Genomic DNA, 57,671 nt, shown 5'->3' with positions numbered 1-57,671 from the left:
TCCAGCCTGTAATCGCATAAAACATGCGATATTTGGGCACTTTCTATCATTATGCTCAGTTCTTTTTCGCGAAGTAACGGCATAGTTGCCACCACGATACCACCGGCTTTTAAAATGCCGAACCAGCACGCTACGTACATGGGGTTGTTGGCCGACCGTATCAACACCCTGTTGCCGGGAACAAAGTCTAAATTTTCGACTAAAGTGTGGGCAATTTGGTTGGCTTTTTCGTAGAGGTCATTAAACGTCCAGGTTTCGGTAAAAGTGCGGATGGCAATGCTGTCGCCACGGCCTTCTTTAATGTGGTCGTCCAGCAGTTTATCTACACAATTAAGCGCGCCATCAAACTCAAAATCAGGATGCCCTGTAAAACATTCTGCCTGCAAAGACGGATGCGGTAAATTATCATGTGCAAAATTATCTTCGTAATGTTTCATTGCCCTACTATTACTTTTTATGCGTTACCGGTTTTAATGCTTTTTTCATGCCTTCCATAGCCTTGCGCTGCCCGCCTATGTACGGGTATAAGTGCGATACGGCCGATGTGTATGGTTTCGGGATGCCCAATGAGTCAAGGTTTTGCGCATTGAATTGCTCATAGGCCTGTGCATTCCTTACAAAAGCAGGGTCTAACAATAATGTTTTGCCCAATGCTACTAAATCGGCACGGCCGTTGAGTAAAATGGTATTGATCTGGTCGATATCCTGGATGTAACCTGCCGTAATGGTAGGTATGTGCACGGTATTGCGCACCATGTCGCTAAAAGGTGTTTGCCACATCCTGCCTACATGGGGCTTTTGGTTTTCAACAGTTAAGCCTGTAGAAACGTTTATAATATCGGCACCTGCCTGTTTAAAGACTTTTGCAATGCTAATTACATCTTCATCGGTTATGCCATTTGCTGCCCAGTCGGATGCTGAAATACGCACGCTCATGGGTTTATCCTGCGGGAAAGCAGCACGCATGGCGGTAAATACCCTTATAGGGAATTTCAGCCTGTTTTCAATACTTCCGCCGAAATCATCGGTACGGATGTTGGTAAGTGGCGATAAAAACGATGCTAATAAAAAGCCATGATGTGCCTGTAGCTCTATCATATCAAACCCGGCTTCGTGTGCATTTTTAGCAGCAGTTTCAAACTGCTTGGTTATCACATCCATATTGTCTAAATTCATCTCTTTTGGAGTTGCCATTTTAGAATTGAATGGGATAGGTGATGCAGAAAGTAACGGCCAGGAATTATCTATGTGTTCACTGCTGTTTTGCCACGGCAGCTGCACTGCGCCCTTACGGCCCGAATGGCCTATTTGCACCCCTATTTTAGCGGTGCTATTATTGTGTATAAAATGGGTTACGCGTTTCCATGCCGCAACCTGTTGGTTAGTATATATGCCGGGGCAGCCTAAAGTTACCCTGCCTGTTGGCGATATGGCCGTGGCTTCGGTTAAAATCAACCCGATGCCGTTTGTTGCACGCGATCCATAGTGCATAAGGTGCCAGTCGGTAACCACGCCATCCTGTGCCGAATATTGTTCCATTGGGCTCATAACAATACGGTTATCTACCGTTATTCCCCGTAAGGTAAATGGGGTAAAGGCAGGAGAGGTGGCAGAACCATCTGCGTTAAAAGCGGACACTACTTTTTTTGTGAAAGAAGGGTCGCGCAGGGCAAGATTTTCCAAAGTAACTTTCTTAGAACGCGTCATAACGCTAAAGGCAAACGCCATAAAATCGTGCTGAATGTGCCTGTCCATGTGTTCAAACCATTCGCGCGACACATTGGCGGCATGCTGTATCATTTCTACGCGGTTGCGCCGCAGCTTTTCATAATTTTCAAATACAGCTTTGGTATCGGTCTGGTATTTAATGACCGAATCGGCCAGCGCTATGGCACATTCCATAGCCAGTTTAGTACCGGAGCCTATTGAGTAGTGGGCTGTAGCCTTGGCATCGCCCAGCAGCACAATATTATCTTTACTCAAGGTTTTATTAGTAATGGTTGGGAACTGCCTCCAGTGCGAACGATTGGATATCAGGCCGTGCCCATCAAGTTCTTCTTTAAATATCTCAGATAATTTGGCTATGGTATCCTGTTCATCGGTAGCGTTAAAACCGGCTTTTTGCCAGGTTTCATCGGTAGTTTCAAAAATCCAGGTACTCATGCCTTCTTCGTACTGATAGCTGTGTGCTACAAAAGTTCCGTGCGGAGTAGTCCTGAAAAAATACGTAAAAGAATCGAGCGGGCGGGTAGAGCCCAGCCACACAAAACGGTTGCTTTGCAGTTGTATGTTAGTGCCAAAATCAGCGGCAAATTTGTCGCGTATGGCGCTGTTTATGCCATCTGCCGCTACTATAATATCCGAATCCTTAAACTGGCTAAGATCGTCTACATTGGCTTCAAAATTCAGTTCAACGCCCTCTTCGCGGCAGCGTTGTTGCAGTAATTGCAGTAATGTTTTACGCGAGCAGCCACAAAAACCGTTTCCGGAAACGCGAACCACTTCGCCATCGCGGGCTACATCAAGCTCATCCCAATAGGCAAATTTTGTCCTGATTAAGTCATACGACTCCGGGTCGCGGCTCAGGAATTCAGACAAAGTTTCATCCGAGAATACTACCCCAAAGCCAAAAGAATCATCGGCTTTGTTACGTTCGTAAACCGCTACATTACACGCCGGCAATGCCTTTTTTAAAAGGATGGAGAAGTATAAACCTCCGGGGCCGCCGCCTATTACTATTACTTTCATTTATGTTATATAAAAGGTCTTTTAATTGAAAAAATTTCGCCCAGTTTGGCGTAATTGTTACCAGCAAGGCGTGCAATTGGCCTGTAGGTTTCCAGGTTTATTTTGCTGTCGTTAAGCAGTATGCTGTCATCTATATGAAACATTACGATCCTGCCAATAATTATGGTAGCGCCACCATCTTTATGATCCTGAAGGCTGTAGTGGTGCACCATTTCGCATTCAAAATGCACAGGGCTTTCCTTCACCCTAAAGGGCTTAACCAGTATCGATGGTACTGCTGTTAATCCTGCGTAATCAAACTCATTGCCGTTGGGCGGCAGGTTTATAGATGTTGCGTTCATGGCATCTACTAACTCCTCGGTGGCAAGGTTAACTATAAACTGCCCTGTAGCGAGTACATTATTTAGTGTGTCTTTATTAGTATTACCACTGCGCACAGTAGAGAACATTACATGCGGTGGGTCTTCGCCCACGGCATTAAAAAACGAGAAGGGTGCCAGGTTAGGCACGCCGTCTTTGCTCATGCTGGATATCCACCCAATAGGCCTTGGTATAACCGTACCGGTTAAAATTTTATAAATATCCTTTTGGCTGGCTGTCTTTGGGTCAATTTGCATAGAGGCAATAAATGTTGATGCAAATAAATGAAAAATACCTGTAGTATTATCGGTATTTGCATCATAAAAAAATTAAAGCATGATTATTTTACGGTTATAATTATCAATGATTAACTAATTTTATTAAACATTAACTAATATAATAAATAATAATAGTGTAGTTTTTGCAGAGTATTATTATTTAATGTGTAAAAAATTGATATGTTATCTGTTGAATTTTTATCAACAAAATATAACCTGTAAAATTTGGAGAGCCTGCTGCGATGCTATACTTTCGTGTAGGAAAATTACAACTGCATCTAATTAAGAACATTCTTGTATGACATACCAGCCTTCTCCAGCCAGATACAATGATATGCAATACCGCCGCTGTGGAAATTCCGGGCTTAAGCTCCCGGCACTTTCGCTTGGCCTGTGGCATAACTTTGGCAACGTAAATAATTTTGAAAACAGCCGTAACCTTATAAGGACTGCCTTTGATAATGGCATTACCCATTTTGACCTTGCCAATAATTACGGTCCGCCACCGGGCAGTGCCGAGGAAAACTTTGGGCGTATACTTAAACAGGATTTTGATGGGTACAGGGATGAGATGATCATTTCCTCTAAAGCGGGTTATACCATGTGGGATGGCCCTTATGGCGACTGGGGTTCTAAAAAGTACCTGGTTTCCAGCCTGGACCAGAGCCTTAAAAGGATGAAGCTTGACTACGTGGATATTTTTTACCACCACAGGCCAGATCCCGATACCCCGCTTGAAGAAACCATGATGGCACTGGATCTTATTGTGCGCCAGGGTAAGGCATTATATGCCGGTATATCTAACTATAATGCAGAGCAGGCTGCAAAGGCCATAGCCATACTTAAAGAGCTGGGCACGCCCTGCCTTATACACCAGCCCAAATATTCTATGTTTGTACGCAACCCGGAAAATGGCCTGCTAGATGTTTTAAAAGACGAAGGCGTGGGCTGCATACCGTTTTCGCCATTGGCACAGGGGCTGCTTACCGATAAGTATTTAAATGGTATTCCGGAAGATTCGCGTGTGGCTACCAGCGGCGTTTTTTTAAATGAAAACCATATTACACCCCAAAGGATACAGCAGATAAGCAAACTAAACGACATGGCTAAACAACGTGGGCAAAAGCTGGCTCACATGGCGCTGGCCTGGCTGCTGCGCGATAGCAGGGTAACATCGGTACTGATAGGATCGAGCAAGCCGGAGCAAATTATTGATTCGATTGAAGCATTGAAGAATACAACATTTACCGATGAAGAGTTGCAGATTATTAACGCGATACTTTAATTTATACCTCTTATTCATATTTGGTGTTGCATATTTTATCAACATGATATTTATCAGGTTTTTACTGGCGGGGATATTTAATATTTGCGGATAAATTATTCGTAAATGACACATAATAAACAGCCGCACAGCTTTCATATTCCTGTTATGGGGCTTGCCTATACCATAGACAGCCCCATACGCGTGGCGCAATACGGCATAGACTCTGTAATTTCTATCGTAGATGATGAGCTTATCGAAAAAATGCATGCCTTTTACTGCCAAAAATTTGAGCTGCCTTATAAGGAAATTACCCAAAAAATGCACGACTACCGTGCCGATCGCATTACCGGCTACCTTAACCTTGTAGATAAGATAGTTAAGAAAAAGTACGCCGCTTTTTGTGCCGAACTTGCCACAAGTAAGCAGGCACTTAACAATTTTATAGGCATACTTCCTCAGATGAGCGACATTAAACGCGGGTTGCAATTTTATGCTTCAAGCGATTTTGATAAGTCTAACGAGATAAGGAGTTTCGTAGCAAAGCACCTGCAACCCGGCGCCATAGATGTAAATATTATGACCAAGGTTGATAAAGCCAACTACATTAAAAATGAGGTATTACCCACGCAATTTAATGATGCCCATGCTGCCTTGCGTGGTTTTGCAAACAGTATATTGGGTTCATCGGTAGTGCTATCGGCTGGTATGAATCCGTCGCTGTATGGCTATATTGCCGAGTTTCCCGACTTCTTTCCTGATACAAATGGCAACCTCAAAAAGAAAGTCATTTTAAAAGTGAGCGACTTCAGGTCGGCATTAATACAAGGCAGTTTTTTAGCTAAAAAAGGCATTTGGGTAAGTGAGTACCGGGTAGAATCCGGACTCAATTGCGGCGGCCATGCCTTTGCAACTGATGGATTATTGCTTGGTCCGATCATGGCGGAGTTTAAACAACGTAAACACGAACTTATAGATACCGCACATGGCCTTATGGTTAGAGTGCTTTCACAGAAAGAAATGCCTGTGCCGAAGCAACCTTTAGACTTAAAAATAACGGTTCAGGGTGGGGTGGGCACAGCTGAAGAACATGATTTTTTACTGGAAGAATATAAGGTTGATTCTGTAGGCTGGGGATCACCATTTTTATTAGTGCCAGAAGCTACCGCTATCGATGCTGCTACGCGTAATTTACTTATGGCGGCAGGCGTAGAAGATTTTTACAGGAGCGATATTTCACCCTTAGGTGTACCCTTTAATACAGTTAAAGGCACAACGAATGAAGCGCTAAAAAGCAGGCGTATTATAGATGGAAAAGCAGGCAGTTCATGCCCTAAAAAGCTTTTGGCACTAAGCAGGGAATACGATAAGCAAGGTATTTGTACGGCATCGCGCAAGTACCAGCAGCTTAGATTACATGAACTGGGAAGCCTGAAAGACATACTTTCCGAATCAGATTATGAAGATAGAGAAGCCGCAATAACTGTAAAATCGTGCCTTTGTGTGGGCTTGGCAAATCCGGCTTATCTGGAAAATCATATCCCTATAAAAGGCGAGGCGCAGGGTGTTGTAATTTGCCCTGGACCTAATTTGGCTTATTTTGATAAAGAAGTTTCATTAGCTAACATGGTTGGGCATATTTACGGGTACAACTCGGTGCTATCGGACGAATACCGCCCTAATTTCCTCATTAAAGAACTGCAGCTATATGTAGACTATTTTAAGGAAGAACTTATGTCAGGTAAAGAACTTACAGCCGCCCAGATAAAAAAATGGACAACCTTTAAAAACAACCTGCTTTCAGGTATAGCATATTACGAAGCGTTATTTGCTGATGGCAAATATTTTACATCGGAAATAAAAGATTTCCTTGAAAAATTACAGTACTACAAACAGGAATTGCAGGCTAATGAAATTCCAAACCTCGAAATAGTGGTTTAATTTACAGCCCTAAGTAGTTTGGCCTTATCGGTAATTGTTATGTTCTTACCAGCTATAACAATTACGCCAAGCTTGTTAAACTCAGATAATAGCCTTATACAGCTTTCGGTTGCCGTGCCCACCATGCCGGCAAGCTCCTCGCGGGATAGTTTCACTTTAAGGCTGTTATCGGGGTTAACCCCAAAAGTATCCTGCAAATACACCAGCGTTTCGGCAAGGCGCTGCCTTACAGATTTTTGCGCCATAGTGACCAAGTGGTCATCGGCCTCTTTTAGGTCGACGCAAATGGCCTTCATTACATTCATAGAGAAGTTGTTATTTTGGTTAAACAACCCCATTATCTCTGTTTTAGGTATAAAGCATACCTCCATATCCTCTAATGCCACTGCGCTAAGATTCACGGGTTCATCGCTAATCATAGAGCGTTGCCCCAGCAGTTCGCCTTTGGTAATAAGCTTTACTATCTGGTCGTTGCCATTGGCACTAAGTTTGGTAAGCTTGCAAACCCCGTCTTTAATACAAAAAATGCCGTTTACATTTTCACCTTCGGTAAAAATGGGCTCGCCTTTTTTAATGGTGTACGATGATTTGCAATCGGCAATTTTAAGCAGCTCGTCTTTATTCAGCGCTTTTAGAGAGCTAAATTCCCTTACTATACATTGATCGCACTTGCTCATGATAATTACCGTATTGGTTGTGCAAATTTACTGAAGTTGTATGACAAATATCATATTTTATTGCGCGTTGTTGCAACAACTTTGCATCAGGTAAAATGAGCATAGTATGAACACGCACAATTGTTTTCACTGCGGGTTGGTAATCGAAAAAAAGGAAGAAATAGTTTTTGACCAAAGGTCTTTTTGCTGCAACGGCTGTAAAACCGTGTACGAGATCTTTAGCCTAAACGGCCTTACCGATTATTACAACTTTGAGAAAGCGCCAGGCGCCACTCCGCAAGACAGTAAGGGCAAGTATGATTTTTTAGACAACGAGGCTATTGTAAACCGCCTGTTGGATTTTAAAGAAGACAATACCCACATTACATCCCTTTACATTCCGCACATCCATTGCAGTTCCTGCATCTGGATATTAGAAAACCTGCACCGCCTTTGCTCTGGAATAAGCAGTTCTCAGGTAAACTTTCATGAAAAGAAAGTCCGTATTATCTTTAATCCTGATACGGTTTCGCTTAAGCAGATCGTATTGCTTCTAAATTCTATTGGTTACGAACCTTATATAAGCCTGGATAATTATGACACTAAAAAGAAACAGGTAGACCGTTCCTTAATTTATAAACTTGGGGTTGCCTTTTTTTGCTTTGGCAACATCATGCTGCTTTCATTCCCCGAATATTTTGAAGTAGATGATGTGTGGCTTAACAAGTACCGAGGCTTTTTCCGCTGGCTGGTATTTGCATTGGCAATGCCGTCGTTCTTATACTCAGCAAGTGGGTATTATGTATCGGCGTTTAAAAGTATCAGGGCAGGCATGTTGAATATAGATATCCCCATAGCGCTGGGAATCGTAGTAATGTTCATCCGCAGTACTATAGACATTGTTTTTGACTATGGGTCGGGCTTTTTCGACAGCCTTACCGGTTTAGTTTTTTTTATGTTACTTGGCAGATTGTTTCAACAAAAAACTTATAATTTTTTATCTTTTGAACGCGATTTTAAATCCTACTTTCCTATTGCAGTAACTAAAATATTTGGTAATGAAGAGGTTGCCATTCCGGTCTACGATGTTGTGGCGGGTGACAGGCTGCTTATACGCAACAGCGAACTTATCCCTGTAGACGGTATATTAATGAGCGCTGCCACCAGTATAGACTACAGTTTTGTGACCGGTGAGGCCGAACCCATTATCAAAAAAAGCGGCGACAAAATTTATGCAGGCGGCAGGCAAATGGGGCCCGTTATAGAAATGCAGGTGTTAAGTTCGGTATCGCAAAGTTACCTTACCCAGCTGTGGAGTAATGAGGTGTTTGCCAAAAAAGACAACCGTACTTACAAAACGCTGACGGATACCATTAGCCGTTATTTTACACCGGTGTTACTGCTAATAGCAGTAGTGTCTTTTAATATCTGGATATTTATAGATGCCACTACGGCCTTTAATGTATTTACAGCGGTGCTTATTGTGGCCTGCCCATGTGCTTTGGCACTAAGTGCTCCTTTTACTTTGGGTAATGTGCTGCGCATAATGGGTAAACGCAAGTTGTACCTTAAAAACGCTACAGTTATAGAGCAAATGGCAAAGGTAGATACTATAGTTTTTGATAAGACAGGCACCATTACAACTAACAAAAAATCAGAGATTATTTATGATGGAGAGTATATAGATAATAAAGAACGCGCTTTCATAAAATCATTACTTCGAGGCTCTAACCACCCATTAAGCAGGCGTTTGTATGAGTTTTTACCTGCTGCTCAATTACTTCCGGTAGATGATTTTAAAGAAATTACAGGAAAGGGTATACAAGGCACCATCGATGGCTTTTACATAAAAATTGGGTCGGCGGCATTTGTAGGCGAAGATCCAGATACTGTACAGCAAACCAACGTGCATATCTCAATAAACCGAAACTATCAGGGCAAATATGTGTTTGATAACCAGTATCGCGATGGCCTGAGCGAACTTTTTGCCCAATTGGGTAAGGGCTACGAACTTAAAATACTATCGGGTGATAACGAGGGCGAGCGCGAAGTGTTGCAAAGCCTGTTACCAAAGGGTACCGAGCTGATCTTTAACCAAAAACCGGAGCAAAAACTGGCGTATATAGAACATTTGCAACAGCAGGGTAAAAATGTAATGATGGTGGGCGACGGCCTTAACGATGCCGGTGCACTGGCACAGAGCAATGTAGGTATTTCTATATCCGAAAATGTAAACGTGTTCTCTCCCGCCTGCGATGGGATTTTAGATGCCTCGCAGTTTAAAAAACTGGGGTGGTTCCTTAAGTTTTCTAAAAACACCATCAAAACCATTAAAATGAGTTTTACGCTCTCGCTGCTCTATAATATAGTGGGATTATCGTTCGCAGTTACAGGTAACTTAGAGCCCTTAACCGCCGCTATTATTATGCCGCTTAGCACCATAACCATTGTGAGCTTTGTAACGCTTATGAGTAATTATTTTGCGAGGCTCCGGTAGAGACGCAATGCTTTGCGTCTGTCAACCTTGCAGAAATTCCCTAAAAATCGCCCTAACCATGACAAATATCATGTTTTATCCCAATCTCCAAAACTAACTTTGTTAACATAAATTTAAGAAGTATGAGCGTGATCTATTTACTAATAACCATAAGCATTATAGTAGCATTGCTGTTTTTGTATGCCTTTATAAAAGCCGTAAGGCAGGGTCAGTTTGACGACTACTACACACCATCGGTACGGATGCTTTTTGATGACGAAACCAAACAAAACGACAACAAAACAAACAAGGACTGATTATGGAAATGCAGCAGTTTTATTATGATAATAAGATAGTTAAGAAGTTTCTCTATGCCACTATCATCTTTGGCGTAGTAGGGATGGTAGTGGGCTTATTAATAGCCTCTATGTACTTGTTTCCCGGCCTTACCGATGGCATTTCCTGGCTTAGTTACGGTAGGCTTAGGCCGCTGCATACCAATGCAGTAATATTTGCCTTTGTGGGCAATGCCACCTTTGCAGGGGTGTATTATTCGCTGCAAAGACTGCTTAAAGCACGTATGTTCAGCGATATACTTAGCAACATCAACTTTTGGGGCTGGCAGCTCATTATCGTAGCAGCGGCCATATCATTACCGCTGGGCTATACATCATCTAAAGAATACGCCGAGCTGGAATGGCCTATAGACATTGCTATTGCGGTAATATGGGTAACCTTTGGTATCAATATGATAGGCACCATCTTAAAGCGCCGTGAACGCCACCTGTATGTGGCCATCTGGTTCTATCTGGCAACTTTTATAACAGTAGCTATACTGCACATATTTAACAGCTTAGCCTTACCTGTAAGTGCCATGAAAAGCTACTCCGCATACGCCGGTGTGCAGGATGCTTTGGTGCAATGGTGGTATGGGCACAACGCGGTTGCTTTCTTTTTAACAACACCCTTTTTAGGGCTTATGTACTACTTTGTACCCAAGGCAGCAAACCGCCCGGTATACTCGTACAGGCTGTCAATAATTCACTTTTGGAGTTTGATATTCATATACATTTGGGCGGGGCCGCACCACTTGTTGTACACTGCCTTGCCCGATTGGGCACAAAACCTTGGCGTGGTGTTTTCCATCATGCTAATTGCACCATCATGGGGTGGTATGATAAACGGTTTGCTAACCCTTCGCGGCGCGTGGGATAAAGTACGAACCGAACCGGTACTTAAATTCTTTGTTGTAGCTATAACCGGTTATGGTATGGCAACGTTTGAGGGGCCCATGCTATCGCTTAAAAATGTAAATGCCATTGCCCACTTTACCGACTGGATCGTGGCGCACGTACACGTAGGTGCCCTGGCATGGAACGGTTTCTTAACCTTTGGGCTTATTTACTGGTTAATCCCCCGAATGACAAAGACTACGCTGTACTCTACCAGGCTGGCTAACTTTCATTTTTGGGTAGGTACGCTGGGCATCATCATGTATACGCTACCATTGTATGTTGCGGGTTTTACACAGGCAAGTATGTGGAAACAGTTTAACCCAGACGGTACCCTTAAATACGGCAACTTTTTAGAAACCGTAAAAGAGATCATCCCAATGTACTGGATGCGTGCTATTGGCGGAACGTTATATTTAATAGGTGTGATTGTACTGGTATATAACATTATACAAACCATCAGGCAGGGGCAAACGATACAAGATGAGGCAGCACAGGCACCGGCACTTCAAAAAATAAGTACTAAAAGGCTTACCGGCGAGAAATTTCACCCGTGGCTGGAACGCAGGCCCATACAACTTACTATATTGGCAACCATTGCGGTATTAATAGGTGGTATCATACAAATTGTGCCTACCATCATGGTAAAATCTAACATACCAACTATATCAACCGTAAAACCTTATTCGCCTTTGGAGTTGGAAGGCCGCGACCTGTACATCCGCGAGGGGTGTGTAGGCTGCCATACCCAAATGATACGCCCTTTTCGTAGTGAGGTAGAGCGTTATGGCGAGTACTCCAAATCAGGAGAATATGTGTACGACCACCCGTTTTTATGGGGGTCTAAACGTACCGGGCCCGATTTAATGAGGGTAGGTGGCAAGTATAGCGATAACTGGCACTTTAACCATATGTGGGATCCTCAGAGTGTATCGCCGGGCTCTATTATGCCGGCTTACAAATGGATGTTCGACAATAAAAATGCCGACTATACTGACACTCAGAAAAAGATGGAGGTAATGGCAACATTAGGCGTACCGTACACTTCAAAAGATATTGCCAATGCACCACAGCAGGTTAAGGAGCAGGCTCTTAAAATAGAGAAAAGCCTGTATGCCGACCCGGATTTTGTAAAAAGTTACGAGCAAAGCAAAAAAGAGGCTTTAGCAAGAGGAGAACTTTTTGTGCCCATGCACGACAGGGAAATTGTTGCCCTTATTGCTTACCTGCAACGCATGGGTACCGATATTAAAATTAAAAGCGTAACAACCAACACTCAAAAATAAACATCATGCTTAAATATTTTAAACAAAACCTTGATACCATAGGCGGTGTAGAGATATACCCTATACTGTCGCTGCTGATTTTCTTCCTGTTTTTTGTGGGGCTGTATACATGGACATATACTTACAAAAAAGAAAAGATAGCCGAGATGAGCAAACTGCCTTTTGATGGCTCAGAGGGTGATGAAAACAATCTATTCATTTAAAAAAATAAGGCAATGAAAAAATTCATTCCCGTATATGTAAGGGTGCCGGTACTTTTTGCACTGGTATTTATGGCGCTGGAGTATTTTATAGATTCTGGCGATAAACCTGCCTTTTTAAAATACCCGTTGGTATCGTTATTTCTGGGTGTGTTCCTGTTCCTGCAAATAGCTATAGAAATTGTGGTATTGGCAATAGACAGGGTAACCTACAGCATTTTAACCGACGAACAAAAACAAAAACTTGCCGAAGCCGATGCTCTTGATTTTAGGGACAGTAACTGGTATAAAAAGATACAGGGCTTTTTTAATAAGAGTGCCCCTATTGAAGAGGAGGGCACCATACTTATGGACCATGATTATGATGGCATAAAAGAACTTGATAACGTGTTGCCGCCGTGGTGGGTAAACCTGTTTTACGCCTGCATTGTGTTTGCGCTTATCTACCTGATACGGTTTCATATTTTTGAAGGGAAAGACCAAAAAGCCGAGTTTGAAACCGAAATGGCAGAAGCTAAATTAGCAGTTGAAGAATACAAAAAAACGGCTAAAGACCTTATTGATGCCAACACGGTTACATTATTAACCGACGCTGCTGATTTGGCCCAGGGTAAAGAAATTTTTCAGTCTAACTGTGTGGCGTGCCATAGGCCCGATGCAGGTGGTGCTATAGGCCCCAACCTTACCGATGAGTACTGGCTGTTGGGCGGCGGTATTAAAAACGTGTTTCATACCGTTACAGAGGGCGGCCGCGATGGCAAGGGTATGGTGGCATGGAAGGGTACACTAAAACCGTCAGAAATACAACTGGTAGCCAGTTATGTACTGTCGCTTAAAGGCTCTAACCCTAAAGACCCTAAGGAGCCGCAGGGCGACATTTGGGCAGATGAGGCTGCAAAAGCTCCCCAAACCGCAAAATAATAAACAATGGCTGTTACGCATGATGATGATGAGTTTCGCGACCGCTTAGGAACCATTAATGAAGAGGGTAAACGTGCCTGGGTATATCCTAAAAAACCTTCAGGTAAATGGTACAGGTACCGTAAGGTGGTGAGTTGGTTTTTACTGCTGTTTTTAGTAGCAGCTCCGTTTGTAAAAGTAAACGGCAACCAGTTCTTACTGTTTGATGTAATGGAAAGGAAGTTTAACATTTTTGGGGTTCCGTTCTGGCCGCAGGATTTTCACCTGTTTGTTGTCTCCATGATAATAGGGGTAGTATTCGTGGCGCTTTTTACAGTGGTATTTGGGCGCATATTTTGCGGATGGATATGTCCGCAAACCATATTTATGGAAATGGTTTTCCGCCGGATAGAATACTGGATAGACGGCGACCGCAGTGCCCAGATTAAATTGGATAAACAGCAGTGGGATGCCGAAAAGATTCGGAAGCGTGTATCAAAGTGGTTCATCTTTTTTATCATATCGTTTGCAATCGCCAATGTGTTCCTGGCCTACGTTATTGGCAGCGACAGTCTCATAGCAATGGTAGAGGAGGGGCCGGGTAACCACATTTCTACCCTTATAGCGTTATTGATATTTACCGGCGTATTTTATTTTATATATGCCTGGTTCAGGGAGCAGGTATGTATTATTGCCTGCCCATACGGCAGGTTGCAGGGCGCTTTATTAGACGATAAGTCAATCATTGTGGCATATGACCATAAACGTGGCGAAAAGGAAGCAGGGCGTGGTAGGATTGTTAAAAATGAAAACCGTCTGCTGAGCGGCAAGGGCGATTGCATCGATTGTAAATTGTGTGTACACGTTTGCCCAACGGGTATCGATATACGTAATGGTACCCAGTTGGAATGCATTAATTGCACCGCCTGTATAGACGAGTGTAACAGTGTAATGGATAAGGTTGGCCTCCCACAGGGGCTTATCCGCTACGCCAGCGAAGACGAGATCACTAAAAAAGAGCGGTTTGTATTTACCGCCCGTATGAAAGGTTACACCGCCGTATTGTTTATACTGACCGGTATATTTATTGGCATGCTGTTTTTACGTAACGATGTAGAGGCTACCGTGCTGAGGTTACCGGGGCAACTGTTTGAACATAAGGGTACTGTTATAAGTAATGTGTATACCTATAAAATAATCAATAAAAGTGCTAAGAGCTTTAGTAACGTATATTTTAAGTTGCACAACCTTAGAGGTAATGTAAAACTTGTAGGCAAGCCTTATTTTAATGTAGATAAAGAGGGCATGGCGCAAGGAACGCTGTTTGTAGAAATTGCCCCCCAACTGCTTAAAGGCGACAAAACAAAAATTGTGCTGGAAGTGTATGATGGTACCCGGCTTATAGAAACCGAAACCACCAACTTTTTGGGCCCTAGGCATTTTAATTAAAAAACTAAACAATTATGAAAATTAACTGGGGTACAGGCATAGCAATAGCAATTGTGCTGTTTATGGGGTTTATACTGTTTTTTGTTTTTAGTGTACAGGTAAACCACAAATATGATAACGAACTGGTTGTAGAAGAATATTATAAGCAGGAACGCGTGCTACAAAAAAAGATAGATAAAGAAGAAAATGCCGCTGCCTTAACCACTAATGTGCGGGTAATAAATACGAATGATGGCATTATAATTACTTTTCCTAAAGAATTTGATGCCCAATACATAACAGGAAAAGTGTCCTTGTACAGGCCGTCCAGCCGGGGGATGGATTTTGATATACCCATTTCATTATCTGCTCCATACATGCTCATACCTAACAGTAACCTGGCAGGCGGCCGCTGGGACATTACAATCGACTGGAAATATGAGGGTACGGGATATTTAAATACACAAGTGCTAACTGTTGAATAGATTTTAAGATAATAGACTGGAGATTAAGGATAGCATATTTGTTACGTTTTTCATCTCCAGTCTATTATCTATTATCTCACATCTATTATCTAAAAAAATGCTTTACTCCGCAATCATACTCGGCCTTATATCAAGCCTGCACTGCATGGGCATGTGCGGGCCTATTGCCATGATGCTGCCGGTAAGCCATAACAACCCTACCAAAAAAGCAGCGCAAATACTTCTGTATCATTTGGGTAGAATGACTGCTTACGGTAGTTTAGGACTGCTGTTCGGGCTTTTGGGCAGGGGGTTTTATCTGGCCGGTCTTCAGCAGCAAGTGTCTATCATTACAGGTGTATTGATGATTACCATCGTAATGCTGCCCGAAAAGATATTATCAAAGTATAACTTCTCTAAACCCGTGTATAAAATAATATCTAAAATAAAGGCTGGATTAGGCAGCCAGTTTAAAAAACGCACTAATAAAGCGCTTTTTATAACAGGGCTGCTCAACGGTTTTTTACCGTGCGGACTGGTGTATGCTGCCCTGTTTGGAGCCATCGCCATGCAAAGCGTACCGTTGGGCGTGCTGTACATGCTGTTGTATGGAGCCGGAACCATACCACTAATGAGCTTGGTAGTTTATGCTTCAGCATTCCTAAAAAGACCTTTACGTACTTCAATAACCAAAATAGTGCCTTATGTAGCTGTTTTTATTGGAATGCTTTTTATAATCCGCGGATTGGGATTGAGCATCCCGTACTTGTCTCCCGGAGCAATGAACCTTTTGGTGCAACAGGCACCACATTGTAAATAACCTACCCAAATACAAAAGACGCAGCGGGTGCTGCGTCTTTAAAATCAAATAATACACACGCTGCAATGCAGCGTTTTTTGTTTACACTACCATAGAGAACAACTGTGTTTGCGGTGCTTTACGTTTCAGCCTCAGGTCAAAAGCCATACATATGTTGCGTACAAAGGGCTTACCTTTTTCGGTAACTTTAATAGAGTGCTTACCAAATTCCAGCAAGCCGTCGTATTCCATTTCCTCAAGGCTTATCAATACGTTGTGCAGTTCGGGGAAACGTCCGTTAACATCATCCCATTCCGTTTCAAAACGGCACATCAAATTGAGGATGTGCTGCCTGATTATCAGGTCTTCATCAGATAATAAATGCCCTCTAAAAACAGGCAGCTCATTATTTTCTATTCTCCTGTAATAATCCTCCAGTTTTTTCTCATTTTGGGCAAAACTGTACCAACTATCACTAATGGACGATACACCCAATCCTATCATCAACTGCGTTTTAGAGGCACTGTATCCCATAAAATTGCGGTGCAGTTTACCATTGGTGTAAGCCTCATAAAGGCTGTCGGTATCCAAAGCAAAATGGTCCATCCCAATTTCGTGAAAGCCTTTTTGACCGAGTATCTTTTTTCCTACTTCATAAAGTTGCCTTTTCTCATCGTCTTTAGGCAGGTTGTTTTCATCATACCCGCGCTGGCCGTTGCCTTTAATCCACGGGGTGTGGGCATAGCTGTAAAACGCCAGCTTGTCAGGGTTAAGTGCTTTGGTTTTCTCAATGGTATCAACCATGCTTTCCAGCGTTTGAAAAGGCAGCCCAAAAACCAGGTCGTGGCTTATGGAAGTATAGCCAATTTCGCGCGCCCAAAAGGTAACCTTGGCCACATTATGAAATGGCTGTATGCGGTTAATAGCCTTCTGTACTGTGTCGTTATAATCCTGAACGCCAAAACTTACCCGCCTAAAACCAAGGTCATATAGCTTTTGTAAATGTGCACGGGTGGTATTGTTAGGATGCCCCTCAAAACTAAACTCGTAACCGGGGGCTTTTACCGCCCTGTCGAAAATACCGTTTATAAGTGCCTCTAAGCTCTGCACGCTAAAAAATGTGGGCGTACCACCACCCAGGTGCAGTTCTTTAATCAGGGGCTTTACAGGCAGCATATCGCAATATAAAGCCCATTCGTTAAGCACGGCAGTTATGTAGGTAACCTCAACCTCATGGCGGCGTGTTACACGTTTGTTACAGCCGCAAAAAGTACACATGCTCTCGCAAAACGGCAGGTGGATGTACAGGCTAATACCCTCGGTAGCATTGCTTACGTTAAAAGCCTTTAGCAGGGTTTGTGTCCAGTGGGCAGTAGTAAAGCTATCTTCTTCCCAATAGGGCACGGTAGGGTAGCTGGTGTAGCGTGGCCCCGGTACGTTGTATTTTTGTATGATCGAATTTTCCATAAAATCTTAATTTCTCAATGTAAAATTAAGATGGTGCACTGGCTTTAAAAATGATAAATATCATGTACCAAATGATATATTCAGGGCTTTGCGCTATTGGCTTTTATATCTTTATACGCGTTAGGGACATTAAAGTTAAAGTGCAGCCAGTTAAACAGTTCGTAGCCTTTATCAAACTCTTTCATAGCAACCGATGCTTTTGCCTGCTCCAGGGTTTCTCCTTTTTTAACGGAAGTTTCTATCTTGCTTTTAAGAGTGTTTACATAATCTATAGTATACTTAATGCCTGCTTTATTTGTAATACGCCCGTGGCCAGGCACTACAATATCGGTATCGCCTATCATGTTATAAATTTGGTTAAGGTTGTTTACAGGCTCTAAAAAATAGCCGTCAAACAACCACGGAATGGTAGGGCTTTCCGCAATAAAAGGGTTACCTGCCCAAAGTACATTTTTTGCCGGGGTTTTTACATATACAAACAAGTCAGCCGGCGATTGTGCCGTACCCACATTAATAAGCTCTACCATGTTGCCTTTACCCATATCAAGTTTAAGGGTTTGGTGTATGGGTATGGTAAGGTCGGCAGGTCGGTATATACTCTCTTCAATACCCCTGCCTTTTCCAAAAAGCATTATCATAAATTGCTTAATGTTATCATAGTTTTTAGAGAGATTTTCTTTACAGAATTCATTTTGGATGATGATGGTTTCTTTAGGTAAAAGGTAATTGCCAAAACAATGGTCCCCATGATCGCTGGTGTTTACAGCGTAAACTATAGGCTTATCTGTTACCGAACGTACAAGGTTATACAGCTGGTCGTACAGCCGTTTATCCAGCATGGTCTCTATCATCAGCACACCCTTATCGCCAACAATAAAACCCGCAGATGTTGCCTGAGCAATGCCTTTTGTAGTTTCATCTTCTGCCGTGGATGGCGAAACAGCATATACATTATCGGTAAGTTTGTGCAGTTTAAGGGTTACTTTATTGGCATCCCAAATAGGTACATGGCCCGGCATGGGGAACTGGGCATAGCCGGCGGATGTTGCCAGTATGATGGCGCAAAAGCATAGCTTTTGCACTATGTTATATAGTTTCATACGATTTTTAGTTTTGTGAGATATTATGGTTTAAAGGCTATGTTATAATAAGGCCTGCCATTGGCAGGCCCTTAAAAATAACTAAGTAGTATTGGGGATAATAAAATCATTAAGCGTAATTAATAGATACAGAGACCTTTTTATTGTTCTCAATACCCGTAAGCAGCATATCGGCTTTATAAGTTGCATATTGTACCGCATCCGATCCTAAAAGCAAACGCAGGGGAGGGGCATTAAGCAAGGCCGTTTTTATAATTACAGAAGCCACCTTTACCGGGTCGCCTGCCTGGGTGCCGGGCAGGTCTTCCTTATGCTTGCGCCTAATTTCTGCAATATCGGTATACTCGGCTACTATGTTTGCCGGGGTTATTACCGATCCCGAATCTAAAAAAGCGGTGCGTATGTAACCCGGCTCTATTATAATTACTTTTATACCAAAGGGTTTTATTTCCTGCTCCAGCGCTTCAGATATAGCCTCTACCGCAAACTTGGTAGCACAATAAATACCCCAGCCTGCACCGGCTATAAGCCCAAATACCGATGATATATTTATTATAGTGCCGCTGCCTGCTTCACGCATTATCGGCAATACTGCCCTTGTCATGTTTAAAAGCCCGAACACATTAATATCAAAATTAGCCTGTACCTCGCTTGCAGAACATTCTTCTATGCCGCCTAAAAGGCCATAACCTGCATTGTTTATAAGGTAATCTATAGTACCAAATCGTATATTGCCTACCATCACTGCATTTGCAATACTGCTCTCGTTAGTAATATCGGTATCTATGGCTAAAAGCTGCGGCGAGAAATCACTTAGCGCATCGGTTAGCTTTTTGCTGTTTCGTGTAGTAGCTATTACATTATCTCCGTTTGCCAGTAGTTGCTTTACAAGCTCTAAACCTATACCCTGCGATGCACCGGTAACCAACCATGTTTTTACATTCTTCATTTTTTCTTCAGTTTATAAAATTAGATAGTGGTTATTTAGCAAGGAAAAAGGCCAGCAGGTCTTTTTGCACCTGGGCAGTATTTTCCTGTACTATCCAGTGGCCGGCGCCTTTTATATTGCTTTCGCTAACATTATCAGCCACCAGTTTAGAGTGGTCTTTTAAAAAGGCTGCGGCAAAATATTCGCCACCCATAGCCAATACCGGCATTTTTAGTTTTTTCTTCATCAGTTCTAAATTGTCTTTGCCATCCTGAGGGAATGCCCCAAACCATTTAAAACTACTTGTTGCGGCATTTTTTACCGAATATGCCCTTATAAATTCTGCCGTTTCTTCTGGCGTAAAAGGTTCTTTTACATGCCCCACCATTGGCCAGAAACCGGTTAGGAATTCTTTCTCTTTACCCGATACGATATTACCCGACTCCGGCCATGCAAAAAACCCGAACCACCAGGCCGATGCCGAAACTTTAGACCATACGGGCTCTACACCCGGCAACAATGCATCCATAAGTGCCAGCTTAGTAACTTCGCTTTCATACTGTGCTGCATAGGCATAGGCAACCATAAGCCCAATGTCATGGCCTGCCAGGTTAATTTTCTTGTAGCCTAACTGGCCAACAAGCTCATGAATGTCAGATGCCATTGTTTTTTTATCATAGCCGGTTTCCGGCTTGTCCGATTCGCCAAGGCCTCTTAAATCGGGGGCTATAACCGTAAAATGCTTAGACAGTTCAGGCAGCAGCCTGTTCCACATGTACCAGTTTTGCCCAAAGCCATGCAGTAATACCAGGGGCTCTCCGGTACCGCCTATTACGTAATGAATGTTAATACCGTTTACCGATGCCGTTTGATGCTTAAAATTTTCGGGTGGGTTGGCGGGTGCAGTTAATCCTGTTTCGGTTTGTTGGGCTGGGGCAGCCTCAGCGGGTTGTACCGGTTCTTTTTTACTGCATGACAGCAGGTTAAAGGCAATAAAGCATCCTAATAAGATTTTTTTTGTTTTCATGATTTGTGTTATTTAGAAATTTATGGAATAAGGTTTATAAAATATATTAATGGGGTAAGGCTTCAAGCCAGTTATGTATGTACAGTGCAATTTCCTGCCAGCCCGGCTGGCCTAATACAAAATGATTGCGGCCCGAGAATTCGGCATAATCAGTAACCGATCCTCTATCGGTATACCTTTTATAATTAGAATGGTTAAGCGAGTGCGGAATGGTATGGTCGGCCTCTCCGGCTATTAACAGGAGCGGGGAGTGTGGTTTAGTAAAGTCTACTTTTGCGACAGATGTTATGGTGTCGCGCACAATGTTTTTAGATTCGGGTATTGCAAACTGGCAATAGGCCTTTTCTTGCCAGGCTACAGGCATGCCGTTAGTAAAGGCATACTGCCATTGGCTAAAGCTCATTAAAAATGTTTTTTTTGCCGAAGTAAAAAAGCCAAGCGGCCCCCAACCGGCTTTAAGGAATGAGAATTTAAACGTTAGCACACCCTGCGGCGGTACAGAGTGTATGGCTACAGCCGATTGTGCCAGTTTGCGTTGGGTAAGTATCTGCGCAATTAACCCGCCTATAGAGTGGCCTATTATAATAGGCTTATAGGGCAGGTTTTTAGCAATATCTTCATAATGCTGTATAAGCTGCTCCAGCCTTAAAGAGGCAACCTGGGCATCGGGGTGGCGTTTGCGCAAAACATCTACAGGTGCATCTTTATAGGGCCAGGGTGGGGCTAAGGTATGATAGCCGCGCTTTTCAAAGAATTCCCGCCACTCGTCCCAGCAAATGTTGCTTACAAATGCGCCGGTAATAAAAAGTATTGTTTTGTAATTTTCTGTTGACATAGCATTGATGTATTTTAATATCTTACTTGCTAATTGTATACCTTTATTTTTAATTAATTAATAGTCAATAAGTTGAATTTTTTATACCAATTTTTTTCAACCATATATAGTTTGATTTATTAGTATTCCGACGATATATCGTCGGTAATTTCATTCTGATTTTTTTAACATTTGCGCTTACTTTACAGTTAATTATAAGTAAATTGCTATAGGCTATTACATACTAAATAATGAAAGATTTAAGGCACATTTTGGTAAGCAATATGATGGTTTTTCTGTTTGCAGGTTCAGCATTACCTGCAAAAGCAGGTGCAAAAAACTGCCCTGCGCCATTGCTCTTTGTTACTGAAAATATAGTAGTAGAAGATGAAGATTTTTCACAGCTTTTAAAACTCAGTGAACTATACCTGACCAAAAGTGAAAGGACTGCTAATGACCTTATTCAAGCCGAAAAATTTGCTAAAAAAGCATTACAACGGGCCATAGATGATCTGTACGAGAAGGGAATAGCTCAGGGCTATTTTCAGTTATCAAAAATTACCCAGGAGCAGACAAAGTACAAGGACACAAAATATTATGCCCTAAAGGCAGTTGATGCCTTTAAAAAATTAAAAGAGCCTGAACTACTTGGCGAAGCTCAGGTAATGGTGTGGTCGGCCAATGTTTTATTGCAGGAACCCGTAGAAAATAGAATAGCATTGTTAGAGGCCGCAGCTTCCTCGTTTAGGAAAGCCGGGAATAAAAAAAGGGAAGCCGACTGTTATAATGAAATGGGTACGGCATATAATATTCTTGGTAATGCAACCGAAACAATACTTACCCTAAAGCGGGCGCTTAGTTTATATAATGCTGCCGGTTATAAACATTTAAACGGCCTTTATTGTACTATGGGAGAGGCTTATGTATACTTGGGAGATTACAAACAGGGCATAGCCTATGAACTGCTTGCTGCCAAAAATATGGACGGGGACTCTTACAACGATATGCATTTTTTAGGGATGATTTATAACAGGATAGGAATGGCTTATGAAGAAATGTCGGATTATGAGCCTGCTTTAAAATACTTTAAGCTGTCCCTGGAGCTTGAAAAAAAGTGCGATGACAAAGAAGGTGTTTTTGAGCTTAGTTATAATATTGGCAATATTTTGGTTACATTAAAAAAGTACGACGAAGCAATTGCGTTGCTTACTACTCTTTTAAATAAGTACCCGGTTCTTCGCCAATCGCAGTCGCCTGTGTTTGAGTGTGTTTTAATTCGTGCTTATACCATGAAAAATCAACACAATAAGGCGGCCAGTTATGTAAAGATTGCAAAAAACAAGATAAAAAACAACAACGATTTTAATCATTTATGCGTAACGTATAGCACTTTAATTCCTTACTATATCCGCTTAAAAAATTATGATGAAGCAGAAAAATATGCCTTTTTATATGAGAGCCTTACTGCTACACAGGATAAAAAATTATACAGATCATTTGAAAATCTCTTTAAATACGAAATAGATTCTGCACGGGGCAATAGCGTTAAGGCATTAGAGTATTACCGTAATTATGTAAAGTATTCTCAGGATATGTATGATGAGAGTAAAGCTAAAGAAATAAGCCAGCTTAATATATTGTACGAAACTGAAAAGAAAGACAGGAATATTACAGAACTTAGAGACAGATATGTAATGCAGCAAAGCAGCCTTAAAAATGCACAATTGCTGCGTAATATTATGCTGGGGTGCCTGCTTTTGTTTTGCGTTATTATCTTTTTGCTGTACAGGAGCTACAGGGTAAAACAAAAGAATAACAAAGCGCTTAGTATACAGCAGGACGAGATTAACCGTAAAAACAGCTCGCTGGAACTGGTGGTTAAAGAAAAAGAATGGCTTATTAAAGAAATTCATCACAGGGTTAAAAATAACCTGCAAATGGTGGTAGGCCTTTTAGCCAGCCAGACTGAATTTTTAAAAGGGAAGGAAGCTGTGGGGGCTATCTTAGAAAGCCAGAGAAGGGTAGAGGCCATGGCCATTATCCATCAAAAGCTGTATCAGAGTGATAATCTTTCTATCATCGATATGAAGTCGTACATTTTGGAACTGACATCTTATCTTAATGATTCTTTTGACAGGAAAAGGCACATCAGGTACGAAATTGCGATAGATGATATTCAGCTCCCGTTATCGCATTCAATCCCACTTGGGTTAATATTAAACGAGGCCATTACAAATTCTATTAAATATGCTTTTCCCAATGATAAAGAGGGTATTATAACCATCCAATTAAAAAAAGCAGATGACCTGTACCACCTGATTATTTGGGATAATGGGATAGGGCTACCACCTGATTTTGACATGGAACGTAACGCCTCTCTTGGTTTAAGGCTTATACAGGGCCTTGCTGATGATATACAAGGATTGTTTAAGATTTATAATGATAACGGTAGTAAAATTGAAATAACGTTTGGCATAAGCCATCTTGATCATGAATAATTAAATCTGCTATTATGGACACTGCTACAAAAATATTAATAGTTGAAGATCATTTTTTAGAGGCAAACCATTTGCGCCTTATGCTTAACAATGCAGGGTATACCGTTAGCGGCATAGCCCGCACTGTAGAAGAAGCCAAGAAAAGCATTGCCAATGATAAACCGGGACTGGTATTGTTAGATATTTTCCTGTTGGGAAAAGGCACCGGGATAGACCTTGCCGGTTATCTCAGGGAGCAGCATATAGGTTTTATTTACCTCTCGGCAAATTCTAACGAAGATATACTTAATGCCGCAAAGGCTACGCATCCCTACGGCTTTTTGGTAAAGCCCTATCGCGAAAAAGACTTATTAATAGCTATGCAGATAGCAGGTTACCATCAGCAATATGGGCTGGAATCTTCCATACGTAAAGAGCAGTTGTTTCAGGCGCAATTGCAGGACCTCATCACTACCAAAGGCAGTTGGGAAGAAAGGCTCTTTAAAGTAAGCCGGGCTTTGCAGCCACTCATACCTTTCGACCTGATAATAACGGTATACCATATTGCCGAATTTAATGAAGACCGCATTTATGGCTTTTTGCGAACAGGATTTGATGAATATAAAATCATAAATAACGAGGAATTTCAGAGTATTACCAACCTTAAAGCCCATGAACTTAAAAAGCTTCAGGAAGATACGGTTGTAGATAGCGGAATTGTGCTTTATGCTGAGGAGGCTTTTCAAAAACTAACGCAAAAACCTTCTATGAAAAGGGTAATTGCAGAGCACCTGGGTATGCGCTGTAACCTTACATTGCCCGTACCTTTGGCAATTAGCCGGCAAGGGAACTTCTTTTTTTCTTTTTTTAGCAGAAAGCCCGATGGCCTAACCCAGGTACATGCCGATGTTTGCAGGAGGCTGCAACAGCCCCTCATTTATATGGTAGAGAACATTGTATTAAAAGATACCACAACACATACCACCGTAAACCCTAAGCCCGAATTTAAAAAGGTTGAAACCAAAACTGAATTTGACGGAATAATAGGCAAAAGTCCTTTGCTTATGGGCGTTTTTGATTATGTAAACCAAGTAGCTTTGGCAGAAACCACAGTACTTATTACAGGGGAGAGCGGTACGGGCAAGGAGCGTATTGCCGGTAGTATACATAACCTGTCTACCAGGAAAATGCATCCTTATATTAAGGTAAATTGTGCCGCCCTGCCACAAAACCTTATAGAAACTGAGTTGTTTGGGCATGAAAAAGGTGCATTTACCGGAGCTACTACAAGTAGGGTTGGCCGCTTTGAACAGGCTAATAAAGGCACCATATTTTTAGATGAAGTAGGAGAAATGCCAATGGAAATGCAGGTAAAATTATTGCGTGTATTGCAGGAAAAAGAAATTGAAAGGATAGGGGGCAATACCCCAATTAAAGTGGATGTGAGGATTATTGCAGCAACCAACCGTAACCTTGAAAAAGAAGTTGCCGAAGGGCGTTTTAGGCTCGACCTTTATTACAGGCTTAATGTTTTCCCTATACGCATGCCCTCTTTAAGGGAACGCAGGGAAGACATTCCGTTACTGGCACAGCACTTTATTACGCGTGTTAGCAGGAAAATAGGAAAAAATGTAGACCGACTGTCTGATACGGCATTAAAAAGCCTGTTATCATATACATGGCCTGGTAACATACGCGAGCTTGAAAACCTTATGGAGCGTTGCGTTTTGCTTGCAAATGGCCCGGTGATTGAAGAACTTCCGCTGCCTGCCGTCAGTAGCTTTAACGATAAAGCCGAATTAGCATGGCAGGAAAGGACCATTGAAGAAAACGAAAGGATGCATATTATAAGTACCCTTAACAGGTGCGGTGGTAAGATACGCGGCTCTAACGGCGCAGCGGTACTGCTTGGGGTTCCACCCACTACACTGGCATCTAAAATGTTAAAGTTGGGCATAGAACGAAAAAGATAGCCATACTATCCCTATTAGGTTATTGAACTTGTTTGGCAAGTTTAAACTTTAAGTTTTTTGATTTTATAACTTTACCCTTATCGGTAATAAGTATGCAGCTGTAATCAGGATGTTTGTTAATGAGTTTTAGCCCGGCTTTTTTACCTAATACCATTAGTGATGTACTAAAGCCATTTGCCATCTCGGCACTTGGGCCAAAAACCGTAACACTGGTAAGCCCCGTAGCAGGATAACCCGTTACCGGATTGATGATGTGCGAATAATGCTTGCCGTTTAACACTACAAACTTTTCGTAATTGCCCGATGTAGTTACAGCATCCCTGCCCAGCGGTACAATGGCAATATATTTATTGGTATCAAAAGGGTTGGTAATGCCAATGTTCCAATTGGTGCCGTTGGGTTGTTTGCCCCAGGTAGCCATATCGCCCGATGCGTTTATGATACCCGCCGGTACACCCCGTTTTTCCATAAGCTGGCGGGCTTTATCGGCAGCATAGCCTTTGCCTATAGAACCGAAGCCGATTTTCATTCCGGGTAATTTCAGGAAAATAGTAGACTGCATGCTATCCAGCACTATGTTTTTGTACCCAACTTTCGCTACTGATCGTTTTACTTCTTCAGGCGTAGGCATTTTGGTCATGGTGCTGTCAAACCGCCATATTTTATCCATCGTGGCAAAGCTGATATCAAAAGCGCCATTGGTAATTTCTGAAATAATCAGCGCGCGTTGCGTAAGGTTAAAAACTTCCCTGTCAACCTTTACGGGCTGAATGCTCGCATTTTGATTTATTTTAGAAACCTGTGTGTCCGGCCTCCATTCAGAGATGAGGTTTTCTATACGCGTAATCTCGGCAATAGCCTCATTAATGCGCAATTCTGCCGTAGCCGAATCTTGTGCCACTATGGTAATATCAAAGCGGCTGCCCATAAGCAATGTTGTCCTTTTACGCAGCGTTTGCCCTGCACAGCCAAGACAGTGCAATATTATTATGATTGACAGTATGTTTTTAAACTTCTTCATTATAACATTAATAACAATCGGTGCGTACCTGGCCGTTGGCTTTGTAATGGGCAAAACTGTTGCTGTTCTTTTCTATGCAAATGGTGTCTAAAACCTTCTCTACATCCTGCTGCATTGTAAGAGATCCGCAGATCATAACCGTGCCCCCTTTTTGCAGTAAACCGGCAAAGAAACCGGCATCTTTAAGTATTAAATCCATCACGTAGCAGTTATTTTGCTCACGCGAAAACGCAATGTGAAAGCTATTAAGCCGTTCCTTTTTAATCTGCTCTCCTGCAAATTGTTTATAATCGGTAACGGCATCGGTTTCATTACGGAAACCACAATACAAATGGCATTCGGTTTTGTGTTTGTTACTTTCAATCATGCCTAAAAAGGGCGCAATGCCCGTGCCGTTGGCTATCATAGCCACCACAGGTGTCTTTTTAGGAAAATGGAATGCAGGGTTGGGTGTAATGCGCGCCCTAATGACCGAACCGGCTTCAAGCCCATACAGATATCCTGACCCTAAGCCCGGCTGGTGCAATTTTACCACCAATTGTATGTTGCCGTTGCTTTTACTAATAGAATAAAAACGTTCCCTGCCATCGCCTGCGGGATATACCGCCAGCAAATCACCCGACGTGAATTTAGCACGTGTACCGGGGCGCAGCGTAAGTATAAACGTATGATCGGCTGCCGATAAGGTGGTTTTTTCCAGAACCATTAATTTTTGCAGGCCTGTTGGCTTTTGGGCGTAATAGACAGGTGTGGTTGCCAATGCAATGCCGGCTTTTTCGCTCCAGTTCTTTACCCAATGTGTAAATTGTAAAGGTGATTTATCATCAACGGTGTGCAGGCTTAAAAAGCGTTCGCTCCAGGGTTGGCTTGCCAATGCTTCATCAGCTTTTATGGCATAGGCACAAAAATCAGGATAGGATTTAGACCCAAACCCTACTACCGATACTTGTACGCCCTGATTTTGCGGATGCTGCCTAACCAACGATAAAAATTTGGTAGCGTTAAAAGGTGCATCGCCCAGGCCATGTGTTGAGGTAAATATAATGATATGTTCTGCTTTAGGGAATTGGGTATATTGGTTTAGCCCTGTGAGGTACGATGAATAACCGTTAGCGATAAGCTGTGTATGGATGGCATTGGCAAACCGCAGCGTGCTGCCGTTTTCAGATCCTACCAGTAGAATAAATTGGCTTTCAGTAGCTTTATATTTGTTCTTTACTTTGGTTTGCCTGCGCTTTAATGTCATGGCAAAACCGGAGTAAATAAAGAATAATATGTTTATTGATGCTAAGCCCAGTATAATGGCCCAAATGCTGTTGGTGCGCCCGGTATGCAGGTTAAGGCTCAGGTTTTCAAACAACACGGTAGCAGGGTAGGGTATCTCGCTCACCACCTGGCCGGTAAACTGATTAACATGCAGTTCGCGGTCAGTAAGTTTTAAGATAAATATTTCTTCAGGGTCCTCCGGGTCAAAAGGGAATTCTATTTTTTGAACATCAGCCAGTTTTGTGTTTTTAAAGACCTCAAAGTCGGCTATGTTTTTTTGGGCTGTTGCATCGGGATCAACCGGGATGTCTTTGTGCTGTAACTGCACTTCCGGAAAAAGCTTGAACCTCACCATAGAAAGGTAGGTACCCGAAACTGCAATAATTAAAACAGGGATGAGCATGAGCCTGCCCAAAACCACATGGTAATACTGCGCAAAATAATCTTTTACGATTTTTGAAAAAAAACGCTTCAACCCTTTTTGCCGCTGGATAACGAGCATCATCCCCGAAATTGCTATGAAAATCAGTAGGAACGAATTGACACCGATGAAAAACCTACCGGTTTCATGCAAAAAAAGCGAGCGGTGCAGTGCCGTGTTCCATTGTATAAAATCGCTTTTCTTTTGGGGCTTGCCCAATACATTACCAGTTTTTGGATCTATGTATGCTTCAATATCATTTCCGTCCCCATCAAGGCCTTTAAGCGTTGTAAAATGGTTGTGGTTTACCGATATCTCAGTAACCTCTAAGTAATTTTTGCGTAGTACGGGCAGGGTTTCTGCAAGGGTAATGGCCTCAAAATTTTGCACACGGTAAGGCGGTATTTTTTCCCCTACGGCATCTACGGCAAGCACAATGCCGGTAGCGGATGCCAAGATTAAAAACAGGGAAGAAAATATCGCCAGTGTTAAGTGGGCATATCTCCAGACGGATAATGTCATTAAGCTTTAAATGCTGTTGAGTTTTACGTAACGTATATAGCCCTTACCTTCGGTTTTTTGTATGATGCCATCGGTAGTAAGCGGAATCTCAACATCGTTAACATGGTATTTCTGATCTTCTACAGCGGTTTCAAAACGCAGTTTGTAGCCCTTGTTCATTTTAGAATTCTCGATCTCAAATGTGGTAACACTACGGTCGCCACCGGTAACCGAAGCCCCGGTTTTAGCGCTTACAGCAGGCTTTTTAGAGTAAAATTTGTACCATTCCTTAAGACTGTTGTACCATTGCTTGTCATCGCCCATTACATAAAGGGTTTTTTCGTATTCGCCTTTGGCATTAATAAGCGATACGGTTACGTATGCACCTTCGCCCATGTAGTTAGACATTTGTAAAAGACATTTGTATTTTGTGGTTTGCGCCGATGCCGTAAACGAGAACAGGCATAGTGCTGCAATCAATAAAATTTTAGATAATGATTTCATTTATAATTGTTTACTTTAAAAAGTCTACCTGTACGTTATTCTTTTTCAACACTTCATTCTCTTTTGCAAGGTCGTAAGCCGTTTCGTCAAACCCGGTCTTAATATCTTTTTTAGCGCCTAAGCCCACCAAATATTTTAAAATGGCATCATCTTTAGATATCATGGCTGCTTTGTGCAACACAGTAACGCCTTCAGTATCTTTTGCATTAACATCGATCTTTAAGGCTGCAAGTTTTTTAAGCAGGTCAAGGTCGTTTTTTATAATAGCTGTATGGTACAGCGTGCTGCCGTCTTTTTGCTGCGATGCTAAATTAATCCCTTTTTGCTGTAGCAGGTTTAATTTCTCAGTAAAATCGTCTTTTTGGGCTGCGCCGCCACGTGGCGCCCTGTACGACTCTATAAGGTAATACGCCAGGTTGTTGCCTTTGGCATCTTTAATAGTAACATCAGCACCTTTGCTTATTAGTAGCGACACTACATCGGCCGAACTGTTTTTTACCGCCTGCGTTAGTGCCGACTCGCCTTTAGCATTAACGGCATTAATGTTTTTGGTTTTAGCAATTAACATATTTAGCAGCTCAGTGTCTTTACCTGAAGCTGCGTTCATTAAAGCGGTAGTGCCTTCTTTATCAGCCTTGTTAACGTCTACACCTTTAGCAATAAAATAGTTTACAATTTCGGCCTGCTGTTCTTTTCTCGCCAAAAAGTGAAGCACCGTTTGCCCATCGGGCGTAGTAGCAGTAGGCTTAATTTTAAGGTCGTCTACTAAATATTTGTAAACTTCAATAGTGTTTGAAGAACGCCTGCTGCCCCGTGCGGCGAATATCATGGCGTTGTCTGTTTGTTTTACGCCTTTTTTAAGGAGTGTTTTAAGCTGGTCTATATTACCAGTCCTTGCGGCATAGTCAAACGCTGTGCTGCCGTTGGCATCGGTATCTTTAAGCGACAGGCCTTTGGTTACAAAATAGTCTGACAGGGTAAGGTCTTTATCAGCCGGTAGGGCAAGCAGTAACAGGTTAGCGCCATCTTTGTATTTCTTTTTAGGGTCTGTGCCTGCTTTAAAAAAGTGTTCGTATACAGCAGTATTGGTTTGCCCGTTAAAAGTAGCAAAAGCAATAGGGGTGTAGCCGTGGCTGTCTTCCAGGTTAAGATCGCTTTTTTTTGCGATAAGGTACTGCACCAGTTCGTCATTGCCTTTATTGGCAGCCCAGTGCAGGTAAATGCGTCCATCGTGCGTAGGTTTGTTTACGCTGTTGCCCGGCTGGTCTATTAAAAACTTAATAGTTTCTACAGATGCACCACCGTTTATAGCCATAACCACAGGATCAAAAGACATGGGGTTGAGTTCGGCGGGGTTACTGCCTTTTGCAATTTCTGATTTTACAGCTGTTACATCCGGCGATGATTTCCAGAAATTTTGATCTAACAAATTGTTTTTTTGAGCATTAGCATATAATGCAGATAGCATTAATGCTGTAAAGAGTATTTTTTTCATAAAACTTAGGTTGTAAGCTAATGGCATTATATTAAAATGATACGCTCTGCCCCGGAGGCCGGAACGGAGCGCATCAAAGTTATTTAGATTTTTTCTAAATAATATCTGTTTTCCAATATTTTTTAATTGGATATTAAAATACTCCAATGTAGTGGTTACCGGGCCTGTTAAGTAGTTTAGCACCTTTAGTAACTGCACCTGTTGGTATATCAATAACATAAATGTTACCTTCTTTACCTACCGGAGTAACAGCAATATAAATTTGGTTTCCATCAACTACAAAGCCCTGGTACTGGCCAAAATCAAGGTCGGCATCATACGTAATACCTTCAACTCTTTGTGCAGTTCTTGTATTAAGATCTATCCTTGCCACAAAGCCTTGGTTGTTAGCGTCTTCGTGAGTGTATACAGCGTAAGCAATACCATTACCGGCATACCTCCATGCATCAATATAAGAGCCTGTTACACCTAAAGCATCATCTAAGCTAAATACATATGAATTATCGTATTGGTTGTTTTGATTTATTTTAAGTATATAAGAACCATTCTCTGTATCCCTTTGTGTAGCCTGGTAAATGTTGTTATCGTTGCCTACAAAGCTGTTAAAGCTCCTGTAACCGCTGGTATCGCCAAAACCTACTGTAGATGTAATTACTACAGGATTTTGTAACGAAGGGTAATCTACCACAACCGATTTTGAGCCTAAACGCTCAAATCCGCTCTGGTTAGCACCGGTTGTAGGATCGGTTTTGCGCATCCATGTACCAATAATAAGTTTATCGCCGGCTGCGTTAAGCGTTGGAGCATCTAAACGGAATATGTGATGTCCTTGTGCTTCTTCCTGTGCTGATAAAGCAATTTCGTATTGTTTGTAACCTGAAATTAATATGTTTTGAAGATCTAAACTTAAAACGGTTGCGGTACCCCTGGTGCGAAGGTAAGCGCCATCGGTATCAGTAACAACCTGAGGAGCCGTTACGTTTACTGCAACACCTGTCCTGTCGCCATCAAAAAGTTTTGTCCAGCGTGGTGATGTCCCTGCATATTGCGAAATGTTAACCGTAGTGCCCGACTGCACAAAGTTATTGGCACCGTTAACACCATACGTCATGAACTCGCCACCATTATCGCCAGTATATGTGATGTTAAACAATGTGTTACCATCTACAGACGATTGCAAACGAGCCGTCCTGTTAGATTGTACCGGCATCCCGCTCTCATAAACATTTACCGAAAAGTTGGGATCCTGGGCATTTTCTTTAGATATGGCGTATACCATAGTGCCACCGTTACCATCGCCCGGCTCATCCTGCATTACGGCGCCGGCAAGAGTTATCCATCGGTTTTCAGTTTCCGGATTTGCAGGAGCCGGTCCGCTATCATCATCGCTACAGCCGGTAATTAATGACATGGTGGTTAAAACTAAGCCACAGGCAAGTAATTTAAAAGTACGTTTTTTCATATTGATTACTTTAAAAAATTAGTTATTAGGTATTAAAATTTGTTGATCGTATAATTTAGTTTCACATAAAAAGCGCGCCCCGGTTTTTGAACGGCATAATTATCATATACCTGTTGGTTAAAAATGTTTTTAGCATCAAAGCTTACAATAAACTGCTTTGCAGGAAATGTATAGCTTACGCCTAAGTCCTGAGCAAACTGGGTGGGTGTTTGAGATGATTCCAGCTCCAGCCATGAGGTGTAGAACGGAGCCACATAACCGCAGGCGTAATACACGTTAAGTTCTGATTCTTTTTGTATCAGGCTTTTAAAATTGTATTGGGCATTACCGTTTAAAGTAAAAAAGGGTTCGTTGGGTAGTTGCTTATTATAGTTGTCTAAAACATTACCGTTGTTATCGTACTTAAGCTTGTAAAGCGATCTGAATTTTGACATATTTATGTTAATAAACAGCCTCTCGTTATATACATACTCTAATGAGGCCTCAACCCCTAATGATTGCGCTTCACGCAAATTCTCAAAAGGTAGTGTTTGTATGGCATCATTTATACGGTCGTTTATTTGCCGAACAATTTTATCGTCAGTATTTCTCCAAAAGCCCGATGCCGCCACCGATATTTTGTGTTTGTTAAATTTGTATGCGCCAAGCCTAAACCCGGCATTAATGTTATTACTTATCTCCGGCCTTAAGGTAGGGTTGCTGGTAATGTTTTCTCCGGGGCTGCCAAAAATCTCATTATCAGATGGAAGCCTTACGGCCTTTTCGGCAGAAGCCAATAGCATAACTTGTGGGGTAATAAAATAGGACACCGCGAGGCCGTAACCAAAAATATCGGTAGTGTTTTTAACAACCTCTTCAACAACATTGGTCTGTCCACCCTCGCTTACCAATATAGGGTCGCGTTTTTCATTGGTTTGGGAATAATACTTGCCAAAAATACTGGTGCGTAGGCTTGATTCAAATGCCTGTAGTTCGTAAGCAAGCGATGATACGCTTTTTCTTAAGTCGCGGGTTTCCAGGAACCTTTTTTCCAGCGCTGATTTCAATTCATCATTATCATCCCGGTTAACCGAGTTGTACATATTGCTGAATATGATCTTGTGGTTATCGTTTATTCTGTAGTTAAAGCCACCCCTAAGGCTTACTACATTACGTTTAATATTGTTAATGGTAGGAGCGCCCTGTTGCGCACCGTTAGGAGTTAAAATAGGATCGCCATACAAGCCTAAAGCCCTTTCGCCATTCCAGTTATAATTCCATTTAACGGTATCATTTACAACCTCATTGCGTAGGCTGTATACCCCGTTAAAATTAAAATCAAGGCCTTTAACAAGGAAATCTTTTTTGGTATAGTTAAGGCTTAGTGCCTGTGCATCCGACTCGGTAAAGCGCCCCTTGTATGGCTTGGTCATAAACTGTCCGTGCTGTATCTGGTTATAGTCTTCACTTCCGTTGTAACCCACCAAGAATAGGTCGGCCCACTTTACATCAGTAAAACCGGCCTCAACGCGCCCACCATACGAACGGTAAAGATTGTTAAATCGTTTTGCCCTAACATATTCGTAGCGGCCATTGGGCAATATATTATACACAAATTTTCCCCACACCTCATAATCGTTATCAGAATAATTCTGGAAGCCCGATGCTTTAACCGTAAAACCGTTTTCGGCTCGGTATGAAGTACTAAGATTGGACTGTACCGTATTAAACGACCCGTAGGATACCGATGCGTTTAGTGTATTGCGTACGCCCCTTTTAAGGATAACGTTAATGGCACCGCCAAGTGCGTCATCGGCCAGGTAGGCAGGTATAACACCTTTGTAAACCTCTATACGTTCTATAAGGGCAGGTGGAATGCTATTTAAGTTAAACGAAGCACCGTAAGTTGAAATGGGAATACCATCTATAAATACCCTAATGGAGTTACCGGACATACCGTTTAAGTTGTAATCAACACTCGCGCCGAGACCGCCGTTTTGCCTAACCCGTACCCCAACGCTGCGGTCTAACAAATCATTGGTTTGTATATTTCTTTTTGCAGCTTCATGAGTTTCTATAACGTTAACGGAGAAACCTTTATCTAAAATTTCTTTTTTAGCCGATATTTTGCTTACAACTACTTCATCTAATTGTTTTGGGTTGTTTTTTTGTACGGTTATATTTAGCTGAACGATTGGGCTATTTACAGTAACGTTTACCGTTTTAGTCTGCGCTTCTAAAGATGATACCTCTAAAACATAAATACCATAGGTGAGACCTTTAATTTCATAGCTTCCTGTTTCATTAACTGTAGCATACTTTTGGGTGCCTTTAACTAATACCGTAACACCATAAGCTACATCATTATTTTCAAAAACTACGTTTCCCGTAACTGCCCCGATTTGAGCAAATGCCTGAATATTAAACAGTAAGATGGTTAAAAATAGTAATGACCTCATTTACAAGTTTGCTTATTAAATACGTGCGCAAACTTACTTTGTTATTTGTATTTAATCTAAATAAGTATATTAGGATTACATTAGAATTTTCATTAGAAATTTTAATGCTGGAGTAATAAGTCAGTACCAGTTGGAGTAAATACTTGAGATGTAAATAAACATGGTTTGGTATTAGCCCCTAAATGATTAGTAGTTATATAGCGGGTAAAGTATTAATGTTTATAATATTATGCTGAATAGCATATATTACAAGGCCGGCAATATTTTTAGCGCCTGTTTTAGCAAACAGGTTGTTTTTATGCCCTTCAACTGTGCGTGGTGTAATAAATAAAATATCGCCTATTTCTTTAGCAGTTTTTTGCATACTTATAAGGCGCAAAATTTCTATTTCGCGTTCAGATAGTTGCTGATTATCATCTATAATGGGTTTTGGCGCTTTGCTGCTTATCTGGTCGCGAAGGGTATCCATTTGGTCTTCCATGAGATATATGCCTTTGTTATATACTGTGCTAATGATCTCTTTAAGAAGGATAGGGGAGATGCCCTTTGGCACAAATGCCGAAGCGCCGGTTTTAAACATAAATCCCATGAACGATTGCTGATAGTGGGATGACACCACAATTATTTTAATAGTAGGAAATAGCGATTTAATGTGTTGAGCCACTTCTATACCATTCATGCCGCCCATTTTAAGGTCTAACAATAAAACATCGGGCAGGGTAGTGGCAACGGCAAGTTTTGCAATAAGGTCTTCGCCGCTATTGGCTGTAAATAATACGCTAAGTCCATCTGCAGCATTTAAAAAATCTTCTAACAACTTTACAATAAGCGAATCATCATCTGTAATGGTAATTAAGATATTTTTCATTCGGCTTCAAATTTAGAATGGTTAAGTATCATTATGGCAGTAGTGCCTTTGCTTCCTGTTTTTATCTTATGCAGGCCATTTAAATACAACATCCTGAGCTCGATATTTTTAAGGCCAATGCCTTTTTTTGCAATATTCATGTCAAACCCCTTACCGTTATCATTTACAATAAGGATAAGGCACTTATTGGTAATCTTTAAATACACATTTACAAGGCTGCACTGTGCATGCTTATGTATGTTTATAATAAGCTCCTGCGTAATACGGGTTACCTGGATTTTTAAATTATTGGGTATGGCAGCGCCCTGTGCAATGTTACTGAGAAAATTAATTTTCATCTGTTTTTTCCACGAAGCTACTATGCCATCTAAAATTTCTTCCACAGATACAAACTCCAGCATGGGCGGACTAAGGTCGTGCGATATACGTCTGGCCTCGGCAATGCTTTCGCCTAAAAGCGCATCAATATCATTATAATTATAATCCGTTTGGTTTTTAAGCCTTAGCACGGTTAGCTTGCCAATGAGGGAGTCATGCAAATCGGCAGCAATACGAGTACGTTCCTGTTCCTGCGCTATAATACCGGTTTCCAGCAACTTTTTTTGATGTTCCAGTTGTATGCGCGAATCTTTTAACTGGGTTGCCACCATCCGCTTAAAATTAAGCCGTACCAATTTTACAAACGAAACAGCCAGCAGGGTTATAATTGCAATAACAATTATGATCCAGATTGTAATTGTTTGCGGGTCGAGCCATTTCTCCATATTTCGCGACTTAAAAAGGCATAGAATAAAAGTGTTAGTAAAAAGTTTGCAAACCAAAAATAATACTTAACCATCGAGGCTACATTAATAAGAAAATTAATGGGCAAAAACAATATAAGGTTTAACGAAAAATATATAACAAATGCCGAGTTTAATTTTAGGATACTGTTGTCCTGCTGCTCGCTGTCTATCTTTTCGAAAAACAGCGTAATAGACATCATAATGATTATAAATGAGCAGATTACCTTAGCATACGACTGAAACTCTTTTGGCGTAGCATTTGCCAGAATGTATACCTCCCAACTTATATAAAGCGTTGCCGCAATGGTTAGTATAATACTGGGCATATCCTTCTTCTTAAAGAGGCAAACCTGATAAAAAACGGTAAAAAATAATAGCTCCAGCAGGCTGAATATTACTATAAAAACAAGGTTATTGTTATATATTTCGCCAAATATGCGGCTGGAAATATCGGTTAAAAAGCATATACCCAGATACAGTAATAAGAACCTGTACTGTTTTTTTAATGATTTAAAACGATAGGCTCCGGCCGCAATCCCAACGAATAATAATATAGGTACCAGCGCTGTAGCGAGGCTCACAGCTCTGAAAAATGTCATACGGTAGCTAATGCAATGTCAAGAAGGTAAAAATCAGACTCAAACACATCAAAAGGCGGTACAGGCCTAACAGTATCATAATAGCTAACAACTTTTTGAGACGCCTCTGTAACAATAAGGTCTGCAGTAAAGCCGGTAGGCGATGATGATGCTTCTAATGCAAAATAGATATCATAATTTTTTCCCTGTGTCATATAATCGCCGGGAATATAAAATGCCTGGAACAAACCATCCGGCTGCGCAATTTGCCTTGGTATCCAGGTATTAAAATCAGCATCCCAGGCAGCTATCCTTTGCTTGGCCTCAGTTTCAGGTATTTGGTGCGAGTTACCCAGTTCCGGCAATACTTTGCATACGGTAATATATTGCATTATATCGGCTACATATTCGGCATTGTCGTACTGTGCCGGGATAATGTAAATATTTAAGCCGTTAAGATTTTCGTTTAAGCCTAAATAGGCATGTAATTTAGCAGTAGAACCCGTAGGGTAATTGTTTTTAAATTCAAAATAATTGCCTGAAGATAGTAACTGAATGGCAGCCTGGCTATTGCCCCTTGCTACTCCCCATTCTTTAATGCTCTTAGTAACATCTGATAATTGCATAATTAAGGTGTTTTAGTATTAGTTGGATTGGAATGTATTCAAAAATATATTATTAAGAATAAACCGGCAAGATATATTTCACATTTTCTATATACTGCACGTTTTACACTATAAATGGCAATAAAATTTATTTTTCATTAAGTTTTATTCTATTTAGAATGCTTCAAAATGAAATAAACCTGTACGTAATAACTTATATTATATCGTTGTAGTACAAATTTAGTTATTATTTAAATATAGAAAAGTAAAATATATGTTTAATTAAATGAATGTAAAAAATAAACCCTCAAAACTAAAGCTTTGAGGGTTTAAAGAGAATGAAGAACGTAATTGAAATATGAATATTAAATGGTCTTAGCCTGTTTAGGCATTATTTCCATCCGCCACCCAATGCTTTATAAATATTAACCCTTGCATTCATTTGCTGCAATTTGGTTTCTATTAAGTCAAATTTAGACTCTAACGCATCACGTTGTGTCATCAGCACCTCCATATAATCTGCCCTGGCCGACTGGAACAGAGTATTGGAGATATCAATAGACTGGTTTAATGCATCTACCTCCTGCGATTTAAGGTTATAACTCTTAGCAAGGTTATCTACTTTTGCCAGTTGGTTTGCAACCTCTACATACGCATTTAAAATAGTCTTCTCATAATTGTAAACTGCCTGTACCTGTTTTGCATTCGCCGAAATATAGGTTGCCTTAATAGCATTCCTGTTAATTAACGGAGCAGTAAGGTCGCCCGCAAGCGAGTATAGTAACGACTGTGGTTTTATTAAATAAGAAGGGTTAAATGCCTGATAGCCTATTCCTGCCGATATTCCCAATGACGGGTAAAACCTTGCCTTGGCAACCTTAACATCAAGCTTTGCAGCAGCAAGGTCGTTTTCAGCTTGTTTAATGTCGGGCCTGTTAGCTAATAACTGAGACGGCAGGCCAGACTGCACAGCTTCCGGTACCAGATCAGTTAATGGAGTTTTACTCCTTACAACCGGCTGCGGGAACCTGCCCACTAAAAAGTTTAGCCTGTTTTCAGTCTCCGTTATTTGCTGCTGAATAGTGTACTGTAAGCTTTGCGTATTAAGCACCTGTGCCTGAAACCTGCGCACGGCAAGCTCTGTAACACGGGTAGACTCTTTTTGCAGCTTAACTATTTGCAGCGCATTGGTTTGTATCTGGATGTTTTGTTTTACAATATCCAACTGGTTATCAAGGGCAAGCAACTCGTAATATGAATTTGCTATCTCTGCAATAAGGTTGGTTACCATAAAGTTCTTACCCTCAACGCTGGACAGATACCTGCTAACCGCTGCTTTTTTAGCGTTATGCAGTTTGCCCCAAATATCAGCTTCCCAGGATGCGTAGGCGCCAACCCTGTAATCCTGTAAAGGCTCCGGCATGGCTTTACCCTCTTTAATAGGGAGGTTTTCTTCCAGTGCGCCAATGTTTGTGTAGCGCCCCACTTTATCTACGCCTGCGCTGCCCTGTAGGCCAATAAAAGGCAAATATTCTCCTTTACGGGCCCTAATCTCACTTTTAGCAACTTCAATTTCCTGTAGCGTAATGTTAAGCTCCTGGTTGTTTTTAAGCGCCGTATCAATAAGGCTGTCCAGGTTAGGGTCGGTAAAATATTCCTTCCACTTTAGCTGTGCTGCCGTAACAGTATCCTTTTGCACGGTATTATATGCAGTAGGAACCGATGTATTTTCTGTACGCTGTACAAGACCCGGGACTTTACAGGCAGAAAAGGTAAGTACTAAACTGCCTGCTATTATATAATTATATGCTCTACTCTTTGCCTTCATGTTCTTCAGTATTTGAGAAATTATCTATTGAGTGTACAAATCCTTCAGATAAAGAACTGTCCTCTTCAAACTGTATCAGTTTTCTGCCGTTTGCCAATGATCCGAATATGTAGTACAAGCCCGGTACGATAATTACCCCGAAGACTGTACCGAAAAGCATACCGCCTAATGCAGCAGAACCCAAAGTTTTATTACCGATAGCGCCTGCTCCTGAGGCAAGTAATAATGGTATCATACCTGCAATAAAGGCAAACGAAGTCATTAAAATTGGCCTGAAACGTACCTTAGCACCTTCTATGGCCGCTTCCAGTATCGTCATGCCCTCATGGTGCTTCTGGACGGCAAACTCTACGATCAATACCGCGTTCTTACCGAGCAGCCCGACGAGCATGATCAAACCGATCTGGGCATAAATGTCATTTTCAAGCCCCATCATTTCAAGCAATACAAAGGCACCAAGTACACCCACAGGTAGTGAGAATATTACGGCTAACGGAATAATGAAGCTCTCATATTGTGCAGCTAACACAAAGTACACGAATGCCAATACAATTAGGAATATGTAAATAGACTCGTTACCCCTGTGCGATTCATCATAAGATAAACCTTCCCATGCTATATCATAGCCTTTAGGCAATGTTTGCTTAGCGACTTCAGTCACGGCCTGTATAGCATCTGCAGTGGTGTAACCTTTTGCAGGTAAGCCTTGTATAGCAGCAGAGTTGTACATGTTGTAACGGGTAATTTCGTTAGGGCCCTGCGTCTTTTTAAGCTTCATAAAGGCAGAGTAGGGAACCATCTCTCCATGATCGTTCTTAACAAAGAGGTTAAGTACATCTGACGGTAGCCTCCTGAACTTAGGATCGGACTGAACGTATACTTTAAAGAAACGGTCAAACTTAATAAAGCCCTGTTCGTACGTACTACCTATCAGGATATCAAGGTTTTCCATAGCTTTGCCAATAGACACGCCTTTTTGCATTGCAAGGTTGTTATCTATTATCAACTCATATTGAGGGTAGTTGGCCGCAAAGAAGGTAAACAAGCCTGCCAATTCTTTACGCTTGCCTAAATCATCAAGGAATTTTTTGTTGATCTTATCAAAATCCTGGTAATCTGTAGCAGTGTTTTTATCCAATAAACGTAACGAGAAACCACCAGATGAACCAAATCCCGGAATTGCAGGCGGCTCGAAAAACTCAATTTTTGCTCCAAGCCCTTTTGATTTTTCCTCTAACTCTTCCATTACTTCGGTTACCTTATGCTCCCTTTCATCCCACGGTTTAAGGTTTATCATACAGGTACCTGCGTTAGAGCCCCTTCCTTCGGTCATGATTTCATAACCTGCAAGCGATGATACCGATTCTACACCGGCTACATGTTCGGCAATTTTTTGAAGTTTTTGTGAAACCTGGTTGGTAGTCTCCAGCGTAGATCCCGGAGGTGTCTGGATAATCGCATAAATGGTACCCTGGTCTTCACTCGGGATAAATCCTGAAGGAAGAATTTTATTTACAAAGAAGATACCCGCACAGAACCCGATTAATATAATAAAGGTAAGCACCCTGCGGCTAACGATTGATTTTAGTAAGATTACATATTTACCTGTAAGCTTATCAAACACCCTGTTAAAGCTGTCTAAGCTTTTAGTAAGTACATTTTTTTTCTTCTCTTGCCCGTGGTTGTTCTTTAACAGCATGGCACACAATACAGGTGTAAGTGTAAGCGCAATAAGTGCAGAAATTACAATTGAACTTGCCATGGTTATAGAGAACTGTCGGTAAAAAGTACCCACTGGACCCGACATGAAGGATATTGGTACGAATACCGATACCATTACCGCTGTAATTGCTATAATAGCGCCACTAATTTCGCCAAGTACCTGTTTTACTGCCTGGTAAGGCGTTATATGCGGAAACTCTTCAAACTTGGCGTGTACGGCCTCGACGACCACGATGGCGTCATCCACAACAATACCAATTGCCAGTACCAATGCAAACAGCGTAACCATGTTGATGGATATACCAAAGAACTGGATAACAAAGAATGCCCCAATAAGCGATACCGGTACAGCTAATATGGGGATAAGCGTTGAGCGCCAGTCTCCTAAGAAGATGAACACCACTAATGCCACAAGTATAAAGGCATCCCTTAACGTGTCTATTACCTGTTCGATAGAAGCATCAAGGAATTTAGAAACGTCATAACTAATTTTATAATCCATTCCCGGAGGGAAAGTTTGTTTCATTTCTTCCAGCTTGGCTTTAACATCGGCAATTACATCGCTTGCATTACTGCCATAGTTTTGTTTAAGCATTATAGATGCCGATGGGTGCCCGTCTAAGTTGGAGTAAATATCAAAGAATTCACTACCAAGCTCGGCGCGGCCAATATCTTTAAGGCGTATGGCCTGACCGTCGGCATTTGCACGTATAATAATATTACCGTACTCTTCCGGCTCGCTAAACCTGCCCTTATAGGTCAATACATATTCTAACGACTGTGCGCTGATACCGGAACTCTGGCCAATACGGCCCGGGCGGCCCACAATACTCTGCTCGCCAAGAGCACTCATCACCTCATCTACCGATACGTTATATGCCCTCATACGGTCAGGGTTTAGCCATATACGCATCGCGTAGGTACGGCTACCCAATATTTGCGACCTCGCCACACCTTTAATCCTGTTGATCTCAGGTAGCATTTTAACGTTGGCATAATTGTACAAAAATTTCTCATCCATGTCTTTACCTTTTGCATAAAGGTTAACATACATAAGCATACTGGGCTGTATTGGGGTAATAACAACCCCTTCACGCTGTACAAGTTCGGGCAAGAGGGGCATAACCTGATCTACCCGGGTCTTTACCCGTATAACGGCCTGGTTGGGGTCGGTACCGGGCTCAAAAATAATCCTTAAAGTGGCTTCACCGGCGCTGGTTGCATCGGTAGCCATATACCTCATGTCCTGAACACCGTTAATGGCATTCTCTAAAGTTATCAGGGTTGATTTAACCAATACATCGGCACTGGCTCCGGGATAGGCAATAAAAATATTTACTGTTGTAGGTGCGATATCAGGAAATTGCGATGTTGGCAATTGCGTGATTGCAAGAGTACCCATAAATACGATCATGATCGAGATCACGATGGCAAATACAGGCCTTTGTATGAATTTACTAAACATGTTGTTTCTTTTTAAGTTATTCGATTATTCTGCATATAGCTCTAAATGCGATATAACATGTTGCCCGTTCTCTAATTTGTAGTTTATTTTTTCGTTTTCTTTTACAAGGCGCAAACCTTCAAGAAGAATCTTATCATCTAACTTTAAACCTTCGCTTATAATGAAAAGATGAGGCAGCTCTCCGCCAATTTTAACTTCTCTTGATTTAACCTCGTTGTTTTTGTCGATAACATAAACATATTTTTTATCAAGCACCTCAAAGGTTGCTTTTTGAGGGATAAGTATTGCGTTTTTGTATGGTACGCTCATTTCTATATTACCGGTTTCACCATGCCTTAAAAGGCTTTTAGGATTAGGGAAGGTAGCCCTGAAAGAAATATTACCGGTTTCGTTATTAAAATCGGCTTCTATAGTTTCTACAATACCGGGATAATCAAATAGCTTGTTATTAGCCATTAACAGGTTTACTTTTGTTTTGTCTTTTTGCTTAACCTGCGATTGAAAATCAAGGTATTCAGCCTCAGGAACATTGTAGTAAACCCACATTTTACTGTTGTCAGAAAGTTCTGTAAGCAGGTCACCCTCATCTACAAGGCTACCCGGCCTAACATGAAAACGGTCTATAATACCATCAAACGGTGCCCTTATCTCTGTAAATTGCAGGTGTACACGGCTTAAAGAAAGTTCTGCCTTAGCCTTATCCCACTTGGCTTTTGCCATAGCAAGCTCGTTAGGGGCAACTACATTGTTATCGGCAAGTTTTTTTGTATTTTTGTATTCTATTTCAGCAAAATTAGCCTCTGCCTGAGACTTTTGTGTTTCTGCCTGGTACAGGTTAGGCATAATCTGGAATAACAGTTGGCCTTCTTTTACTGCCTGGCCCTCATCTACATAAATTTTTTGCAAATACCCTCGTTCCTGCGCCCTTAGCTCAATATGGCGTATAGACCGTATTTGGGCTACATACTCCTTAGTAATGGCAGTATCCATTTTAACCGGGTTAGTAACTAAGAATTCAGTTTTCTCTTCTTTTACTTCTTCTTTTGTCTGGCAGCTTGTATTGCATAGCAATACGCATACGCCCGCCATGAGCATTACGATTCTCTTCATAATAATTTGCGTTTAAGCAGTACGATAAAATGTTTTGTGATAAATTTTTAGGAAAATGTATAGCAATACGCAATGGGCATCCTGATAGCTAAAGGCTACGGAAAGTCATTAAGTACAAAATACAGTGTGCAGAAATGTAGCAAGGCAAAAGCTTTGCTTGCTCAGGATTTAAATCAAATCCTTAATACCCGGAATATTATATGCAGTTTTTGAGTACCGACAAGTGAAAAATGAGGGCACGCAGGCACACATTTTTTAATGTCGTTGCAAAAATATTGGGGTGTTGTTGGGTAAAATGCAGATGTAAAGTAATTACTTACCGCTGTAGTCTTTTTTACAGAAACAGCCTTAAGGGTGCTTAATTCTTCTTCTTCATTTTCGTTGTCGGAAATGTCAACCTTGTCGTTTAATTTATAAATAACCGGTGCGGAAGGATTAATTGTAGCGTCAGCTAAATTGTTAAGTATGTAAGCGCTGGCGGTTGTAGCAAGGTCGTTGTTTTTTGCAGGGGCAGGGGCAAAGTTAACCTCATGCGCATATAGATTACTATATCCACTTACAAGCACTAATGCAAGCCCGATTAAAAATTTAACAAACAACTTCTTCATTCGCCGTCAAAGTTACATAAATATGCAATGCCATATTTATAAATAATAAAAAAAATATACGAACTCGTTGTAGTACTGATTTTCAGTATTGAAGACTCACATTGGTACGTCGTAATACAACTTTTTATAATTTTTCAATCATTAACTTCATTTACATTTATCGTGCCAAAATGTGTAACTGTTAAAATAAATGTTTGTAAATAACATAATTATACCAATTAAATTTTGATGAATTAAGTTGTTAAGTTTTAGGTAAATATTATTAATAATTTAACATTTTTAAGTTAACGTTTTCATAAGTTTAACAATTCAACTTAAAAATTATTTCCACATGAAAACAAAAAAAATTTATTTAACAATTTTAGCCTTAACAGGGTATTTAACGATTAGTGCACAAAATGTATCTCAAACCGCTACATTAACAAGCGGTGGGCAGGATGCAGGTACCGTAGGTACGGGTAATGTATTTTACGGTTACAGAGCCGGAAAAAGCCTTACCGGGTTTCAGCCAGGTAATTCTACATTTATTGGGCATTCGGCGGGTTCAAATTCTGGCAATGGCATGTCTAATTTAGCAGTGGGTTATCAAACTGGATTTAATTTAGGAAACGGTTCGGAAAATGTTTTCCTTGGTGCACAGGCAGGATTTAAAAGTTCCGGTAACTCCAAAAATGTTTTAGTTGGTGCAGATGCAGGCTACAATGTTACTGCCGATGCAAATACAATAATAGGATACAAAGCCGGATACCTCAATACAAGTGGTGGTAATGTTTTTATAGGCAATACTGCGGGTTATAACGAAACTACAGGTAACAAATTATATATAGAGAACAGCACAGCCAATACACCGTTGATTTATGGAGATTTTGCAGCTAATAAACTGGTGTTTAACGGTAAAGTAGGAATAACTAACGAAACTCTTGCTAATCAGGCTAATCTTTTCCCGGCAAGTGCTAACGGCGTAAATGTTTCTAACTACCAGCTTTTTGTAAAGGGCGGTATTTTAACCGAAGAGATAAGAGTTACACCAAAAAATGCGACTAACTGGGCTGATTATGTTTTTAATGATAATTACAACCTGCTTACACTTGAAGAAGTTGAATGTTACATTGAGCAAAATGGCCACTTGCCCAATATACCATCTGCAAAAGAAATTGACCTTCAGGGATTTGAAGTAGCTGAAATGGCAAAATTGCAGCAGGAAAAAATTGAAGAACTTACATTGTATGTTATTGATCAAAATAAAACAATCAATAATCAACAGGAGCAAATAAATGAGCTTAAAAAGATGGTTGAGCAATTGGTAGAAGATAATAAAAAATAAGTTTTACATTAAAAATATATTATGAAGAACTTATACTTATGTATAGCTTTAATGCTATATGTCGTTGCTTATGCCCAGCTACATAATGCTAACTGGTATTTTGGAGACCATGCAGGCATGAGCTTTTTAACAGCTACTCCAACAGAGCTTACAGATATGCCATTGTCTAACTCCTTTTACCCGGCAGGATCTAATACGGCTTTTGAAGGTATGGCATCTGTATCAGACCAAAGTGGTAATTTGCTATTTTATACAAATGGCGTAGAAGTCTTTACGCACAACCATGCCCAAATGGATAATGGTTTTGATTTAAAGGGCCATTTATCCAGCACACAAAATGTAATAATAGTTCCTGTACCGGGTAATTCTGACAGGTTTTACATATTTACCATTGATGGTCAAACGGGTAATGGCGAAGGACTGCACTATTCTTTAGTAGATATGAGTTTAGCCGGTGGGTTAGGAAAAGTGATACTTAAAAATGTGGCACTAAAAGATCATAACGGTATTCCTGTAGATTCATCCTATAATCACCTAACACACCCAAAGTCAGAAAAGATAACATCTGCATTTTGTGGCGACGGCGTTAATTACTGGGTAATCACACAAGTTAAAAACTTTATTTATTCTTATAAAGTAACGGCAAACATGATAGGTAACTCGTTATTGCCAAATACAGTATACTCTATGCCAACCGAGGATACGAGTGTTATGGGGTCATTTATAAAAATATCGCCGGATGGTAAAACACTTGCTACAGCATTTAAATCTGCAAGTAGTAGTACCATAGCATACAAAACCGGTGAGTTTAATTCAATAACCGGGGCGGTAACTAATGTAACAAATAACATTTTACAGGCAGCCACAGATAATAGGTGGGAGATGGAATTTTCGCCCGATAGCAAGATACTGTATTTTGTTTCCAGAATGACAGGATCATATAAACTTAACAAGCATAATTTAGCTACAGGGCAAACACAATTAATAGCGCAGTACCCTGCATTTGGCGGTATAAGGTTGGGCATAAATGGTAAGATGTATATAAAAACCGATACTCATAAAATATCTGTATTACATAACCCAAATAATTTTACCAATCCGGGATATTCGTTTGCCGAAATTACCCTTACTCGTAGTGTAAACCAAGGTTTTCCGCAATTCGTAAACTGGTATCCGGAGGTTTGCAATTCGCTGGTGTTAAATTCAGAAACACATACAGCACCATTTATTTATAACAATAAAAGCGATATAACTGCACAGGGAAATTATGTTATAACTGCCGGTGCTGATATTGAAATGAGCGCACAGAATTTTATACACCTTAAAGGAGATACCCACATTACTAATAGCGCTAATTATTGGGGTCACCAAGTGGCTTGTAACACAAGTACCGCAAGGTTACTTTATGCAGAAAAGGGTGCAGATGATGAAGCTTTTGTTAATGGGCTTGATGATCAGTTTTTAACTTATCCTAATCCGGCCTCTAACAAGGTAAATTTAAGGCTTAATGACGATTATTTTTATATTATAACGTTACTGTCTATTGACGGCAAAGTAATTTTATCTAAAAAAGCCGATAAATCCACAAATGAATATCTGTTAGATATCAATACAATTCCATCGGGTATGTATATATTAAATGCAACTACGTCATCTGGTAATTATTTAACTAAAAAACTTGTAGTAAAAAATTAACTAATTTTAATACAGATATTTAAGAAGCATAAGCCTTTAAATCGTATGATTTAGGGGCTTTGCTATTTATATGCTTTTAAGAAGAGAATAATTTTAAAATTATATATGAGTTTATGTTTTAAATTAAAATTACTGTATCTGTTATCAATTAAAATCTTATTTTTAAATATTGCATAATAGGATGGTAAATTAAGGAATAGTATGGGGAAAAAGTTTGAAATAGGCCTTTGTATGGCGGGCGCCGTATCGGCTGGAGCGTATACTGCCGGAGTAATGGATTTCCTGATAGAAGCTTTATCCGACTGGGAAGAGAGAAGAGGAGAAGCGGATGTTCCTAAACATGAGGTATGCATCCCGATTATGGGAGGTGCTTCGGCAGGTGGTATGACTGCGCTGCTCACAGCAAGTACCATCAATAACACCATCGAACCTGTACAACTCCCGGAGCTTGGACATCTTTTAGATAACCATCCTGAAAATAAACTCTACAATAGCTGGGTAGACCTTACCGGAGGTGATATGTTTTCTAAGATGCTGAGTATAGATGATATGAAATCCGGTAAGGTAATTTCACTTTTAAATTCTGAATTTATAGATGAGGTGGCAGAAAAAATGCTGAAAAGCAATATTGACAATTGGATAGAAACTCCTGCTTTTTTTAAACGTAATAATACAATACCACTTAAGGTATTTACAACACTAACAAATCTTGAGGGCTTTTCTTATTATGCCGGGATGAATGCTGCCGGCAAAAAAGATAAGTATCATATGAACGTACATAATGACTATGCCTGCTTTGAGGTTATAGATGGAATAGCGCAATCTACAGGTAAAGCATGGATGCCTCTTAATTTTAAAACAGGCGAATATCTTAATACGGCTAAAGATGCAGCCATGGCAACCGGCGCTTTCCCCATAGGCTTATCGCCTCGGGTACTTACACGCAATGCAAAATTTGTACAGGAAATTCCGTGGCTGAAAAACATATTTGCAAATTCTCCACTTGAGCATGATGTGGTAACATCGCTAAACGTAGATGGCGGAGTTATTAATAATGAACCATTTGAAAAGGTGCGATACCTGCTAAACGAGTTTCTCGCCGAAGAAAAGGGTATACCTTTCGAAACACCCGGTGAGAAAGATGCAGCCTGCTCACAATTAGAAGACTTCAACTCTGATTACAATACATTTGAGAACACGGTGCTCATGATAGACCCATTCCCAAGCGCAAAGAACAGCGAATTCACTTTTGAAAAAGACCTTTTAAAAACGATCCCCAAAACACTATCAGCAATGTTATCCCAAATGCGATCTAAGCCAACGGAGTACAGGGAGGCAATTCGTGAAAACGATGCCAGCAGTTTTATTATTTCGCCATCCAGGGATATAAGGGATAAGGACGGAAATGTTATTGAGGAGGTTTTTGGCGAAAAGGCCATTGCGTGTGGCACATTAAGTGGCTTTGGCGGATTTTTAAGCAAAGAGTTTCGCATACATGATTATTACTTAGGGCGATACAACTGCGAGATATTTTTGAGGGATTATTTTACAGTCCCAGCATCGGCGCTAAAAGAAAATCCCATTTTTAGGGATGGATATAATGGGGTAGCTAACCCTGAACGTTATGCATCTGCTAAAACAGAACCCACTGCAGAAAAACAATATCAAATTATACCGATATTTAGTGATCGTTCGGGATTCAAAATTCCTCAATTTTCGTCGGGTAGTAACTGGCCGGTATTGAAAGAAAAGGAATTAGAACGTTTTAACAAGCCTTTGCGTAAAAGGATAGAGAAAATAGTAATGACCTCTTTTGAACTAAAAGGGATTTCCAGGCCATTAATTTTTATAGGTACTAAAGTTATTATTAACAAACTGCTTGCAGGGAAAGTTATAGGCTCCATTAAAAAATCATTGGCAGAGTGGAAATTGTTAGGCTAATATTTGAACATAAAAATTATTTGTTATCAAGGTAAAAGACACTTACCTTAATAAAGCTATAACTCAAACTTTTAAAAAGTTCAATTAATAATATTCTTGCTGTATACCCAGTTTTTTCATTTTAGAATAAAGAGTTGTGGGGGCAAGGTTAAGTATTTTTGCGGCACCATCTGGCCCGGAAACTTTACCACCGCAGGCCTGTAATATTTTTACAATATGGTTGCGCTCTACATCTTCTAAAGATTGCATCGCCGCCAGGTTTGATGCGGTTGAAGAATGCGAAGTAGTACTAACAGGAATATTTATTTGGTTAATTTCATTTCCTGCAGTCATTAAAACACTACGCTCTATTAAATGCTCCAGTTCGCGTATGTTTCCCGGCCAGTTGTAGGATTGCAATTGTTGCAATACCTCTGCCGAGAACGCATTGATATCTCTTTTGGCAGCCGCATTAAACTTTTTAAGAAAATGGTGGGCAAGTTGTGGTATATCGTCTTTTCTTTCGCGTAGTGCCGGCACTTGTAACGGGAATATGTTTAAGCGGTAGTACAGATCGAGCCTAAAACGGCCTTCGGCAACTTCCTGCTCCAGGGTGCGGTTAGTAGCTGCAATAATGCGAACATCAACTTTTGTGGCTTTGCTGCCTCCTATACGGTCAATTTCCTTTTCCTGTAATACGCGCAATAGTTTTACCTGTGCATCTAATGGGAGCTCCCCAATTTCATCTAAAAAAAGTGTACCGCCGTCTGCTTGCTCAAATTTACCTATTCTTTGGGAATTGGCTCCTGTAAATGCGCCTTTTTCGTGCCCAAAAAGCTCTGACTCCAACAAAGATAATGGTATGGCCGCGCAGTTTACAATTACTATAGGCTTATGTTTACGTAACGAATTTTCATGAATGGTATGTGCAATCCTTTCTTTCCCTGTACCACTTTCGCCGGTAATAAGTACAGAGGTTTCGGTGGGGGCAACAATGTTTATTTTTGCCAGTACTTCATTAAGTAAAATGCTGTTGCCTATGATACCTGCAATAGTAACTGTTTTCTCTTTAGTTTGAGGAATTAATTTTTTTGCCTCGTTTTCTACGGCATAGCGGTAACGCGCAATATCGAGCATTACTAAAAGGTCTTTTTGCCTGAATGGTTTTACCATAAAGCCGTATGGCTGCGTTTTTTTTACCGCCTCTAATGTAGATTGGTTGGTATTTGCCGATATAAACAGGAATGGTATTTTTTGCTGTGTCAATTCACGGGCTAAATCTATACCTGTTTCGTTACCTTTAAGCATAATATCTAAAAGTACCCAATCGGGTTTCTTATCAGCTAACAGCGCCCTTGCCTGCGTTGCAGATGAAGCTATCCCAATAATATCATAGCCATCTTTTTTTAAAATCAGCTTAAGGTTATTGGCTACAATAAACTCATCTTCAACTATTAATATTTTTTCTTTATTCTCCATTTGCAAAGGCTTATCTATCAAAATTACGGGTAAATGTTACTAACAACTAATATTCAAATTTAAAGTAATTGTTTTTATTATCGATGTTTTAAGTGAGCTATGATCAATTTATGCCATACTGTTTTTACGGAAATCTTTAGGAGTGAACCCAGTATGTTTTTTAAAAAATATAGTAAAATAAGAAATATAAGGAAAGCCGAGTTTGTAAGAAATCTCTTTTATAGAAAGTAAAGGGTTTTCAAGTAGGTTTTGAGCTATGAAAACTGTTTTTTCGGTAATCCAGTGGCTTACCATTTTGCCGGTTCGTGCTTTAATTACTGTGTATAGGTAATTTTCGTGTATGCCCTGCATTTTTGCGTAATCTTTTACCCTAAGCTGTATAGCAGCTTTTCCTTGCTGTAAGTGCTGCGAATGCTCTTCGAGGTTTTTAATAAACCGCGTTACAATATCATGCTCTATATTCTTATTAAATTTTGTATCATACCCGTCCCAAAAAATCCTTTTAATTTGTAACAAAAGGCGGGTGAGCAGGTTTGCAACGATATTTTTTTTAAAGGGGCAATTACCAAAGTGTTCGTTATTAATTTGCACGTAAATTTTTTGCAGGTCATTCAGCATCTCTTTGCTAACGGGTTTAGGTGTTACGGTTTCCAGTAGTAAGAACGGAAATGATGTAAAAAGCGCTACACCCGCATATTTAGCGAGAAAACGTTCAGAGAAAGCAATGTGGTGTATTTCGGTCGTATCACTCCATTCTATCTTTCGAAAGGTATTAGGCCTGCTAAAAAAAAACGTACCGGGACTAACATCAAATGTATTTGTTTTTGCTGTGTAGCTGCCGAAGGCATTTACGGCAAGCGTAAGCGAAAAACAACTGCCATTAAACCACTCCAAATTACCTTGCTGCGCCAATGCATTTGGTAATTTAATATGCAAACTTGTAAATTCACTGTCCGCATTATTCTGTTTTATTGGCATTAAAGGATGTAATATTGGGTTGTGAAAGATGGTGTTAGGGTTACTATCGCTCTTTATCATAGTAATTGCAATTAGGTGTGTGCTAATGTGTTCGTATTCGCTAAATTATTCTGAGTAAAATTAAAGCCCTTTCTAAACAATCCGGGGGCATTTTGAGTTTGCCGTTTAAAATAACTGTAAAAATAGTTTAGGTCGGTAAAGCCATATTGTTCGGCGATTTCCCTCATCGGCTTATTTGTATATTTAAGCAGGTACTTAATTTCGCCTATAAGCTTTTCATCAATCCATTGATTAACTGTTTTCCCTGTGCCAGCGGCAACCAATTTAGACAGATAGTTTGCATTTAGTTTTTGACTATCGGCATAATCATTTACGCGGAACACAATAGTAGTTTCTCCCGCAGCGATACTGCTAAAGTTATCTTCTATGGCCTGTAGAAAAGCAGATGCATAGCCATTGTGTTTTTTTGTGCAACTAACCGGGTCCTGCCTGTATTGTTGCTGGCGAATTAATAATAACAGGTTAATAATAAGATTTGTAATTACCTCATGTTTGTAAGGTGCATTAGAAACAGCTTCGTCATAAATATCAAGACAAATATTTTCAAAATTATTCATCGATCCGTTTACATTTCCGGTGGCATAATTTTTAGCATTATCAAGCTTTTGTATCTCATCAATGTCCATAGGCCAGTATTGCAAAAGGAATTGTTTTGTAAAGCTTATTTGGTAAGCTTTGCCCACGCTGTGCCACTTACCCGAAATAAAAGTATGAGGGCGGGTAAAAAGTATTTGACCGGATTGTAATGCAAACACTTCGTTACCTACGGTATAAGTTGCACGTCCTTCTGGTATTACAATTATACTAAAATAGTCGGGCCTAAAAACGGGTGTTTGATAAGGTGACTGCATACACAGTTCATCAAGCCTTATAATAGCAAAATCATCACGGTTAATATAGCCAGGTACCGCAAGATCCATAAAAGTAAGGCAATCGGTAAATTTTAATACACTTGTTAATAGAGGTTCCATACAGATGTTTATTTATATTAGCATTGCATTAGAGGCAGAGTAATGCCTGTTAAGAATAATGTAATACTATAGAAACAAATGAAACACCGTTTTGTTAAACTTCTGTATTATAGGTTTTTAAACAAATGTATAGATTCATTTTTTACGATATACCGTATATTTACGAAAGCTTGGGTAGAATTGATGCTAAAAATGTATATAAGGAAAGTGGCTAATGTATAAGCTGCCTTTTTTTTGTAAATGTTATTATTATGGCAAGCCCATTAGTATTTTCCAGTTTAAAAGTACCATCTAATTGGTCTGTAAGGCCCATCATAAGATCCATACCTAACGATTCTCTTTCTTTCGCTTCAAATCCTTCCGGGAGGCCCACGCCGTTATCAGCAATTTTTAGCCTGTATACATCTGCCTCTAAGTTTTTTAGTGATATGCTTATTTGCCCATGATTTCTATCTTTAAAAGCATATTTTATTGCGTTGCTAATAGCCTCGTTAAGTATAAGCCCCATAGGTACTGCCTGTGTAACATCAAGTTTTACACATTCGTTATCAAGCTTATAATCAATTTTTATATCCATTGTAAAGCACTCTTTTAAATAATTAACCAGTTCATAAATGTACCACGACATATCTATAGACTCCAGATCATCGCTCTGATATAACTTTTGGTGTATAAGGGACATGGCATGCATGCGGTGCTCGCTATTTTGTATAGCCATTAGTGCATCTTCATTATCCAGGTAGGCCGATTGTGTATTAAGCAGGCTTATAACTATTTGCAGGTTATTTTTAACCCTGTGGTGAATTTCTTTTAACAGCCATTCTTTCTCCGTAAGAAGTTTTTTGAGCTGATCGTTTTGGTCGTTGATTTTTTGCTGTTTAAGCTCCAGCTTTTTATTGGTTAATTGTTTTAATCTCGATCTGTTATACAATAAAACAACAAACAATACTAATATAACAAGTCCGCTAATAAACACATTGCGCAAAATAGCTGCATTACGTATTTTTTCTTCCTGAAGCTTACCCTGTTGTGTTAGTAACATTATATTTTTATCCTTTTTCTCGGTTTCATATTTAAGTTGCAAATCGCCATATTGTTTGGCTTTATTAACGTTGTATAATGAATCGTTTAAAATTTTATGTTTTTTAAAATGTTCAATTGCGCCCATATAATTACCCGAAGCAGAATCTGCCTCAAAATGGGCTTTTTCAAGTTGTGAAAGATTAAAGAGGTCGTTATTTTTTGTAGCAAGGTTTTTAAGCTTGTCTATATATGCATAGGTTTGGCCTGCCTGTTTCGTCTTTAATAAATAACGTATCATGGCATAGTACATTATCTCTTGCGCAATGTGATTTTTACTGCCATCATCACATCGCAGCAGTTGTTCATAATAAGGGCGTGCCTTATCGTATTTTTTTAGATCGCAATATATTAAAATGTATAGCGCATCGTAACCCACGTTACAATCCTGGTTGTCAATATATTTAGATGCGCTGTTTAATATCTCTAAAGCTTCATAATATTTTTGTTCACTATATAAGCTGCGTGCCGTATTTAGAGTAATAGAAGTTACTGCGCCGGTATCATCCATTTTTTTGGCAACAACAATAGCTTTTTTGTAATACTCCACCGATTTGCTTTCAAATTTAAGCTCAGAATATATTGTACCCAACAGGTCGTATATAAGGCTAAGCCATTCATCGTCAAAAGCCATGTTTTCGGCATTTTTTTCTGAAGCAAGCGCGTATGCAAGCGCATCTTTATAATTACCCTGCGTCCTTAAATTTAAGGCCAGCATGGCAAATTCTTTATACAGATTGTACTGTTTTATACGCCTTTTTATTTTTACAGCCTCGTTTGCGTACTTTATAGAAATAGCGGGCTCATCTAAATTATTATATAATATAGCCAGCTCGGTATACGTTTCGGCCTCCTTATAAAATAAACCGGCCTGTTTGTACAATGATTGGGCTTTTAAAAAATATTCCACCTTTTTTAAGGTTTGGTTGGCAGGCATATCCAGTGCGATAGATATATATGCCGCAGCACATTCTTTTTTAAGATCGTTTGCAAGCGTATAATTTAATGCACTGGTTTTTAGCTGTAAAGAATGCTGGCTATTGCCTCTTTCCCTTGCAATTTCGCCATTTAAAAGCATGCTCTGGCCAATATTTTCTTTTAAGTTAAACTGCTTGCTAATGTTTATAGACCAATTATTTAGTAACGATGCACTATCCAGGTCTTTTTTAGCTTCGCCGTCTTTTTCAATATAATATTTTGCAGCTTTATAAAATAGGTTTGCTTTTTTTGTCCTGTCTTTTTCTATGGGTAACTTTTTTTGTATTTCCAAAAATTGCTCCTTAGTTACTTTTTGAGCAGAAGCGTTTACTGTAAACAATAATAGTATAGCAAGAAAAATATTAAACCTCATAGTGCTCAATTTAAGTACGTTGATTTTAAAATCAATTAAATTTTTATATGGCAAGATATGCAAATCTTAGTTAAACAATAGGGGGTAAACAAATGCTAAAGATTGTTTTATTGTCATTATTTATACAATTGCAACCCCATATTCTTCCTTTTCACAGCAAAAGTAAACACCACACACCACAAAAAGGCCCACATCTTTGTTTTTTATAATTTTTAGAAAGAATACAAGAGAAACTGAACTGTAACCAATTAGTACATTCGTAATACAATAAATGTAGTGTGCTAAACAACAGTTAGATATAGTATGCACTTACTGCTTATTGTAAATGTAATTTAATCAATTTAAAATTTAATGTTATGAAGACAAGTTACCATTCAAAAAAAATCAATGGAGTTGAAATTTTTTACAGAGAGGCCGGCAACAAGCAAAAGCCTGCAGTAGTATTACTACACGGATATCCAACATCATCGCACATGTTTCGTAATCTGATGGACGATCTTGCCGATGATTTTTATTTAATAGCGCCTGATTATCCAGGGTACGGGAGGAGCGAACAGCCTCCAATGGCCAAATTTGACTATACTTTCGAAAATATGTCTAAACTCGTTAAAGGCTTAATAGATGAGCTTGGTATAGAAAAGTTTAGCCTTTACCTGATGGATTACGGCGCACCGATTGGTTTTAGGATTGCAAGCAGAAATCCTGATAAAATAGATACCCTGATAATACAAAACGGCTGCGCATATGAAGAAGGCCTTGAAACGTTTTGGGATCCTATTAAAGAGTATTGGGCTGACCGAAATAATAAAGTAGCTGAAAACACTTTAAGAGGGTTTCATGATCCTAACGGGTTAAAATGGCAATATACCCATGCTGTTCCTAATCCTGATGTAATCTCTCCTGATAACTGGGAACTTGATTTAAGGCACCTGGAAAGGCCGGAAAACGGTGCTATACAGTTGCAGATGTTTTACGATTACCAAACCAATGTGGTACTTTACCCGGAATGGCAGGAATACTTTAGAAAATACCAGCCTGAAACCATTATTGTTTACGGAAAAGATGATTACATTTTCCCTGGCGTTGGTGCTGAGGCTTTTAAGAAAGATCTTAAAAATCTGGAGTTTCACCTGTTTGGTACAGGCCACTTTGCACTCGAAAGTTTTGGCGATGAGATTATTCCTTTAATAAAAGATTTTCTTTTAAGGAAAACAGGTAAGTAAAGAGCTACATGCTATACTGAAATTTAATAAGCCGGAAATCTAAATGTTATCCGGCTTTTAAAATATGTTTAAATAAAATTAATTTACTATGAAAACAATTAAAAATATAGTGCTCGTACATGGCGCATTTGCCGATGGCTCGGGTTGGAGGGGTGTATATAATATACTATCTCAAAAAGGGTACAACGTAACTATTGTACATAACCCGCTTACATCTCTGGAAGATGGGGTAGAGGCTGTTAAATCGGCTTTAGACAGGCAGGATGGCCCTGCTGTACTGGTGGGACATTCTTATGGCGGTGCTTTAATTACAGAAGCAGGTAACCATACTAATGTTAGTGCTCTTGTTTATGTGGCGGCTTTTCAGCCGGATAATAATGAATCTGCTTTAACGTGGATACAAACCGCACCACCTGCGCCCGAAAATGGCGTGCTGCAGCACAATGATAAAGGTGTTATATACTATGATAAAGATAAGTTTCATGCCGGTCTGTGCGCCGATTTAAGTGCCGAAGATGCGGCATTTATGTATGCTTCGCAAGGTGCTTTTTATGCTAAAGGATTTGTAACACCTATTATTAGCGCGGCATGGAGAACAAAACCAACGTATGCCTTAATTGCGACAGATGATAAAAGTATTGCCCCAGAGATACAAGAGGCTATGTACAAACGATCTAACACTATAGCAACTAAAGTTAAAGGGAGCCACCTTGTTTATATATCTCAACCGCAGGCAGTAGCCGATGTAATAGTAACTGCAACATCCGTTAGCGGAAATTAAATACATTATTAAAGACTATTGCTAACACCAGCATAGTGGCAAGATTAATGAGGCTATATGCGTAAATATAAACGCATGTAGCCTCATTGTTTTATATCTAACCTAAGCTTCTTTAAGTTGTTCCTTAAGCATGTTGAGATGTAAAGTAACACCTGCGTGGCTTTTTTCATTTTGTAAAACCTCATTAAAAACTGCCTCAGCTTCGGTTATTTTGCCAAGACCCATTAATCCAAGCCCTTTCATGTAGTCGCAATGAATTTGGTTACGGCGGTCAAGATCGTCTTCCCAAATTTGAAGGTCGGGCAGCGATACCG

At 40.3% G+C, this 57,671-nt stretch carries 45 protein-coding genes (2 of these 45 running past the window's edge); 17 read left to right on the top strand and 28 right to left on the bottom strand.

Annotated elements, in window-relative coordinates; all coding sequences use genetic code 11:
* The 3 genes in view from FMM05_RS01280 to FMM05_RS01270 are tightly spaced (at most 10 nt apart) and all read right to left on the bottom strand, a layout consistent with a single transcriptional unit that may run on beyond the window.
* A protein-coding gene (locus tag FMM05_RS01280; RefSeq protein ID WP_143371526.1) for an AMP-binding protein crosses the window boundary here: on the bottom strand, nucleotides 1-437 show its beginning. It extends 1,180 nt beyond the left edge of the window; the window shows 437 of its 1,617 coding nt (coding positions 1-437); its start codon is at nucleotides 435-437; its stop codon lies beyond the left edge, outside the window.
* Nucleotides 438-447: 10 nt separating this feature from the next.
* Nucleotides 448-2,748: an oxidoreductase gene (locus FMM05_RS01275; protein WP_143371525.1), complete on the bottom strand. Its 2,301-nt coding sequence runs from the start codon at nucleotides 2,746-2,748 to the stop codon at nucleotides 448-450.
* A 5-nt stretch (nucleotides 2,749-2,753) separates the two neighbouring features.
* Nucleotides 2,754-3,365, bottom strand: a complete 612-nt coding sequence (locus FMM05_RS01270; RefSeq protein ID WP_143371524.1) for a flavin reductase family protein — start codon at nucleotides 3,363-3,365, stop codon at nucleotides 2,754-2,756.
* Between the two features lie 319 nt (nucleotides 3,366-3,684).
* Here FMM05_RS01270 and mgrA point away from each other — a divergent pair, with 319 nt between their 5' ends.
* Nucleotides 3,685-4,671, top strand: a complete 987-nt coding sequence (mgrA, locus tag FMM05_RS01265; RefSeq protein WP_143371523.1) for an L-glyceraldehyde 3-phosphate reductase — start codon at nucleotides 3,685-3,687, stop codon at nucleotides 4,669-4,671.
* Nucleotides 4,672-4,776: 105 nt separating this feature from the next.
* Complete coding sequence (locus FMM05_RS01260; RefSeq protein WP_143371522.1) at nucleotides 4,777-6,591, top strand: hypothetical protein; 1,815 nt, start codon at nucleotides 4,777-4,779, stop codon at nucleotides 6,589-6,591.
* Here FMM05_RS01260 and FMM05_RS01255 read toward each other — a convergent pair.
* Nucleotides 6,588-7,268: a Crp/Fnr family transcriptional regulator gene (locus FMM05_RS01255; RefSeq protein ID WP_143371521.1), complete on the bottom strand. Its 681-nt coding sequence runs from the start codon at nucleotides 7,266-7,268 to the stop codon at nucleotides 6,588-6,590. The two genes, FMM05_RS01260 and FMM05_RS01255, sit on opposite strands and share 4 nt — an antisense overlap.
* A gap of 106 nt (nucleotides 7,269-7,374) precedes the next feature.
* Here FMM05_RS01255 and FMM05_RS01250 point away from each other — a divergent pair, with 106 nt between their 5' ends.
* The 8 genes from FMM05_RS01250 (at nucleotide 7,375) to FMM05_RS01215 (ending at nucleotide 16,053) form a co-directional block, all read left to right on the top strand.
* Nucleotides 7,375-9,744, top strand: coding sequence for a heavy metal translocating P-type ATPase (locus FMM05_RS01250; protein WP_143371520.1), 2,370 nt, complete (start codon nucleotides 7,375-7,377; stop codon nucleotides 9,742-9,744).
* 122 nt (nucleotides 9,745-9,866) lie between these two features.
* The gene (gene ccoS, locus FMM05_RS01245; RefSeq protein WP_143371519.1) at nucleotides 9,867-10,040 is read left to right on the top strand and encodes a cbb3-type cytochrome oxidase assembly protein CcoS; all 174 of its coding nucleotides are present in this window, start codon (nucleotides 9,867-9,869) and stop codon (nucleotides 10,038-10,040) included.
* Between the two features lie 2 nt (nucleotides 10,041-10,042).
* The gene (ccoN, locus tag FMM05_RS01240; RefSeq protein WP_143371518.1) at nucleotides 10,043-12,241 is read left to right on the top strand and encodes a cytochrome-c oxidase, cbb3-type subunit I; all 2,199 of its coding nucleotides are present in this window, start codon (nucleotides 10,043-10,045) and stop codon (nucleotides 12,239-12,241) included.
* 5 nt (nucleotides 12,242-12,246) lie between these two features.
* Entirely contained in the window at nucleotides 12,247-12,444 is a 198-nt protein-coding gene (locus FMM05_RS01235; protein ID WP_143371517.1) for a CcoQ/FixQ family Cbb3-type cytochrome c oxidase assembly chaperone, read from the top strand.
* A gap of 12 nt (nucleotides 12,445-12,456) precedes the next feature.
* A complete protein-coding gene (locus FMM05_RS01230) occupies nucleotides 12,457-13,362 on the top strand; it encodes a cbb3-type cytochrome c oxidase N-terminal domain-containing protein (protein ID WP_143371516.1) in 906 nt (301 codons plus the stop codon).
* A 6-nt stretch (nucleotides 13,363-13,368) separates the two neighbouring features.
* Nucleotides 13,369-14,790 carry a cytochrome c oxidase accessory protein CcoG gene (gene ccoG, locus FMM05_RS01225; protein ID WP_143371515.1) on the top strand — a complete coding sequence of 474 codons (1,422 nt, stop codon included), beginning with the start codon at nucleotides 13,369-13,371 and terminating at the stop codon, nucleotides 14,788-14,790.
* Between the two features lie 14 nt (nucleotides 14,791-14,804).
* On the top strand, nucleotides 14,805-15,254 hold the full coding sequence (locus FMM05_RS01220; protein ID WP_143371514.1) for a FixH family protein: 450 nt from the start codon (nucleotides 14,805-14,807) through the stop codon (nucleotides 15,252-15,254).
* Between the two features lie 97 nt (nucleotides 15,255-15,351).
* Nucleotides 15,352-16,053 carry a sulfite exporter TauE/SafE family protein gene (locus tag FMM05_RS01215; RefSeq protein WP_143371513.1) on the top strand — a complete coding sequence of 234 codons (702 nt, stop codon included), beginning with the start codon at nucleotides 15,352-15,354 and terminating at the stop codon, nucleotides 16,051-16,053.
* An 81-nt stretch (nucleotides 16,054-16,134) separates the two neighbouring features.
* On the opposite strand, the gene hemN is transcribed toward FMM05_RS01215, so the two are convergent.
* The 5 genes from hemN to FMM05_RS01190 all read right to left on the bottom strand — a co-directional run bounded on the left by hemN (nucleotide 16,135) and on the right by FMM05_RS01190 (nucleotide 21,389).
* The gene (gene hemN, locus FMM05_RS01210; protein ID WP_143371512.1) at nucleotides 16,135-17,499 is read right to left on the bottom strand and encodes an oxygen-independent coproporphyrinogen III oxidase; all 1,365 of its coding nucleotides are present in this window, start codon (nucleotides 17,497-17,499) and stop codon (nucleotides 16,135-16,137) included.
* A gap of 80 nt (nucleotides 17,500-17,579) precedes the next feature.
* Nucleotides 17,580-18,599 (bottom strand): MBL fold metallo-hydrolase, encoded by a 1,020-nt coding sequence (locus FMM05_RS01205; RefSeq protein ID WP_143371511.1) that lies wholly within the window; start codon nucleotides 18,597-18,599, stop codon nucleotides 17,580-17,582.
* 109 nt (nucleotides 18,600-18,708) lie between these two features.
* Nucleotides 18,709-19,548: an SDR family oxidoreductase gene (locus FMM05_RS01200; RefSeq protein ID WP_143371510.1), complete on the bottom strand. Its 840-nt coding sequence runs from the start codon at nucleotides 19,546-19,548 to the stop codon at nucleotides 18,709-18,711.
* A gap of 31 nt (nucleotides 19,549-19,579) precedes the next feature.
* The gene (locus tag FMM05_RS01195) at nucleotides 19,580-20,554 is read right to left on the bottom strand and encodes an alpha/beta fold hydrolase (RefSeq protein ID WP_143371509.1); all 975 of its coding nucleotides are present in this window, start codon (nucleotides 20,552-20,554) and stop codon (nucleotides 19,580-19,582) included.
* Between the two features lie 46 nt (nucleotides 20,555-20,600).
* A complete protein-coding gene (locus FMM05_RS01190) occupies nucleotides 20,601-21,389 on the bottom strand; it encodes an alpha/beta hydrolase (RefSeq protein WP_143371508.1) in 789 nt (262 codons plus the stop codon).
* Nucleotides 21,390-21,619: 230 nt separating this feature from the next.
* Between FMM05_RS01190 and FMM05_RS01185 the strand changes: the two genes are divergently transcribed.
* Together FMM05_RS01185 and FMM05_RS01180 are read left to right on the top strand one after the other, a co-directional pair.
* Complete coding sequence (locus tag FMM05_RS01185; RefSeq protein WP_143371507.1) at nucleotides 21,620-23,866, top strand: tetratricopeptide repeat-containing sensor histidine kinase; 2,247 nt, start codon at nucleotides 21,620-21,622, stop codon at nucleotides 23,864-23,866.
* A gap of 14 nt (nucleotides 23,867-23,880) precedes the next feature.
* A complete protein-coding gene (locus FMM05_RS01180) occupies nucleotides 23,881-25,818 on the top strand; it encodes a sigma 54-interacting response regulator (RefSeq protein WP_143371506.1) in 1,938 nt (645 codons plus the stop codon).
* Nucleotides 25,819-25,837: 19 nt separating this feature from the next.
* Here FMM05_RS01180 and FMM05_RS01175 read toward each other — a convergent pair whose 3' ends face one another.
* The 14 genes from FMM05_RS01175 to FMM05_RS01110 all read right to left on the bottom strand — a co-directional run bounded on the left by FMM05_RS01175 (nucleotide 25,838) and on the right by FMM05_RS01110 (nucleotide 44,495).
* A complete protein-coding gene (locus FMM05_RS01175) occupies nucleotides 25,838-26,839 on the bottom strand; it encodes an FAD:protein FMN transferase (RefSeq protein ID WP_185965481.1) in 1,002 nt (333 codons plus the stop codon).
* 7 nt (nucleotides 26,840-26,846) lie between these two features.
* A complete protein-coding gene (locus tag FMM05_RS01170; RefSeq protein ID WP_143371505.1) occupies nucleotides 26,847-29,048 on the bottom strand; it encodes a PepSY domain-containing protein in 2,202 nt (733 codons plus the stop codon).
* 6 nt (nucleotides 29,049-29,054) lie between these two features.
* Nucleotides 29,055-29,531, bottom strand: coding sequence for a DUF2271 domain-containing protein (locus tag FMM05_RS01165; RefSeq protein WP_143371504.1), 477 nt, complete (start codon nucleotides 29,529-29,531; stop codon nucleotides 29,055-29,057).
* A gap of 10 nt (nucleotides 29,532-29,541) precedes the next feature.
* Nucleotides 29,542-31,026, bottom strand: a complete 1,485-nt coding sequence (locus FMM05_RS01160) for an ankyrin repeat domain-containing protein (protein ID WP_143371503.1) — start codon at nucleotides 31,024-31,026, stop codon at nucleotides 29,542-29,544.
* A gap of 133 nt (nucleotides 31,027-31,159) precedes the next feature.
* Nucleotides 31,160-32,488 (bottom strand): hypothetical protein, encoded by a 1,329-nt coding sequence (locus FMM05_RS01155; protein WP_143371502.1) that lies wholly within the window; start codon nucleotides 32,486-32,488, stop codon nucleotides 31,160-31,162.
* 32 nt (nucleotides 32,489-32,520) lie between these two features.
* Complete coding sequence (locus FMM05_RS01150; protein ID WP_143371501.1) at nucleotides 32,521-34,926, bottom strand: TonB-dependent receptor; 2,406 nt, start codon at nucleotides 34,924-34,926, stop codon at nucleotides 32,521-32,523.
* A 193-nt stretch (nucleotides 34,927-35,119) separates the two neighbouring features.
* Nucleotides 35,120-35,794: a response regulator transcription factor gene (locus tag FMM05_RS01145; protein WP_143371500.1), complete on the bottom strand. Its 675-nt coding sequence runs from the start codon at nucleotides 35,792-35,794 to the stop codon at nucleotides 35,120-35,122.
* Complete coding sequence (locus tag FMM05_RS01140) at nucleotides 35,791-36,558, bottom strand: sensor histidine kinase (RefSeq protein WP_143371499.1); 768 nt, start codon at nucleotides 36,556-36,558, stop codon at nucleotides 35,791-35,793. The genes FMM05_RS01145 and FMM05_RS01140 overlap by 4 nt, the downstream gene beginning before the upstream one ends.
* On the bottom strand, nucleotides 36,513-37,178 hold the full coding sequence (locus tag FMM05_RS01135; RefSeq protein ID WP_143371498.1) for a hypothetical protein: 666 nt from the start codon (nucleotides 37,176-37,178) through the stop codon (nucleotides 36,513-36,515). The genes FMM05_RS01140 and FMM05_RS01135 overlap by 46 nt, the downstream gene beginning before the upstream one ends.
* Nucleotides 37,175-37,783, bottom strand: a complete 609-nt coding sequence (locus FMM05_RS01130) for a hypothetical protein (RefSeq protein WP_143371497.1) — start codon at nucleotides 37,781-37,783, stop codon at nucleotides 37,175-37,177. The genes FMM05_RS01135 and FMM05_RS01130 overlap by 4 nt, the downstream gene beginning before the upstream one ends.
* Before the next feature lie 370 nt (nucleotides 37,784-38,153).
* Nucleotides 38,154-39,590, bottom strand: coding sequence for a TolC family protein (locus FMM05_RS01125; RefSeq protein ID WP_143371496.1), 1,437 nt, complete (start codon nucleotides 39,588-39,590; stop codon nucleotides 38,154-38,156).
* Nucleotides 39,574-42,777 carry an efflux RND transporter permease subunit gene (locus FMM05_RS01120; protein WP_143371495.1) on the bottom strand — a complete coding sequence of 1,068 codons (3,204 nt, stop codon included), beginning with the start codon at nucleotides 42,775-42,777 and terminating at the stop codon, nucleotides 39,574-39,576. The genes FMM05_RS01125 and FMM05_RS01120 overlap by 17 nt, the downstream gene beginning before the upstream one ends.
* A 24-nt stretch (nucleotides 42,778-42,801) precedes the next feature.
* Nucleotides 42,802-43,887, bottom strand: a complete 1,086-nt coding sequence (locus FMM05_RS01115; RefSeq protein ID WP_143371494.1) for an efflux RND transporter periplasmic adaptor subunit — start codon at nucleotides 43,885-43,887, stop codon at nucleotides 42,802-42,804.
* Nucleotides 43,888-44,060: 173 nt separating this feature from the next.
* Nucleotides 44,061-44,495, bottom strand: a complete 435-nt coding sequence (locus FMM05_RS01110; RefSeq protein WP_143371493.1) for a hypothetical protein — start codon at nucleotides 44,493-44,495, stop codon at nucleotides 44,061-44,063.
* 331 nt (nucleotides 44,496-44,826) lie between these two features.
* Here FMM05_RS01110 and FMM05_RS01105 point away from each other — a divergent pair, with 331 nt between their 5' ends.
* The 3 genes from FMM05_RS01105 (at nucleotide 44,827) to FMM05_RS01095 (ending at nucleotide 49,455) form a co-directional block, all read left to right on the top strand.
* Nucleotides 44,827-45,819 (top strand): hypothetical protein, encoded by a 993-nt coding sequence (locus FMM05_RS01105; protein ID WP_143371492.1) that lies wholly within the window; start codon nucleotides 44,827-44,829, stop codon nucleotides 45,817-45,819.
* 21 nt (nucleotides 45,820-45,840) lie between these two features.
* Nucleotides 45,841-47,514 (top strand): T9SS type A sorting domain-containing protein, encoded by a 1,674-nt coding sequence (locus FMM05_RS01100; protein WP_143371491.1) that lies wholly within the window; start codon nucleotides 45,841-45,843, stop codon nucleotides 47,512-47,514.
* Nucleotides 47,515-47,715: 201 nt separating this feature from the next.
* Nucleotides 47,716-49,455, top strand: a complete 1,740-nt coding sequence (locus tag FMM05_RS01095) for a patatin-like phospholipase family protein (RefSeq protein WP_143371490.1) — start codon at nucleotides 47,716-47,718, stop codon at nucleotides 49,453-49,455.
* 84 nt (nucleotides 49,456-49,539) lie between these two features.
* Here the strand turns inward: FMM05_RS01095 and FMM05_RS01090 are convergent, their stop codons facing one another.
* The 4 genes from FMM05_RS01090 to FMM05_RS01075 form a co-directional block, all read right to left on the bottom strand.
* Nucleotides 49,540-50,913: a sigma-54-dependent transcriptional regulator gene (locus FMM05_RS01090; RefSeq protein WP_143371489.1), complete on the bottom strand. Its 1,374-nt coding sequence runs from the start codon at nucleotides 50,911-50,913 to the stop codon at nucleotides 49,540-49,542.
* 108 nt (nucleotides 50,914-51,021) lie between these two features.
* Nucleotides 51,022-51,951, bottom strand: coding sequence for a helix-turn-helix domain-containing protein (locus FMM05_RS01085; RefSeq protein ID WP_143371488.1), 930 nt, complete (start codon nucleotides 51,949-51,951; stop codon nucleotides 51,022-51,024).
* Between the two features lie 11 nt (nucleotides 51,952-51,962).
* The gene (locus FMM05_RS01080; protein ID WP_143371487.1) at nucleotides 51,963-52,922 is read right to left on the bottom strand and encodes an AraC family transcriptional regulator; all 960 of its coding nucleotides are present in this window, start codon (nucleotides 52,920-52,922) and stop codon (nucleotides 51,963-51,965) included.
* A gap of 211 nt (nucleotides 52,923-53,133) precedes the next feature.
* Nucleotides 53,134-55,353: a tetratricopeptide repeat-containing sensor histidine kinase gene (locus FMM05_RS01075; protein WP_143371486.1), complete on the bottom strand. Its 2,220-nt coding sequence runs from the start codon at nucleotides 55,351-55,353 to the stop codon at nucleotides 53,134-53,136.
* 356 nt (nucleotides 55,354-55,709) lie between these two features.
* Here FMM05_RS01075 and FMM05_RS01070 point away from each other — a divergent pair, with 356 nt between their 5' ends.
* Both FMM05_RS01070 and FMM05_RS01065 read left to right on the top strand, forming a co-directional pair.
* Nucleotides 55,710-56,576 carry an alpha/beta fold hydrolase gene (locus tag FMM05_RS01070; RefSeq protein WP_143371485.1) on the top strand — a complete coding sequence of 289 codons (867 nt, stop codon included), beginning with the start codon at nucleotides 55,710-55,712 and terminating at the stop codon, nucleotides 56,574-56,576.
* 88 nt (nucleotides 56,577-56,664) lie between these two features.
* Entirely contained in the window at nucleotides 56,665-57,357 is a 693-nt protein-coding gene (locus FMM05_RS01065; protein WP_143371484.1) for an alpha/beta hydrolase, read from the top strand.
* A 102-nt stretch (nucleotides 57,358-57,459) separates the two neighbouring features.
* Here FMM05_RS01065 and FMM05_RS01060 read toward each other — a convergent pair whose 3' ends face one another.
* Nucleotides 57,460-57,671 carry the 3' portion of a DUF5107 domain-containing protein gene (locus FMM05_RS01060; RefSeq protein WP_143371483.1) on the bottom strand. It continues 3,100 nt past the right edge of the window, so only the last 212 of its 3,312 coding nucleotides appear in the window; its start codon lies off the right edge, out of view — the gene reads right to left on this strand; the stop codon is at nucleotides 57,460-57,462.

The sequence above is a fragment of the Flavobacterium zepuense genome (assembly GCF_007097145.1).
GTDB classification, from domain to species: Bacteria; Bacteroidota; Bacteroidia; order Flavobacteriales; family Flavobacteriaceae; genus Flavobacterium; species Flavobacterium zepuense.
Note: the sequence above shows the minus strand (reverse complement) of the source record. Positions and strands in the feature narration are given on the sequence as shown.

Bases quoted from the DNA above. Each gene is read 5' to 3' on its own strand.
- FMM05_RS01205 (WP_143371511.1), bottom strand. From the start codon at position 18,599: ATGAAACTATATAACATAGTGCAAAAGCTATGCTTTTGCGCCATCATA.
- FMM05_RS01250 (WP_143371520.1), top strand. From the start codon at position 7,375: ATGAACACGCACAATTGTTTTCACTGCGGGTTGGTAATCGAAAAAAAG.
- FMM05_RS01090 (WP_143371489.1), bottom strand. From the start codon at position 50,913: ATGGAGAATAAAGAAAAAATATTAATAGTTGAAGATGAGTTTATTGTA.
- FMM05_RS01095 (WP_143371490.1), top strand. From the start codon at position 47,716: ATGGGGAAAAAGTTTGAAATAGGCCTTTGTATGGCGGGCGCCGTATCG.
- FMM05_RS01070 (WP_143371485.1), top strand. From the start codon at position 55,710: ATGAAGACAAGTTACCATTCAAAAAAAATCAATGGAGTTGAAATTTTT.
- FMM05_RS01120 (WP_143371495.1), bottom strand. From the start codon at position 42,777: ATGTTTAGTAAATTCATACAAAGGCCTGTATTTGCCATCGTGATCTCG.
- ccoS (WP_143371519.1), top strand. From the start codon at position 9,867: ATGAGCGTGATCTATTTACTAATAACCATAAGCATTATAGTAGCATTG.
- FMM05_RS01200 (WP_143371510.1), bottom strand. From the start codon at position 19,548: ATGAAGAATGTAAAAACATGGTTGGTTACCGGTGCATCGCAGGGTATA.
- FMM05_RS01185 (WP_143371507.1), top strand. From the start codon at position 21,620: ATGAAAGATTTAAGGCACATTTTGGTAAGCAATATGATGGTTTTTCTG.
- FMM05_RS01270 (WP_143371524.1), bottom strand. From the start codon at position 3,365: ATGCAAATTGACCCAAAGACAGCCAGCCAAAAGGATATTTATAAAATT.
- hemN (WP_143371512.1), bottom strand. From the start codon at position 17,499: ATGGAAAATTCGATCATACAAAAATACAACGTACCGGGGCCACGCTAC.
- mgrA (WP_143371523.1), top strand. From the start codon at position 3,685: ATGACATACCAGCCTTCTCCAGCCAGATACAATGATATGCAATACCGC.
- FMM05_RS01175 (WP_185965481.1), bottom strand. From the start codon at position 26,839: ATGAAGAAGTTTAAAAACATACTGTCAATCATAATAATATTGCACTGT.
- FMM05_RS01190 (WP_143371508.1), bottom strand. From the start codon at position 21,389: ATGTCAACAGAAAATTACAAAACAATACTTTTTATTACCGGCGCATTT.
- FMM05_RS01230 (WP_143371516.1), top strand. From the start codon at position 12,457: ATGAAAAAATTCATTCCCGTATATGTAAGGGTGCCGGTACTTTTTGCA.
- FMM05_RS01115 (WP_143371494.1), bottom strand. From the start codon at position 43,887: ATGAAGAGAATCGTAATGCTCATGGCGGGCGTATGCGTATTGCTATGC.
- FMM05_RS01135 (WP_143371498.1), bottom strand. From the start codon at position 37,178: ATGACATTTTTCAGAGCTGTGAGCCTCGCTACAGCGCTGGTACCTATA.
- FMM05_RS01140 (WP_143371499.1), bottom strand. From the start codon at position 36,558: ATGGAGAAATGGCTCGACCCGCAAACAATTACAATCTGGATCATAATT.
- ccoG (WP_143371515.1), top strand. From the start codon at position 13,369: ATGGCTGTTACGCATGATGATGATGAGTTTCGCGACCGCTTAGGAACC.
- FMM05_RS01150 (WP_143371501.1), bottom strand. From the start codon at position 34,926: ATGAGGTCATTACTATTTTTAACCATCTTACTGTTTAATATTCAGGCA.
- FMM05_RS01105 (WP_143371492.1), top strand. From the start codon at position 44,827: ATGAAAACAAAAAAAATTTATTTAACAATTTTAGCCTTAACAGGGTAT.
- FMM05_RS01195 (WP_143371509.1), bottom strand. From the start codon at position 20,554: ATGAAAACAAAAAAAATCTTATTAGGATGCTTTATTGCCTTTAACCTG.
- FMM05_RS01155 (WP_143371502.1), bottom strand. From the start codon at position 32,488: ATGAAAAAACGTACTTTTAAATTACTTGCCTGTGGCTTAGTTTTAACC.
- FMM05_RS01085 (WP_143371488.1), bottom strand. From the start codon at position 51,951: ATGATAAAGAGCGATAGTAACCCTAACACCATCTTTCACAACCCAATA.
- FMM05_RS01165 (WP_143371504.1), bottom strand. From the start codon at position 29,531: ATGAAATCATTATCTAAAATTTTATTGATTGCAGCACTATGCCTGTTC.
- FMM05_RS01130 (WP_143371497.1), bottom strand. From the start codon at position 37,783: ATGCAATTATCAGATGTTACTAAGAGCATTAAAGAATGGGGAGTAGCA.
- FMM05_RS01260 (WP_143371522.1), top strand. From the start codon at position 4,777: ATGACACATAATAAACAGCCGCACAGCTTTCATATTCCTGTTATGGGG.
- FMM05_RS01215 (WP_143371513.1), top strand. From the start codon at position 15,352: ATGCTTTACTCCGCAATCATACTCGGCCTTATATCAAGCCTGCACTGC.
- FMM05_RS01255 (WP_143371521.1), bottom strand. From the start codon at position 7,268: ATGAGCAAGTGCGATCAATGTATAGTAAGGGAATTTAGCTCTCTAAAA.
- FMM05_RS01075 (WP_143371486.1), bottom strand. From the start codon at position 55,353: ATGAGGTTTAATATTTTTCTTGCTATACTATTATTGTTTACAGTAAAC.
- FMM05_RS01275 (WP_143371525.1), bottom strand. From the start codon at position 2,748: ATGAAAGTAATAGTAATAGGCGGCGGCCCCGGAGGTTTATACTTCTCC.
- FMM05_RS01160 (WP_143371503.1), bottom strand. From the start codon at position 31,026: ATGAAAAAAATACTCTTTACAGCATTAATGCTATCTGCATTATATGCT.
- FMM05_RS01170 (WP_143371505.1), bottom strand. From the start codon at position 29,048: ATGACATTATCCGTCTGGAGATATGCCCACTTAACACTGGCGATATTT.
- FMM05_RS01220 (WP_143371514.1), top strand. From the start codon at position 14,805: ATGAAAATTAACTGGGGTACAGGCATAGCAATAGCAATTGTGCTGTTT.
- FMM05_RS01125 (WP_143371496.1), bottom strand. From the start codon at position 39,590: ATGAAGGCAAAGAGTAGAGCATATAATTATATAATAGCAGGCAGTTTA.
- FMM05_RS01110 (WP_143371493.1), bottom strand. From the start codon at position 44,495: ATGAAGAAGTTGTTTGTTAAATTTTTAATCGGGCTTGCATTAGTGCTT.
- FMM05_RS01065 (WP_143371484.1), top strand. From the start codon at position 56,665: ATGAAAACAATTAAAAATATAGTGCTCGTACATGGCGCATTTGCCGAT.
- FMM05_RS01080 (WP_143371487.1), bottom strand. From the start codon at position 52,922: ATGGAACCTCTATTAACAAGTGTATTAAAATTTACCGATTGCCTTACT.
- ccoN (WP_143371518.1), top strand. From the start codon at position 10,043: ATGGAAATGCAGCAGTTTTATTATGATAATAAGATAGTTAAGAAGTTT.
- FMM05_RS01145 (WP_143371500.1), bottom strand. From the start codon at position 35,794: ATGAAAAATATCTTAATTACCATTACAGATGATGATTCGCTTATTGTA.
- FMM05_RS01180 (WP_143371506.1), top strand. From the start codon at position 23,881: ATGGACACTGCTACAAAAATATTAATAGTTGAAGATCATTTTTTAGAG.
- FMM05_RS01100 (WP_143371491.1), top strand. From the start codon at position 45,841: ATGAAGAACTTATACTTATGTATAGCTTTAATGCTATATGTCGTTGCT.
- FMM05_RS01235 (WP_143371517.1), top strand. From the start codon at position 12,247: ATGCTTAAATATTTTAAACAAAACCTTGATACCATAGGCGGTGTAGAG.